Here is a 56,640-nt window from a genome sequence, read left to right on the forward strand (position 1 = left end):
TCCACGGCTTCCTGCAAGGAAGAGGTCGCCTTGATAAGCGGCGAAAGCACCACGTCTTTGACATAGCGATGATTCGTATGTTTATCGTTAATTTCCTGCACTTGCTCTTCGTTGCGTGCCCAGAGCAGCACATGCCGTCCGTTTTCCGCCAAGACGGAAGCAAGCGCCGTCCCCCAGCTTCCCGCTACAAGAACCGAAACTTTCTTTAACATAGGATTCCTCCTGACGCATTAAGCTCTTTTCTGACCCAGCTTGTTCTCTTTCCCCTGAATCAGCTTGACAATATTCGTACGATGACGAATGAAGGCGAACACGCAAAGCAGAATGCTAATCCACACAATCGGTACCGGCCGGTCCATTCCCCAAAGCAAGAAAGGTAAGAGAGCTGTAAGAATGAGGGAACCGAGCGAGACGAATCGGGTGACCGCAATAATCACAATCGCCGTGATGCCGGCAATCAGGGTCGGAAGGAACGCCAGGGTCGCCATCACGCCGATCGTCGTCGCAATCCCTTTGCCTCCCCGGAACCCGAAGTACACCGGCCAGTTATGGCCGATAATCGCTGCGAGACCGCAGAGGACGCGAATCCATATATGGTCCGGCCCCGATGCCGCCCATACGCCGAGCAGCACCGCAGCGACGCCCTTAAAGCCGTCCAAAAGGAGCACGAGTATCGCCGGCCCTTTGCCAAGCACACGGAGCGTATTCGTCGCGCCTGCGTTGCCGCTTCCGTGCTTGCGAATGTCGATGCCTTTGAACCATTTGCCAAATAAGTAACTAAAACTGACGGAACCCAGCAAATAACTTGCAACAATGGCAAGGATGGATAGCATTGCGCAACAGCTCCTATTCTTTATCCGATGATTTTCTGCGGCTCAAAATACGAATCGGCGTCCCTTCGAAGCCAAAGGCAGCGCGAATTTTGTTATCGAGATAACGCTCATATGAGAAATGCATGAGCTCCGGCTCGTTCACAAACAGAACGAACACCGGCGGCTTCACGGCAACTTGCGTCGCATAGTTGATTCGCAGGCGTTTGCCTTTATCCGTTGGCGGCGGTGTAAAGGCGACCGCATCGGAGATGACATCGTTCAACAGATGCGTCTGCACGCGAAGCGCATGATTCTCCGCCACTTGCATAATAACCGGCAGCAGCTTGTGCAAGCGCTGCGTCGTCTTGGCCGAGACGAAAACAATCGGAGCATAGCTGAGGAACAAGAAATGATCGCGAATCGTTTGTGTAAAATGCTGCATCGTTTTATCATCTTTTTCCACAATATCCCATTTATTAACAACGATAATAACCGCTTTCCCCGCTTCATGCGCATAACCGGCAATATGCTTGTCTTGCTCAATAATACCGTCTTTGCCGTCAATGACAACGAGGATAACGTCTGCACGTTCAATCGCCTTCATGGCCCGCATCACGCTATACTTCTCCGTGTTCTCGTAAACTTTGCCGCGTTTGCGCATACCGGCTGTGTCTATAATAACAAACTTCTGTCCGTCGCGTTCAAACGGTGAATCAATTGCATCCCGCGTCGTGCCCGCCACATCGCTGACGATGACGCGCTCTTCGCCTAGAATCGCATTAGTCATGGACGACTTCCCGACGTTCGGACGGCCGATCAACGCGAACTTGATCACCTCGTCGCCATACTCCTCGTCCTTTTTGTCCGGGAACAACTGGCATACCGCTTCCAACAAGTCGCCGATGCCGATGCCGTGCGAGCCCGAGATTGCGACCGGATCGCCGAAGCCCAGGGAATAGAACTCATAAATATCGTCCTGCCGCGCCAGATTGTCCACTTTGTTGACGGCGAGGACTACAGATTTCTTCGATCGGAACAGCAGTTGGGCAACCTCTTCATCCGATGGGGTAACGCCCGCTTTGGCGTCGACCATGAACACAATGACGTCGGCTTCTTCAATCGCAAGCTCCGCTTGAACGCGCACGGATTTCATAATCGCGTCTTCGCCGTCAATTTCAATACCACCGGTATCGATGACGGAGAAGGATGTATCTAACCATTCGCCAACGCCGTAAAGACGATCGCGAGTCACCCCTGGTTTATCTTCTACAATCGCAAGCCGATCCCCTACGATTCGATTGAAAATGGTGGATTTGCCGACATTCGGTCGGCCTACAATAGCAAGTACGGGTCTAGCCAATTTCCTTCACTCCTTCGACTTCCATGCTGCCATGGAAAATTACGCAACTTACATCATAACAAAAAAGGAACGACTTGGCTAGGACGTGTCTGAAAACCCGCTCAGGGGCATCTTTCACCNNGTACGCCTTCACAAAAGTTCCTTGCATCGAACGAAAATTCGGCCAAATCTGCGGCCCTCGGAGCATTCAGACACGCCCTATCACTTTTGGCAAAATCAGTGTTTTACCAAAATCATCGTGCCGTTTTTCAAGTCGTGAGCGTTCGCATCGAGCGTTTTCTCAAGCAGAAAAGAGAGCCGTTGAAGCTCCTCTTCCCTATCAACCACGAAGATCGGCGCCCCGCCTCCTACCCGCTCCTTCTCCATCGTCACGACGGCCATAATCTGTGCCATAGAGCTTCAACCTCCTTCCCTTGCATTAACGCCAGCTTCGGACGGCATACGTACTGCGCTTTCCAGCACCGGGATGCGATGCAGTGCCGTAAGCGTTTTCGCTTCATCTTTTTCCTGCAGCAGCAGCAGCAGCCCGACCGCTCCCGAGTCCATATCGAGCTTCGCCATTTGGCGCAGTGACGGCTCTCCTTCGTCGCGATACGCGCCCAAGAGCGTGGAGATGTCGTGCATAATTGCCTGCCGCTGGCCGATATGCGACAAGGTGACGCGGGCGTTGCGATTTTTAGGCTTCAGAAGAAACCCTTGGCCGTGCTGCATGATTTTCTGACGACTGTCTTCCAGACCGACATTCATGATATAGACAGAACCGACATAAACGTCAGGTCCCTCAATCCGAATAGGCACAGGCTCAATGTCAGCCACTTCCGCCAGATTGCTGCCGGATTTAAAATGATTCGACACCATGATCGAAGCCGCACCTGCTGCAATTCCCCAATACCAAGGGAATACAATGCTGAACAGCGATGCCAGGAATGCCGTCAAAATGACGAGATAGTTGCGCCCTTCAAACACCATGGCGATGCCCTCGATATAGGTAGCACCTCTGGGGACGAGCTCTTGCTCGTCGACCTTGCTCAAGCTTTGGCGCTCCATATTGCGCACATCGCGGAACTGCTGCGCCGCAAGCGTGAGGAACGTCACCGCCGTATAGTTTTTCTCGAGCAGCGCTGGAACGGCTACAGCGCCCAACCCGGCGGCGATCACACCGAGCGAAATATGAATGATTTTCCCGTGCGGATACGTCGGATACTGCCGGTAATCCGTCCGCAGCATATTTAACCTCGCCACAATCCCAAGCACAACGCCAATTACAATCCCAACGGTGTACCGGTGCGCCAGAAACCAATCCATCATGCTATCTGCCTCCGTTTCGTTCAAATAGACTTCGTACCAAGGATTTGCAGCCTGCATAAGTCGCTTGCAGTACAATCGTAAGCGTGCGCGCGAGGAATATGGACAGCCACCATTGATCCTGAAACGTTGCGTAGCCTAAACGGTGGTAGCCGTCAATCTCGCGGATACCTGCCTGGTACAGATCTCCTAGCACATAGCCCACTGAAATGGCAGCGAATTGCTCCCAGCAATTCCGCTGCAACGCTATGGCAACGACAGCGATGATGGCGGCGGATTCCCAGGCCGGATTACGGATAATCAGAATCGGATCCATCTCCAGCAACTGCTGCAGCAAAAAATGCAACGAACCTAGCAAGAGTCCAATGGAGAGCAGATGCACTTTGTGAATAATTCCTTGTGCCCTATATAAAATAATGAGGCTCACGGCTGCAATCAGCGCATACACCAGCCTGACATGAACATTCTCCAACGTCACCGTTACTCTTGCGCTAACGATCCATGAGGCAAAAAAAAGAAGCAAGCGTTGATGTGAAACGCCGCCGACATACAGCGTTTTCCAGCCGCTGGCCAACAAGATCAACGTGATGCTCATTAGAATGAACGACAAATAACCGGAGTTCATAATCCAACCACCCTGCCCCGGAAGCGTACAGTCCGTTCGCTCCGCTCCCTCGGATCTTCAGGCTTCGTTCCAATTCGGAAAGAAGCCCTTACTGATCCTTAGTATGGCAATAAATTGATTATTTACTCCGATTTCCACGTCTGGCATATGAGGTGATATCGATCCCTCGCACTTCGCACCAAGCGGCGGTTTCCCCGCTAATCACGACGGGACATTCGCTTAACGCTTCGATCGTACGTGCGCCTAATGCGGTCATAATAAGAATGAGTCCTTGATGCAGGTCATCTGCCAACCGATGCAATGCTTCTGTGCCTTCCTTCTGCAGAACGCTCAGAAAGACACCGGCCATGCCTACAGCCGAAGCGCCCAGAGCTAATGCCTTCGCGGCTTCCAAAGCATTCGTAATCCCGCCGGAGGCAATAACAGCCCCGCGCGGGTACACAGACAGCGTCTCCAGCAAGCTCATGCTGGTCGGCGTCCCCCAATCGTTCAGCCAATCCAGCGCAGATGAGGCCGGCCGTCTAGCATTTTCGATAGCAGCGAAGTTCGTGCCTCCATAGCCTCCAACGTCCACCATACGTACGCCGATTTCCTGCAGTTGCTTGGCGTTGTCACGTGAAATGCCGAATCCGACTTCCTTGACGATAACGGGAACGGACACATGACGAACAATCGCTTCAATCCTGCTCAGCATGCCTTCAAAACCGCGATCGCCCTCTGGCATGATCAATTCCTGCATCACATTCAAATGAATCTGCAAAGCGTTCGCCTCGATCATATCGACCGCCCGCAGCGCCTGTTCGACGGTCGCCTCACTTCCCAAATTTCCGAAAATGACGCCGTTCGGGTTTTCCTGCCTCACCACCTGATAGCTCGACGCGACCTCGCTGTTCTTAATGGCCGACATTTGGGAGCCGACGGCCATCGGCAGCCCTTTTTCCCGCGCGAGAATGGCGAGCTCCTTATTGATGCGTGCTGTCTCATGAGCCCCGCCGGTCATCGCATTAATTAAAATCGGCGATCTCATAACGAGATCGCCGATTGTCGTAGCTAATGTGATGGAATCCATAGATGACTCGGGGAGACAGTTATGCACAAGCTTGATGTCCGCTAAGCCTTGCCGGCGGGATTGACCAAGCTCCAGCGCGTAATGGACATGCTCCATTTTGCGTGAGATGCGCATATCGATGTCCTCCTCAGCAATGGGAATCCGATTAGTTTTTGAATTTGGACAATTTGTCGCCGAAACGCTCGCCAAGTGTCAAAGACATGCCTTGGTTGTTAAGCGACACGTTTTCGTTGCCCGCGATTTCTTTTTGGTGGCTCGCGCTGTTGCCGCGATCACGATCGCCTCTTGGTTGTCTTTCTCTTTCCGGTTTCGATGAAGCCGCAGGTGCTGCAGGAGCTTCTGGCGCCTCTTCCGTTTCTTTGATGCTCAGGCTTACGCGTTTCTCACCTGCATTGATTTCCAAGATTTTCACTTGAACTTCTTGGCCTTCTTTCAGCACTTCATGCGGTGTGCCGATATGACGGTGTGCGATTTGAGAAATATGCACCAAGCCTTCAATACCAGGAGCAATTTCAACGAATGCGCCGAAAGCTGCCAAACGTTTAACCGTTCCCGTAACGATGTCCCCGCCGTTGAACTCACGCTCAACGCGTGCCCAAGGACCTTCTTGCGTAGCCTTAATGCTCAAAGAGATCTTGTCGTTGGCAGGATCCAGCTTCAGTACCTGTACTTTAACTTTGTCTCCTTCTTTGACAACGTCGGACGCTTGAGCTACATGGTGCCATGCCAACTCGGAGATATGTACCAAACCGTCGATGCCGCCGATGTCAACAAATGCGCCGAATTGCGTCAGACGTTGAACCGTTCCGTCGAGTACTTGACCAACGGCTAGACCTTCGATAATTTTCTTTTTGTTTGCTTCGTATTCTTCATCCAATACATCTTTTTGGGAAAGGATGACTTTGTTTTTCTCGCGGTCGATTTCTTTCACGCGAAGGCGCAATGTGCGGCCTTTGTAGTCGGAGAAATCTTCAACGAATTGACGCTCAACCATGGAAGCCGGAACGAAACCGCGAACACCGATATCCACAACCAGACCGCCTTTAACCACTTCTGTAACAGCTGCTTCAATGATTTCTTTGCTGTCCAGTTGGCCTTGCAGCGTTTCCCATGCTTTGGAGTTGTCGACAACCTTCTTCGCGGAAAGAACAAGCGTTTCTTTCGCGTCGTTGATCGAAACCACTTTCAGTTCCACTTCTTGTCCAAGCTCAGCGGAAGCCAGCTCGCGAACCGCGATAACGCCATCATATTTATAACCGATGTCAACCAAAGCCTGATCGGCGTCCACTTTCACGATTTTACCTTTCACCGTTGCGCCTCTTTTCAGTACAGGCACGTTGTTCAGCGCTTGCTCGGCATCTTCTTGAGAAACCGCCTCTTGAGATTCTTGCGTTTGATCTTGAACTTTTACTTCTTCTGACATGGATTACCCTCCTCAATTGACTACCAAAACTTAAATAAAAGAATTTATAAGTCACAAAGCAAATGGAAGACATCTACTCTGTTTCAAACAATGGACGTGACTAACGCGATATGGATAGTATAATTCCAAGGGCTCGATTCCATACATCCCCGCACCTGTTACTTGTAACTGGCATGTAAGCGACGAATCTCTTTCATAATGACCTCTGTCGCCTGTTCCAAATCTTCCGAGCTTGCCCCGGCATACGTGCTCAGATCAAGCGGCTTGCCGTAAACGATCGTCATCCGGCGAAAAATGCTGTAGTTGCCGATAATTGCAACCGGAACAACGGCTGCGCCGGCTTTCAGCGCGAGGCTAGCTGCGCCTTTCTTCCCCATGCCGCCCGCATTGCTGCGGCTGCCTTCGGGGAATACGCCAAGCATATTGCCGTCTTTAAGCAATTGTACAGCCAATCGGATCGATTCGCGGCTTACGCCGCCGCGCTTGACAGGGAACGCGCCGACTTTTGCAATCAAGGTTCCGAGCAGAGGAATATCGAACAGCTCGGCTTTGGCCATAAAATGAACCATCCGCCGAAGCGGCGTACCTAAAATAGGAGGATCCAGCAAGCTTGTATGATTACCGCACAGCACGACTGCGCCCTGTGCAGGAACATTCTCCACACCGATTGCACGCAATCGAAAAAACAAGCCGAAAAACAGACGAAACAACATTCTTCCGATGCGGTAAAGCATCTTATTTGCCACCTCCGACTTTGTCCTTGCAAAGTCCAAGGATTTCCTCGACAACTTCCTCGATCGTCATGGAAGTGCTGTCCATCAGCACAGCGTCATGTGCACGGCGCAGCGGCGAAATTTCTCTGGCTTCATCCAGTTGGTCACGGCGCGCAATATCCTGCTCCAGCTCGCTCAGCGTCATGGTGACAGTGCCGCTTTCCTGCAGCTCCTTAAACCGGCGCTCCGCCCGTTTCGATACGCTAGCAGTCAAGAACACCTTAATCTCGGCATCCGGTATGACGTGCGTACCGATGTCCCGGCCGTCCATAACAACGCCTTTGGACTTCGTCATCTGCTGCTGCAGCGCGACAAGCGATTGGCGCACGGCCGCATAGCTTGCGATCAGGGAGACGTGGGTCGTTACCGCTGCTGAACGAACTTCTTTCGTCACATCGATGCCGTCCACAAATACCTGCTGCCCGCCTTCGCCCGGAATCAACTTGATGTCCATCCGATTCACAAGCTTGGCTACTTCATCTTCTTGCTCGGGTAACAGCCCCTCATGCTGCACTTTCCACGTTACTGCCCGATACATGGCCCCTGTATCCACGTAAACAAAACCAAGCGCTCCGGCGACTAGCCTCGCGATGGTGCTCTTACCGGCTCCAGCTGGACCATCTATGGCAATATTGAACTTATCCAAGCCGCTGTTCCTCCCTAACGAATTGCTGACTGCCTGCTTACAAACTTAAGTAAAAAAAGCAGGCACTTGCCTGCTAGTTCCTTAGAAATTATACCACACTACCCGTCTATATGCAAAACCTGGGTTTGGCCCATGAAGGCGCGCCACCCCTTAAGGTTCCTTCCTGGAAGGGGCTGGAGCGGGTATATAGGGCTGGCCTTCCAAGGGTTCCACACGGGTCACATGCCTTCGAATGTATGTATTTTGCAGCAGCGCCTGCACGATAATCAGCAGCGTCAAACAAGCGATTGCCGTTCGAATGATCACCTTCTCGACCCTTGCCGAGAATTGCACAAACAACTGCTCGTACGTTTTCGACTTTTCTTCCGCATCTTTCGACATTGCACTTCACCTGCCAGCATCGTCATTATGCATAGCAGTATACCCTTCCCGCGAAGCGCCAAACCTTACCGCTTGCGGAAATCCATCTGCCGTTCAAAGCAGAAGCGAATCAGCTTTTGCCGCTCGCGATCCGCGATTTCCGAGAAACGCAACATCACAAGCTGCTTGCCGGTCTCTAGCGCCTTCACGCGCACCACCTCTCCGACGAACGGGATGTGCTCGATCAAACCATTCTTGAACGGCGCGAGCAGCCAACAGGACACACTGGAGCCGAGCCCGATAGGGATATTCCCTTCACAAACAAAGGAAATTCCGCCGCCGCCGACATCTTCAGTCACACCGATAAATTGCAGCTGATCCGACACTTTGACCGCAATCTCCAGCTCGGCCAACACCCGCAGGAAATTGCGGCGCTGCACTTGCGTAATCGCATCCAGCTCCGGCTTCCGGAGCTCCACTTGACGAATTACATCCTCGCGGAAGTTGGTCACAACCGTTGAGAAGTAGTGTTTGACCCCGTCTTGGGACAAATAAAACGCGTTGATCTCATCGCCCTGGAACAGCTTCTTCAAGCGGCCGGTCTTCTCATTGATTGGAATCTCGATCAGAATTGATTCGGCTGTTACATCGGTAATTCTCGCTTTATACTCTACTTTGGATTCTTCTTCATCAATGGAATTCGTTTGCATATGTAAAATCTGGTTGACATTAGGCAGCAAAATTCGCACCCCCGCGACATAATATGACTCGATTATATCACGAGCTGACTTCGCCTCGCACTAAAAAAAGAAGCAGGGGCATCCCCCCGCTTCCTTACATCGACTTTTTCTGATCCTGAGCGGCTCTTGCCTGCTCCTGCCGGATCGTTTCAATTTTTTCTTCAAGGCCCATATCCGCGTTAATGAAGATACGGTAAATGTTCTTATTCATCGTGCCGATGAACTCGTAGCACAGCACTTCTTCATCCAAATCGTTTTTAATGATGGCCAGCGTCTGACCCGTCACTTTCATATTGGCGCTGAGCTGCTTCCGCGCTTCGTCCGCCTTCATTTTCGGCTGGCCGATCTCGCGATTCTTCTGACTATAGATGTACTCCGTCGCTTGCAAGCCCATCACTTCCAGATTATCCAGCGCCACCTTCACGGTGAGCTGCTCCGGGTAGATCGTCACATCTTTTTCCCGTTTCGCAAAATGGATCGTTGCCAGGTTCTGATACTGGTCATAGCTGACCGCGCTCATATCCTTATACTCGTGCTGGTCCAGAAATTCGTTCGCAACGTCGCGCGCTTGACGCAAGTTGAATTTCGCCGACGGCACATCACGCGATTTCATGAAGTACACGAGATGACCGCCCTTTTTCGTAAAATCGAGTTGAATATCCGCTTGCGCTTTATCCGGACTTGGCACAACAACGCTGAAGCTTTGATGCTCCGGCGCATTGCCTCCGTTTTGCACGACTTTAATGCCGGGCGAATCCTTAACGCCAAGAAACTGGATCGCTTTTTGCTTAATCTGATCCGCCGTCATCTCGTTGCCGGAGAGCATTTTCACATCGCGCTTGGAAAACACAGTCACGCCGGACGTTCCCCAGTTCAACTCGTCGTAAGCGCCGACCTTTTTATCCACAATGGTAAAACCGTCGATGATCGCATTGTCATGCACTTCATTCTCGGAAGCGAGCGCCGACTCCACATCCATCCAACGTAGATTGTTTGCGATGACTTTCTCTTGAACGCCGCGAATTTGCTGCGTAATTTCCGACGAATGACCGTAAAGTGTGTTCAGCGTTTTGACTTCCTCCTGTGTCAGAGGTTGTTTGGTCATATCCCGCACGGACATTTTGTACGAGAAATTCGCCATGTTCGCAAGAAAATCCTCGGTCTTATTAAAAGGCAAAAGCATCAGCGGCAGCTGGGTAATATCGCTCTGCGCTTGGCTGGTCAGGCGCCAGACGTTGACCAGTCCCTTCCGGTAAGAGGAGGAAGACGTCTCGTTCACCGCCAGCGTATTGCCGAGCTCCGTATGTAATTTGTCCATGTGAAAGGAGAGATCGTGAAAGGCCCGCTGATACTGATTCTCGGCTTTAATCAGAATCGTGTTCTTCTCCTGGTGTTCCAGATACCCCCAGACGCACGCCCCGATCAGAGCAATAACCAAAAATGGAAACATGACGATACTTAGTCTTTTATACACACTGCTGCTCCTTTCCATCCCTAATCTTGCGCTTAGTTTTTGCGCGGGAAGACAGGATTATGCAGAAAAGGAGACAAAAAAAGAGGTCTATTCTGAAAGAATAGCCTCTTGCTACACATCCGTTTCAATTTCAAAATCGTGCTCGTTGCTGCAAATACATTGCCGAAAACCGGTTTCGATTTTGTCCTTCTCTCTTTTGCCGCGCAGCACAAATTTTTCTCCACACATGCGGCAGCGGATCTTCACTTTTACACGGGGTGACAGCGTCGTCATAAATTCCACCTTTCAGGCAGCCTGCGAATTGATTAACAGGATTTACCTCTCTAGTGTTATTATGACCCAATTTCGTTCATCTTAATCTTCTCTTCCACCGTAACGACGTGAAGCGGGGAATACGAATTGGCGCGATTCACCCGCCATAAGGAACGAATCCAGAGAAGCGCCATGAACGGAAGCATGACCCAGACCCAACCGGTTTTGAACACGAGCAAAATGTAGTCAAACCCGCCATGCCAAAGCATCGGCAGCAGCATGGACAACCACAGATAACGGTATCTGTGATTCGGCGAAAACTTGGCTTTGCCCATGTAATAGCCCATCATCACGCCAAACAGCGCATGACCGGAAACCGGCAGAAGCGCCCGCATCAATAATGCGGAAAACGAAGAAGCGTTCAGGAACGCGTAAATGATATTCTCAAGCGTAGCAAAACCAAGACTGACTGCAACGGCGTACACGATCCCGTCATAAGGTTCGTCGAAGGCTTCGTGCCGTAAAATAATATGGTACAGGATCAGCCATTTCAAAAACTCCTCGACACCGCCAGATAAGAAAAAGGACGAAACCAACGTACCTTCTCCAAATTCTTGGATCAGCGCCTGCTGGAGAACCATAGTCGGATAAACGAGCAGTACGCCGAAAACAAACATGCGAATCACCAGGTGAATCGGTTCAGGCGCATAGCGGTCTTTCAAGTAAAAATACGAGAGCAGTGCGAGTCCCGGGGCTACGGCTGCCATGACAATCGGCATTATATGCATCAGCCCTTCCCCCTTTGTTGACAGATGTATCCCTATTATAAACGTTCGCTTCCCACTTTGCTATGCATTTGACTGAAGCGTTGTCGTCCGGATTTCTGGAAAAGGAAACAAGCACCTGCAAAAACGGATGTTTTTGGAGATGCTTGTTCCATTCTGGTTTAAAAAGAACGTGCTTATTTGAAATGACGGCAAAGCACTTTGACGGCGTCGTCCGCAATAATCGTTTTGCCATATTCCTCTAATACAGCTTGCGTGACGGAAGCCGCTTCGCCAAATTCGGACAAGACCGCAATCAGCGCCTGATATTTGGCATCTTCAAGCTCAACCGGCTCGAGCTGTAAAATATATTTCCCTTTGTACGAATAGAGGGTACCGCCCTCCATCAAAAGGGGATTGATTACTTTGGAAACACGCAGCAGATCTTCAAAATCCTTGAACGCATATGAAATCAGATCGCTTTGCTCAAGCGTCACTTCCATTTCGTACACTTCTTCTGCTTCCTGATCGTCGTACGCGTCAGAGCTCGCATACAAATCAAGCTTTCCTCTGGTCACAATAACAACCATTCCTTGGGCAGGAAGCGCAAACACTTCTACCGCAAGCGGGCCGGACGGGTCGAATCCGAGCTCGGAATAAGCTTGATCCATCATTTCGCTGAATAAGTCGTGCACTTTCGGAATTTCTCTCCACATATCGTCCTTTTGAATTCCGCGTTCAGTTAAGTCATCGAATGTTAGGAAAATCCGTATCTTATCCTGACTTAAGCGTTCTATTTTCATGATAGGATCCTCCTTTGAGCTTTCCTGCGGGAAAGCATGCATCGAAAGCATGGTCATCTTATTAACAGAATATGTCGGTAAGATGAAAATGTGAACCAAGAAGTCAGAAATGGACGGGCATCCCTTCTTCCTCCTTGTTACCTATCATGTTATCACTAATTGCTGGCAAATGCACGTGCAAGTTATGTATAAACTAAAAAATACAGCCGGCTGTGCGAACAGCCGGACTGCGTGGCTTAGGGCAAGCTTATTGAAAAGCCGTGCTGTTCATCTTGTTTTCATTTAAAATTTCGTTCACGGTTGACTTCAAATGCGCATCTTCTTTCACGATTTTTTCCACTTGATCGAGACCGCCCGAAGCTGCCGGCGCGGAGTTGAACGCCTTCGCAGTGCTGGATTCATGAGACTTGCTCATAAAGGAATCCTTCGCTTTGTCCACTTTGTCCATCATCCTGCCCATCGAATTGTTGGATGAGCTGAAGGCGGAAAACAGCATCGATTTGCTCTTACGATTCAAATACACAACGGCAGCGGCGCCGGCAATTCCGCCGAGCAAAAATGTACCTAGTTTCATTGGCTCTCCCTCCATGATACGTATTAGGAATCCTTCATAGGTTGTACGGGATGTAGAGAAGGCATACGCGATGACCTGCTAGGAAAACATGGGAAGCCAGTCGCAGAGAATTTCTCCATGAAGTGTGGTACGATAATGGGCGTGACTATTTACTGGATTTGAGGAGAAGACGCTGAAATGAAATCTAAAGCCGCGATTATGCTTGTAACGCTTACCTTTGTGCTGGCTGCTTGCTCAGCCGATCCCGCTAAAACGACTTCCGCTGTATCTCCTGCGCCGGCCACATCCGCGGCGACCGCCACGCCGCTGCCTTCCCAGGCGCCGAGCCCGACGCCGACGGCGACACCTACGCCTTCCCCCTCGCCGACGCCATCTGCGCCTGTCGAAGTGCCGAAGACGTATCATATGAACAAAAACTATGACATCGTGCCGAACGATCCCGCGGGCAACAAAAAAGTGATTTTGCTGACGTTCGATGACGGCCCGAAGGAACTGGAGATGAATCAGTCCTTGATCGATATTTTGCATAAGCACAAGGCGAAAGCGATCTTCTTTATGAACGGCTACCGCATCAAGCAAAAGCCGGAGCTCGTCAAGCTCGTGTATGACAACGGCAATTATATCGGCAACCACGCGTGGGACCACGATAATTTGAAAGACATGACGAATGAGAAAATCGACAAGCAGGTTGACGACGTGCAAACCATCATCAAGAGCCTGATCGGCGTTGAGCCGCAGTTCTTCCGCCCGCCATTCGGCTCCGGCAACGATTATTTGAAAGCCAAGATCAAATCCGAGAAGATGCTCTACATGACCTGGTCCAACGGCTCGCTGGATTGGGAAATGACGAACAAAAACAATGACCCGAAAAAAGTCATTGAGAACGTGATGCAGCAGCTTCACAGCGGCAGCAACATTCTCATGCATGAACTGCCATGGACTGTATCGGCGCTGGATGAACTGCTGACCAAGCTTGAGGAAAAAGGCTACTCCTTCGTCGATCCGGGTGCCATCGAGCTGGAAATGCGCTAATCGCAAAAAGAGACTCGCCCTGCTGCCGGATCGGCCGGCAGGGCAAGTCTCTTTTCTCGTTTAGTAGGCGATATGCACCGTCTTTGTAGTGTCATCGAACGTTACGTTCGCGCCGAGCGCTTCGGACAAGAGCCGCACCGGCATCATCGTCCGTTCATTCACCAGCTTCGCCGGCGTGGACGTCGAATGTTCCACGCCATTCACGCTGTACGCATCGCGCGTCGTGAAAAATTTGATCGTCGTCCCTTTTTTCACATAAATCGCCGCCTTCTCCGCATCGTCCCAACTGACGGTGGCACCGAGCGCCGCGGCCAAATCACGAATGTACAGATACGATGAGCCGTCTATCAGCGAAGGTTTTTGCGTGAGCGGATACGAGATTTGATCCAGCGTGTAAGTGCTGCCGTTCAGTCCGATCGAAACCGTATGCGAGCGGTTCAAGCCAAAGTTGCCCATTAACAGCTTGTATTCGATCGCGTTTTGATGCAGCTTGCGTACGCCGATTCCTTCCAGCGGCTCTGTGTGGAACGCCCAGGCTTTGGTGAATGTTTTTTCGTCGCCGTTCTCCATCGTCGCTTTCAGCGAAATGTCCACTTTATAGGTGGAGTCAGGCGCTAAGGGGCTTGAAGGCAGCAAAATCACTTCGTTGTCCAAATGATCGTCATTTTCCGCATCATTCGTTAATAAAGGAATTGTTGCGCCTGACTCATCTTTCAAAGTGGCTTGCCCCACCTTGACGCTCTTAATATCGGAGCCGTACAGCGCCGCCATGATAGGATATCCCACAGGGTAGGAAGCATCCTTATGCATACGAATCGGATCCGGTGTCTCGTGCCCGTCAAAGGCAATCGGCACGTAGACATCATTAGATCCCGGGGAAACGATCATCTCCGGCGACGCATTCTCGGCGAATCCGAACTCGACGACGTCGTAGTTGCCTTCTTTATAGAGACCGATCTCGATTAATGTCGGCACCAGGAACGGTGAACGATGATATGGCGCATCGAAGAGACTATCAATTGCTTCGACTAACGAGGACTCTGTGTACGCGACATCCTCACTGCTGGAACGCGCGTAACCGATGAACTCCACACGTTCGCGAAGCGTTTTGCCAATATAGCCCGGAAGCGCCGGGTCCTCGTCATGCAAGGAGACGTTTGTCCGAATCGGATCAATCTTGTTCAGCGCCAGATACTGGGCGTGCTTTTGCGCGGCAGTCGCCAGCGCATCGCTCCATTTTATCGTGGAAAGCCCCAGCTTGGTCCGGTAATCGTTGATGGCGCGCAGCCCGTCTTCCTGCTCTTTGGTCACAGTCGTCGTTTGCTTGACGGCGTCCTTAGCAACAGTGAACTTCCAACTGATGGAAACCGGCTGATAACCGCTGTAGTTGAGCACGAGCTGGGCGTTGTAATCGCCTGGAGCTAAGTCTGCGGGCGGTGTATATGTAAATTTGACCGATACGGGGTCGTAGTGGGCGCTGACTTCTTTATTATTCAAATAAAATTGATAGCTTTCCGGTGTGATACCCTCGCTGAGTTCCAGGCTTATTCCAATCTCGGGCTGCACCAGTCCAACATTGCCTTGCGGATAGGCTAAGTACCCATAGCTGAGCGCGTAAGACGGCTTGGCCACAAGCAATAGACCGACCGCCATCATCACGCTAACAAGCAGCAGATGAAGCTTGAATTTTCTTCTCGATGCCATTCCTTCTCCCATGGCAAGCACCTCGATTTCTAATAATAGTTCTTGATTCCCCAAAAGGTCAGTCCGGCTACTAAAGCCACGAAAAGCCAAACAAGGGCCAAATAAAATCGCGCCGTCCATTTGCCTCTCTCGGAAGGATGCACAGTCCCGCGAGGCGGTAAATATGTCTCATCCTTCGATGCCTCATGCCGCGTTCTCGACCGCAGCGGGGTGCTCTGGAATTCACTTTCCTTCATGAAGCTTGCTCTTCCTCCTTGCTGAACCGAAGTATACAACCCATTACCATATCAATAATAAAATGGGCAATAATCGGTGTCCATAGGCTTCCTGTATGAATATAAATCCAACCTAAGCCATAGGAAATGCAGAAAACCATCCCCGTCATAAGCCAGTGCTGCAAATAGCGAACATGAATGGCTGCGAACAAAATACTCGTCCAGTAAGGTCCCCAAGCGTGCTGGATCGCCCCGCGAAACAAGATTTCCTCACACATGGCAACAATGAAGGAAATAAGAGCAATGTGCCAAATCGGACGGTTACCGAAAAGCATTTGATTAATGCCGCCGTCATCCGCAACTTCTTTCGGAACCCAGCGGGAGATGAGCAGGTCGAACCCGAGCACGGCAATGCCGAACAGTAGGCCCCAGATCACAATTTTCCAGCCACCCGTGATGGTAAACATCGAAAATAACTTCAAATTGCTCTGAAAAAATACCAGCGCCAGTCCGATAATAAGGGTAAGCAGCTGTGTAAAGTAAAGATTAAGCAGCAGGACGCGGTCGTTTAACTCGTTCATATCGACTTTCCCGATGCGGAAATTTTTAAAATCGAATTTTTTCAAAAAAGCCGCCTCATTTCCACACATATTCCTTTTTAATTCCGGATCACCTATACTAGGTAAATAAAAGAGACAACAAGGAGCTTGAACTATGGATAAGCGTCTTACCCGCACCGATTATTTATTCGCACTCATGTTTATCTTTATGCTGGTCTGTATCCTGGGGGCCTTCTTCTACGGGCTGAAGCTCGGTCAACTCAAATCCGATGAAAAATACGATAAAATCATTCACGCCGACAAAGCGGCGGCACCGGAAGTCGGAGCCTACGATCAACAAGTGCTCGTATCTTATTACCATACCATCTTTTTACCCTTTAGGGAATTTCAGAATAAATGGTTCGAACAGATGAGTCAACTCGAGGCGGGCAATGCCGCTACGGACAGCGCTGCAGTGCTCAAGGAGCTGGGCAAGATTGCCGACGAGAAATATTCGGCGCTGCAAGGCAAAACGATGCCCGCTTCGTCGCCCCTGCTCGTTCAGTCCTTGCAAGGTTATTTAAAAAGCTTGAAGCTATTCTCCGATGCCCTCGGCAGCTTTCAAGCCAAAGCCAATGGCATGAGTCAGGCGCAGCTCTTGGACTCTATTCAAAAGGATCCCTACTTCCTGGAAGCCAAGACGCAGAGTTTGACGGCGCAGAAAAATTACTTTGAAGCCATTCTCGCTTGGAATGGCACACTCGATCCCGACATCGAATACTTCGATCCGGCGAACACGGCGAATCTGGATCAATGGCGGGCTATGAATTTGAACGTGAAAAATGTGTATATTTCCACGAAGCTTCTGAATAATAAGTCGTTTGTTCCTTTCTATCCGCAAGATTTGACTGCGCGCATCGATGAGTTTATCACCAACGGCCAAGCCAAGAAGCTGAATGTGAACGACGTCAATCAGACAATGGACCTGCTGCTAAGCACGAATGCCGTCAGAGCGGGCGACTTCGTCAAAAGCAAAGCGAAATGGTATGGGAACGAAACGCTTCCGCAACTGCCGTTTTTCCTGAGTGTCAATTAACAGCAAAGAGCAGCTCGTTTCGGACACGTCCGGACAAGCTGCTCTTTGTTGTTAATCGTATTGAAATCCTTTCAGACTAGCCAGGGCCGCCATGCCGCCGTCGACGTTGATAACGTCCTCAAAGCCGTTCTCAAGCAAATACTCCGCCACACGGTAGCTGCGAACGCCATGCGCGCACACGACATAAATCGGCTTGTCCTCCGGCAGCTCCCCCATCCGGTAAGGGATTTGCCCCATGGGTACAAGCTTCGCTTCCTCCAGATGATAGTAGTCCCACTCATGCTGCTCTCTGACGTCAATAACGCCGGCATGGTCTATCGTCTGATTCGCCAAAGCTTTCAGAAATTCCGCCGGATGTATGCTCTTTACGTCCATCTCTCATCCTCCTCCGCAGATCAAAACCCGCTCTTTCGTTTCCTCCCTACCATACCGTAAAAAGAGGCGAAAATTCAAGCAATCGGTTATTGATTTCTCCCGTTTGATGCATTAAGATTAAGGGCAAGCATGATTTAAAGATTACTTTTAGACAATTATGACTTCGGTGTGAATTCCGTTCGACATGTATTGACACCACTTCATACGCATGGTAATCTAATGAAAATTCTATAGCAAGTTAAAGCGTTGACGGAGCCAAGCAAAGCTAAGTAGCTTACAGAGAGCCGATGATTGGTGGGAATCGGCAGTGAACATTTTGCGGAGCACTCCAGAGTTATTGCATTGAACGGAAGTAGATGCAATCGTCGTAGGGACACGTTATCGTCCCAGGTCGCAAGACCAACTGAGGCTTCCCGTGCGAATGGGCAGCGAATTAGGGTGGTACCACGAAAGCAATCTCTCGTCCCTTTGGCTATAGGCGTAATGTCTGTATCCGCGGGTTGGGAGTTTTTTTATGTTCAATTCTAAGGAGGAAACGAAATCATGTACAAAGTTTTAGTATCCGATCCAATTAGTGACATGGGAATTCAAATGCTTTACGATGCTGCCGATGTTGAAGTAGTGAAACAACCCGGACTCTCCGAGGATGAACTCGTTGCCATCATTGGCGAATTCGACGCCCTGCTCGTTCGCAGCCAAACGAAAGTGACCGAGAAAATCATGAACGCGGCTTCCAAGCTGAAAGTTATCGGCCGCGCAGGCGTAGGCGTTGACAACATCGACCTGGAAGCTGCGACCAAACGCGGCATCATCGTTATCAACGCACCGGATGGCAATACGATCGCGACTTGCGAGCTGACATTTGCCATGATGATGTCCACAGCGCGTATGATTCCGCAAGCCTATAAGAAAACGGTCGGCGGCGAATGGGACCGCAAATTCATCGGGGTTGAGCTTCGCAACAAAACGCTCGGTATCCTAGGGATGGGCCGGATCGGCAGTGAAGTGGCGAAACGCGCGAAAGTATTCGGCATGAACGTTATCGGCTACGATCCGTTCCTCACCGAAGAACGCGCTGAGAAAATGGGCGTAAAACTCGGAACTGTCAACGAAATCGCAGCGCAAGCCGATTTCATCACTGTTCACACGCCGCTGACACCGGAAACGCGCCACCTGATCTCCAAACCGCAATTTGAATTGATGAAAAAAGGCATTCGCATCATCAACTGTGCACGCGGCGGCATCATCGACGAGATGGCGTTGGTCGAAGCGATTGAAGAAGGCATTGTAGCCGGCGCAGCGTTCGACGTGTTTGAAGTCGAGCCTCCGCAAAAAGATCATCCGTTCCTGAACAATCCGAAGGTGATCGTGACGCCTCACCTTGGCGCTTCCACGATCGAAGCCCAAGAAAACGTAGCGATTGACGTTTCCGAAGAAGTGCTTCATATCCTGCGCAACGAGCCGTTCAAAAATGCGGTCAACATGCCGCCTGTACCGGCGAATGTCATGAACAAGCTTCAGCCATACTTCAATCTTGGTGAGAAAATCGGTTCGATGCTCGGACAAATCGCGCAAGGCGCTGTCTCCGAAATCGTCATTAACTATGCTGGCGAATTGACAGACGTCGATACAAGCCCGCTGACTCGTTACATCGTCAAAGGTTTGTTCCAGAACCAACTCGAGTCGATCAACATTATTAACGCAATGCACCTTGCCAAAACACGCGGCGTGAACATCGTCGTTCAACAATCGAACGCTTCGAGCTCCTTCACCAACCTGGTGACAGTAACGGTGAAAACGAAACAAGAAGAGAAAACACTAGCAGGTACGCTGCTTGCCGGCTTTGGCGAGCGCATCGTGCGCATCGATCAATATCCGGTCGACTTCGCAGCGGAAGGCAATCTGCTCTTGATTTCCCATAACGATAAACCGGGCATCATCGGCCGCGTAGGTACGTTGCTTGGCAGCAATAACGTGAACATTGCAACGATGCAGGTAGGCCGTAAAGTGATCGGCGGATCCGCGATCATGGTGCTGACTGTGGATAAAGCAGCTCCTGCCGAAGTGCTGGAAAACCTCGTGGAGCAAGCTGAAATCGTGAATGTTCGTGCTCTTACGCTATAAGAAAATAAAATCAAGTTCAAAAAGTCGGCTTTTCAGCACCGAGAAGGTGAACGCAAGATTCGATGTCGAGTTTGCTACCTGAATGACTTCGTGATCAAAAGACGACTTTTTGAACTACCACTGAGCACAAATTGTTTCACGAGCAACAAGATTTTATCTGAATATTCTACAAATAAAGGCGTTTGCTGAGAGGAATCTCGGCAAACGCCTTTTCTTTATGTCGAAATGAGGTGACGTGCCGAAGCATGCGGCTTATCCTGCTTCGCTTGGCAAGTAAATCGTGAACGTCGTGCCCTGACCGAGCACGCTGTGCACCGTGACGCTGCCGTGATGCGCGTCGATGATGTTTTTGACGATGGCGAGGCCGAGGCCTGTTCCACCCGTCGTGCCGCGCGTGCGCGCTTTGTCCGCCTTGTAGAATCGCTCAAAGATGTACGGCAGGTCGTCGGCCGGAATGCCTTTCCCCTCGTCGCTGATATCGACGCGGATGACAGGCCGGTCCTTGTAGACCGCCGGCTGCGCCATCAAGGCAATACGCGCCCCTGCGGCCGTATGCCGGAACGCGTTGTCGAGCAGGTTGGTGAACACCTGCTCCAAACGATCCTCATCCGCGCGCTGCAGGATGAGCGGCTCCGTCGGCAATTCTGCGCTCAGCAGAATGCCGCGGTCTTTCGCCAGCACCGAGAATTTCCGGTGCATGCGGCGCATCAGGGAGTCGAGCTCGACCTCCCTGAGAGAGAGCTCGATCTGGCCCGCTTCCATCCGGGCCAGGTCGAGCAGGTCCCCGACGAGGCGTCCCATGCGTAGCGACTCGTCGTGGATGACCTGCACGAGCTCGACGCGCTCCTCCGGCGTCGTCGGGATGTCATCGAGCAGGGCTTCGCTGTAGCCCTGCAGCATCGAAATCGGCGTACGCAGCTCATGCGAGACGTTCGCCACGAAATCTTTGCGCAGCTTATCGAGCCGCTCTTCCTCCGTGACATTCCGGAGGACGGCGACCGCGCCGCGCACATGGTCCTGCGACGAATAGAGCGGCGTCATCGCGACGGACCACACACTGTTTTGCACATGAAGCTTGGTCGCGCATTCCGATGAAGATTCGACTACCGCTTCGAAAAGCGGGACCAACGGTACGGGGATCGGCGTCAGGTACGGGTTGCGGTAGCTGGTCAGCCCCCAGTCGCCCAAAGACGGATCCGGCTTCGGATAACGCGGCGGCTCGCCGTCTGCGTCGTCCCACTCAATAGCGCTCCACTCCTCAACGATCTTCTCCCCTTGCGGATTGCTGAGCATGACGGAGCCGTTGCTGTCGACCGTGATGACCGCGTCGGTCATACTGCGCAGAATGCTCGACAAGTGCTCCTTCTCTTCGCTCAAGGCGTTGATGCTGTCCTGCATTTTCTCGCCCATGTGATTGAACGTCTTTGCCAGCTCACCGATTTCGTCCTTCGACGTAATCGGCACGCGCGTGCCGTATTCCCCCATCGTGATGAAGTCCGCGGCTTTTTTGAGCTGCTGGAGAGGTCGCGTGATACGGGAAAAAAGGAAAAAGGCAAAGGATGTCGTCATCAGAAACCCGACGATAGAAACATACACAAACAGCTTGAGCATGTAATTCTGCGTCGCTTCCAAAGACTGCAGCGATTGATAGACCAACGTCGCGCCTGCAGGTACGCCCTGGAGGTTATACAGCGGCACCGCGACGACGAGGTACTCCGTGCCGCTGCCGAATCGTTTCGTCGCCGAATTAACCGTCTTCTTAAGCGTTTTGCCGGAGAACACCTCCTGCAGCTCGGCCTGCGTAAAGAAATCCGACACGTGGAAATCGATTAACGTGCTCCCCGGGGTGTCTGGAATGACCATCTCTTTGCCTTCCAGATTCACGACCAGCAAGCGCGCATCCTGGAAACTGAGCAGTTCATTGCTCAGCTCATAGAACTGCTCATTGTACATATGCTGCGTCGCTTCTGACGAAAACTTCGACGCCATGGCGCGCAGGCTTTCCTGTTGATCTTTGGCCTGCGAGAAATAATTTTCCAAATAATTGACAAGAAAAAAGCCCAGTATGAGCAAAACGACTCCAACCAGGCCAATAATGGTCAACCACAGTTTACCTACAACACTTCTAAGAATAAACACTATTTCGGCACCTCGAGCTTATAGCCTACGCCCCATACAGTCGTAATCATGGCGGCGGCATCCGGGGATACTTTGTTTAATTTTTCACGCAAACGCTTGACGTGCGTATCGACGGTCCGCAGATCGCCGAAAAACTCGTAATTCCACACATCCTTAAGCAGTTCTTCGCGGGAGAACACTTTATCCGGCGACACCGCCAAGTAGTGAAGCAGTTCGTACTCCTTTGGCGTCAACGCCACTTCCTGCCCAGCCGCAGTCACGCGGTGCGCATCGTGCTCAATCACAAGATTCGGGAACACGATATTGTTGCTCGAGCTCGCATCCTTCGATAAGTACGCCGTCGCCGAGGAGCGGCGAAGAATCGCCTTCACCCGATAGATCACTTCGCGTGGCGAGAACGGCTTGACGACATAATCGTCGGCCCCGACTTCAAAGCCGCTGACGCGGTTGGTCTCTTCGCCTTTCGCTGTCAGCATAATGACCGGCGTCGATTTTACCTGGCGCAGACGGGAGCACACTTCGATGCCGTCGATGCCCGGCAGCATCACGTCCAGCAGCACGAGATCGAAGTCGGTGTCCGTCGCCATGCGCAGCGCGGTTTCGCCGTCTTCGGCTTCTTCGATCGCATAGCCTTCTTTTTCCAGGTACATTCGAAGCAAGCGGCGGATCCGTTCCTCATCATCCACAACGAGAATACTAGGTTTCATTTCCATCACTCGTCACATCCTTCTCCTTAAAATGTCCGAACCATTTATGTTACCTTAAACGCCTGCATAGGAGTGGAGACCCGCAATGACCAGGTTCACCCCGACAAGTGTAAACATCACGACGATAAATCCGATAACGGACAGCCATGCCGATTTCTTGCCCTGCCAGCCTTTGGATAAACGCAAATGCAGGAAGACCGCATAGAACAGCCAAGTAATGAGCGCCCATACTTCTTTGGGGTCCCAGCCCCAGAAACGGCCCCATGCCTCTTGCGCCCAAATCATAGCAAAGATCAGCGCCCCGAGCGTAAAGATCGGATAACCGATCGCAATAGCCCGATAAGAGATTTCATCCAGATCTTCCGGATCCATACCTTTAACCGCCGTTCCAATGGAAGCGCCCAGCGGCTTCCGGGTTACGAGTCTAGCTAGGCCGTATAGAATAAGACCGCCAAGCACTGACCAGATCACCGTGTTCAGCTTACGTCCGGCACTTGCCCCTTCCATCCAGGAAGGCGCCGTAAAGAGCGGCTCCTTCATGCCGAGGAAAGGCTTCATTTCCACCACTTTCGTATCGTAAGGCTTCACGATCGGCGGCAGCACATACGTCTCATTGACTTGATTCGTGACTTGCGCACCCTGCGCGTCTGTCGAGATCACGTCTTTGACGAAAGTCGCCTTGTAGCCACTGCCATTGAAGGTAAAAATGGAGGCAATGAAGGCAACCAGCATCAGAATGAAGAACAGAGTCAGCTCAAGTCCCCTTTGCTCGCGCTTATCTGATTTGGACGTTCCTTCATAATTCACGGAGCGAAGCAGGTACATCAGGCCGCCTGCGAAACCTACAGCGAAAAACGCTTCGCCTGTGGCGGCTGTCGTTACGTGGATCTTGAGCCAGTAGCTTTGCAGCGCCGGAATCAGCGGCTGCACTTCACTTGGGAACACCGAAGCATAAGCAATAATGATAAAACCGACCGGTAGCGCGAACACGCCAAGCACCGGTGTACGATAAATCAGATACACGATCAGAAACGCGCACATGATCATCATACCAAGGAAGGTCATGAATTCATACATGTTGGACGTTGGAATATGTCCACCTTCTGCCCATCGGGTAAAAAAGAACGTCACGTGACAGGCAAAACCGACCACGGAGGTCAGAAAGGCGACAAATCCCCACTGCTTCATATGTTTCTCAGGATCACGGTTGCTCCAGCGTTTGCCGGTAATCGCAAGAACGAACAACAAGAAAGCAAGCAAGTAAACAAAAAATGCGATTAATAAAAACGTACTGCTAACAGAGTTTACGTTCACCTCTGGGTTCCTCCATTTGCTAATGATTTCGGTGAAATCTCAATCTCGTTTTTCATCAAGGCTGCGGCGACCTCACTGCGGAAGCCGAACCAGTTTTTATTCGTATGCCCCCCCAGGGTCAGTCTGCCGTCGTCAATGCGGATCCAAATGCGGCGGTGCTGCCAGTAGAAGCCCATAATGACGCCGATCATAAAGATCGCAGCGCCTACCCAGATGTACGGCATCGCTTTATCGACGCGAATGTTCAGGTACGTCGTGTAATTCGCGAATTTCACGCCTTCCATGGAGCCGACGGCGATTTTCAGCTTTTTGCTCATCTCACCATTAATCGTATCTTGGGAAAACGTCTCTTGATCAATTTGACGCGGGAAGTACATATAAGGCTCGCCATTATCCGCCAGTCCAGGCCCCGTGATGCTGAAAATAAACGCTGGCGCATTTGGCTCGTTGGATTTGGAAATCGGCTGACCGTTCTCGATGCCAAACTCGGGATAGTAGCCTTTCAGCTTGAGCTTATAAGGTCCCACCTGATACTCGTCCTTCGGATTCGTCATCGGCAGCTCGAACGAACCATAGCTCTCCCCTGTCACCGGATTGCTGAGCGTCGGTTTCACCGAAATCAAGAGCGGCGACACTTTATAATTAAATTGATACGCTTGCAAACCTTTGTAATCTAACGGATGATTGACCAAAATATCGGAACGGTGCACTTCTTCGAGCACAGGCTCCTTCGTCGCATCATCGCAATTCGCTGTACAGTGGTACAACACGGCCTGCGTTTCGTACGTTTTCGGGACGATTTGCCCTTTTTCCTTGATGCTTTCCGGCAATTCTTTATCGTCGTACAGCGTGAGCGTGAACTTCTCGTTCTTGATGTAGTAAGACGTATGCGGGATCGGCTTCGTCTCGCCTTCCAGAATGCCCATATATTGATCCATGTGCCACCCTGGGATACTGCGCATCAGGACGCCGATCAGAAAAATAATAAGTCCGATGTGGTTGATATAAGGGCCCCAGCGGCTGAATCGATATTTCTCGGCAAGCAGCGCCGAGCCGTCCGTATGTACGCGGTAATACTTCTTCTTCAGCAACTCGCCCATCTTGCTTGTCCATACCACTGCGTCGCTACCTGCCGGAAGCTCTGTCGTAAGCGTCACGTTCTGCCGGGTCAGGAAGTTCAAGTGTTTGCGAATTTGCTGCTTGGACAGCGCCCGGTAAAGCGGAAGCACGCGGTCAAGGGAACAAATGACAAGCGATGTCCCGATCATGAAGAGCAGCGTAATGAACCACCATGAACTGAATGTATGCGAGAGGCCGAGGGCGTAGTAAATCTTGCCGAGTGTCCCGTAATTGTCCGTGTAATACTGGACCGGGTCCATATCCAGAAACGTATTCTCTTGCGGATAGATGGTGCCGACAGCCGAAGCGAGGAGCGTAAACACGATGATCCATACCGCTATTTTTACCGAAGAAAAGAAATTCCAGACTTTATCCAGAATGGAAGGATTGGATTTCTGGGAGCGGCGCGCCATCCCGTCATACCGCATCTCCAGAATATCGCGTCCGTCCGCATCGATCAGCGGGTTGCCGCAGGATTCGCAAAGCGTTGTACCTGTCGGGTTCTGATGCCCGCAGTCGCATTTTGTATTGTAAAACATGATGACCTCCCTGCCTTAAACGAACTTGCGAATTAAGATTTGCCAACCAGACCGATTAATGTTTCCTCAATAAAGCTTTCGGTCATTTGGCCAATTTTTTTCACAGCGACCTTACCGTCTTTCCCGATAAAGAACGTTGTCGGATAGTCCATGACGCCGTACGCTCTCCGAACCTCCTCGTTCGCGTCGAGCAGCACGGGCAGATTCAACTTGTATTGATCCATAAAGCCTTGAACCGTCACTTTATTTTTGTCGATATTCACTTCCAGGAAAACGACGCCTTTGGAGGCCCATTTATCGTACTGTTTCTGAAGATCCGGCATTTCTTCTTTGCACGGCGGACAGAACGTCCCCCAGAAATTAATCAGCACCGGCTGACCTTTATATTCCGACAATTCATGCGTCTTGCCATCCAAGCCAACCAAAGAGAAGTTGAGCGCCTTATCCCCCTCTTGAGGGTACTTCTTGCCGCTGGAAGCGGATAAATTTGTAATAATCGTAAACACGCCAATAATGAGCACGACGGCAAAAATCCCGATCTGTACCCATTTCTTATGTCGACCCACGAAAGAATCACCTTCACTTTTTGGACAATGTTATTTTTTCCATCATTTATACCCTTATTATAACGAAAAGAAGGCCAATTCTTATTGGCCTTTTTGAACGTTATGTGACTTGAGCGCCTCGTTTCGCAGCTCTTCGACTTCTTTCGGCGTCAGATGCCGATACTTGGCTCTCGGCAGCCCCGTCAGGAAGATCGGTCCGAACTTGACGCGCTTCAGCTTGACGACAGGAAATGAAATCGCCTCGAACATCCGTCTGACCTGCCTGTTGCGGCCTTCGTAAATCGTAATCTGAATAACCGATTCCTTCTTATCCGGATTCACGTCTGCATACTCGACTTCGGCAGGCGCCGTCATGCCGTCTTCTAACTGTATGCCCATTTTGAGCTTGTCTAATAACGAGCCGTGTGGAACACCTTTGACTGTCGCCAAATACGTCTTGGGCACGTGATGCTTCGGATGGGTAAGCAAATGCGCAAACTCCCCGTCGTTCGTGAGCAGGAGCAGCCCTTCCGTATCGTAATCGAGCCGTCCGACCGGGTATACCCGCTCTTTGATCCCCGGTAAATAGTCAGTCACCACTTTGCGGCCGCCCGGATCCGTCGCACTCGTGATCACGCCCTTCGGCTTGTTCAGCATCACATAAATCTTCTGCTGCTGTCCGATCGCCCGGCCGTCCACTTTAATCTCATCTTCCTCTGTATTTACTTTCACACCCAGCGTCGTGACCACTTCTCCGTTCACCTGGACACGGCCCGCCAAGATGATTTCTTCACATTTGCGGCGGGAAGCAATTCCCGCTTCCGCTAATACTTTTTGCAGTCTTTCCATTGTCCGCTTTCACCTCATGCTTATGATAACGGACTTAACGGCAAATCACAAGGGTAAGGCGGTCAGGCCCCGAAAACAAGATAGCAAATGATGATCGAAGCGATAAATCCGACAGCGTCCGAGATCAGGCCGACCTTGAGGGCGTAGCCCGCTTTGCGAATGCCGATGGCGCCAAAATAGACGGTAATCACGTACAACGTCGTATCCGTGCTGCCCTGCACGGTGGAAGCGATGCGCCCGATCATCGAATCGGGGCCGAATTGTTCGATAAGGTCGGTGGTGAACGCCAGCGAGCCCGCCCCTGTAATGGGGCGGAGAATCGCCAGCGGCAGCACCTCCGTCGGTACGCCGATGCGTTCAAAGAACGGCCGCATCCAGCCGATGACGAAATCCATCGCGCCCGAAGCGCGAAAGACGGAGATCGCCACCATCATGCCGACGAGATGGGGAATGATTTTGACCGCTGTATCGAAGCCGTCCTTCGCTCCTTCCACGAACGATTCGTAGACAGGCACTTTGCGATAAGCGGCATACAGCGGAATAAATACGATCATAACGGGAATCGCCCAGGCCGAAATGAGGGAAACGATGCCATACATGGGGGATCATCCTTTCAGCGGAGGGATGGGCGATCGCGAACGCCGATACCAGCGATCCACAAAAATAGCAACAGCCGTCGAAATGATCGTCGCCATCAGCGTCGTCCCTACGATTTCCGCAGGATTCATGGAATTAAAGTTCATTCGGATCGCGATCAGCGTCGTCGGAATCAACGTAATACTCGACGTATTAAGCGCCAGAAGCGTACACATCGCCGTGCTTGCCGTATCCTTGTCCGAATTCAGCTTCTGCAGTTCCTGCATCGCTTTAATTCCCATCGGCGTCGCCGCGTTGCCCAGACCGAGAATGTTCGCGCTCATATTAGACATGATATAGCCGATCGCAGGATGATCTTTCGGAACGCTCGGGAACAAGAAGCGCACAACCGGCTGCAGCAGTCGGGCCATTTTGCTGAGAATACCGGCGTCTTCCGCAATACGCATCATGCCCATCCAGAAGACGAGGACGGAAATCAGACCGAAGCAGACGGTTACACCGCTCTTTGCCCCGTCGAAGGCTGCCTGCGTAACCGCCTCCACATCCCCGTTGATTGCAGCAAACCCGAAGCCGACCACGATGAAAAATAGCCAAATCCAATTGACCATGGATGTTCCTCCTTCTCTCGGCTATCCGGCAGCGGAATCAATCCGCCCACGGAGAACCGGAAATACTGAATAAATGCTCGATGAGTGCGCGTATCACAAAGCCGTACTGGGTGTACCATTTTTCCTTATAGGGCTGGCTTGGTTGAAAAGAAAACGAGGATTGCGACGGCTTCTCCAGTAAGGGACTGCCTTTCTCGTACATTGGAATCGACTGAATCAGCTTGCCACCAAGGGAAAATTGCACCGTTCCGCGCTCCGCCAAGCGATAGTTCGTGGACAGCGGATCAGTGAGCTTTGTACGGAAGGTCAGGTTCTCCGCCTCTCCTTCCGCGAGCGGGTACATGAATGTATTGCCGGCGACGAAATTCGTTCCTTCAATCGGGTCGCCTTTCTTCACAACCGTTTGCAGCGGGAAATAGGTGAACCCGTATTGCAAAAGCCGGCCGTGATCGGCCCAGTCATCCCCATCGTTCAGCGTCACGACGACTAACTGCTGCCCGCCGCGTGTCGCGGATGACACCAGACAGCGTTTGGCAAGCTTGGTGTAGCCGGTTTTCACGCCATCTGCCCCTTCGAAGAGCGAGAGCATTTTGTTCTTATTCAGCCACGAATAATCCCAAGTCTCGTTTGGATTTGGCACTTTTTTCAGCTTGGTGGAAACAATCTCCTGAAACACGTTGTTTTTCAGCGCATACGCGGTCAGCTTGGCCATATCGTTCGGTGAGGAACGATGCCCCTCCCCCTCGTCCAGCCCCGACGGATTCGTAAAATGCGAATGATCCATGCCCAGCATCTTCGCTTTCTCATTCATTAAATACACGAAGCCGTCCACACTGCCGCCGATGTGCTCGGCAATGGCCGTCGCCGCATCGTTGCCGGAACGGAGCATCAAGCCGTACAGCATATCGCGCAGCTTCATTTTCTCGCCCAACTTGAGATAAATGGAAGAGCCTTCTTTGCCTGCGGCGTTACGGCTCACTGTGACCATATCGTCCAGATTGCCCTCTTCAATCGCGATGATCGCTGTCATAATTTTTGTCAGAGAAGCTATTCGCATAGGCGTGTCCCCTTTGACGCTATACAGAACCCGCCCGGAGGCCACATCAACGAGGGACGCGCCGACCGCGTTCGTGGAGATGCCCGGCGGAGCCGCCTCCGCTTTCTCGTACGTCCCCGGTGCCAGCAGCATCCCGAGCAGTGAACAACACACGAGCATATACAACCATTTCGATTTCATTGGAATCCCCCTACGCCTGCGAACTTTGGTCCATTGCCTGTACAAAACTTTGTACAAGTATATGCGCGTAGACAGTGGATATGTCGGACAGCGGATATTTGGGGTAGCTGTGAGAGCATGCATAAATAAAAAAAGCTGCCCACCAAGGGCAGCTCGAACGAGACCATATTTAGACAATGAAATTTTGATTCTCGACATTTGTTACGCTGGTAGCGGCGGAAGGCGTCTTCGCGCCCATTCCCTTCATCATGCCTTGAATCTTGTCAACGACTTGCGGGGCGGAGTCGATGAGACGTTCCAAAATGTGCGTTTGATTGTCAAGCGGAACAACCTTCACGCCCTGTTTACCAACCACTAGAAACGCAATCGGCGTAATCGACACGCCGCCGCCGCTGCCGCCGCCGAATGGCAGTGCTACCTTGGCGTTCAGCGAATCCACGCGATTGACAGACGAGCCTTCAATCTCAATTTCAGAGTCAGTCACAAATTCGCTGCCTCCGGCAGCAAAACCGAATCCCACTTTGCTGATCGGCATAATTACGCTGCCATCCGGTGTTTCAACGGGATCGCCGACAATCGTGTTAACATCGACCATTTCCTTTATGTTTTCCATGGCGACTTTCATAAGGCCTTCAATCGGATGTTCGGACATGTGCAATTCCTCCTTGGCATTTTTTAACCGCTGCATGCGGCCACAATCGACAAAAAACTAACATGGTTCATTTCTAGAATGCCCTTAGAATAATCCCGTTATGTACATGATTTCTAGGACGCCGGTTTAAATCTCGTCCTCGTTTTCAGCACCAATTGCACCCATGTGCGCAGCCCGCCCTTCACCTTCGCGGCACGGACGACTAATCGAATGCCGGCTTTGAGCGCCCACCACATCCGGATACGTCCTTTCATATGAAGCTCCGTCGCAAACTGCTTCTGGTTATATAGGGGCACGACGTTGACCATCGGCTTGGCCGTCATCTGCACATAGCGGGCGCCAAAACCGAGCAGCGAAGATTTGATACCCCACACCGCACCGGTTGTAATCGCCGTTTCCGGCGCATCGCCGAGCCCTATTTGCGTCACCCAACGAAGTCTTGTGCACTCCATTCGCGCGAGTGTTTGCTTCGACCAACTGTGCAAATTCAGCGTGTGTATCAACAGATCCTTTGCTTCCTTGTAAAACTCGATGATTTTATCCTTCGTGATATGGTCCTTCCGCTTGTCTTTCAAGTCCGCACTTGCTTGGTTCACCGTCTCGGATTGAAAAAAAACACCTCGTGTAAAACCTCGGAATTGAATAACCGGGATGACAAAACGGTAGCGCACCAGCCCGAACAAAGCACGTACCTCAACGGATAGTGTATCGTTATCCTTCACTCTGGAAAAATAAAATTCCCCGCGGATCCAGCTGAGTAAAGCCAATACTATTGCAGCCGCGACAACGATAAAGACGATTCCAACCCACAGCAAAGCCACAATCTCCTCCCTAAATAAAAAAACTCCAAACATGAGAAACCATTCTCATCCATGGAGTTAGTATAGCCTGCAATAGGAAATGAAATGCATGACTGGAAAGTACCGCATTACGTTTGCTCGTCGCTCTCCAGTCCATTCAAATCTTCCATCGTCAGCTGCTTCTGATCGTTCATCCGATCAAACAGCATGCGAGTTTCTTCCTCTAAATCGAAGTCGCCCTGGAAATTCGCCGAATCCGGCAATTCCTGAATCGAGTTCAACCCAAAATATTCTAAAAACTGTTTGGATGTCCCGTACAAAATCGGTCTTCCCACCGCTTCTGCCCGGCCGACTTCCTCGATCAGATCTTTGCTGACCAGCGTGGCGAGCGCACGGTCGCATTTGACCCCGCGGATCTCTTCGATCTCCACGCGCGTAATCGGCTGCTTGTACGCTACAATGGACAGCGTTTCAAGCGCAGCCTGGGACAGTGTAGAGCGAGCAGGCGTATAGGCGAGCCGCTCAAAATAAGGCGCATGCTCAGCCAGCGTGGTGAGCTGGTAGCTGCCTGCAACCTCCACGATTTTGATGCCGCGGCCTTTGCGTTTCCAATCCGTCCGCATATCTTTGAGCAGATCTTTCACGATATAGGCGTCGATCTCCATAACTTCTGCAAGCTGTTTGGCATCCAAACCTTCATCACCGGCCGCGAAGAGCAGGCCTTCAATAATCGATTTCATCTGTTGTATACTCAGTGTCAATGTTCGCTGCAACCTCCTCTTTCGCTTGAATGACAATATCATCAAACAACCCATGCTGATGGCACATAATCACTTTCATTTTCATCAGCTCAAGAATCGCCAGAAACGTCACGACGATTTCCTCACGTGTCATTTCGTAGTCGAACAGCTTGGAAAACAGCAGCTTTCCGCCGCGTTCCTTCAAGAGGCCGACAACTTCTTTAATCCGATCCTTGACGGAAATCTCGTCTCTACGAATACGAGTCACCACATTGCGGTTCACTAGCTTGCGCAGTGTGCGGCGAAAAGCGTACAGCAAATCCGCAACATCCAGTCCCTCGACGGGATTTTCCTGTAAAACCTGCATGAACGGGGTCAAATCTTCCGGCTCACGCGTGAAAACGAGACTGCGTTCCACTTCCTTCTCTCGAAGCATATCCGCAATCGATTTATATTTCCGGTACTCGATCAGCTTGGCCACAAGCTCTGCACGCGGGTCATAGTCGTCATCCATATCGTAAAACTCATCATCGAATTCAATGACAGGCGGTTTCGGCAACAGCATCTTGCTCTTGATCGACAAGAGCGTCGCGGCCATCACGAGAAATTCGCTCGCCACTTCCAGCTCAAGTTCCTGCATCGCTTGAACATAGTCCATATACTGCTCGGTAATTTCTTTAATCGGAATGTTATAAATATCGAGTTCGTTCTTGTCAATAAGATGAAGCAAGAGATCAAGGGGCCCTTCAAATGCTTCCAGCTTATACGTAACTTTCATGTCGTTCTACCCCTTGTCAAAGTGAATAAAGGTACATAATGAACTGCGCAATATACGGATAGCCATGGCTCAGCAGCCATTGTCCAACCGGGGTAATCATGAGAAACAGCACAAGCATAAGCGCGTGCCGCTCGTACCTCGCCAGTTTGCGCTGCTTGCCTGGGGTCAGAAAGCCTTTCCAAATCGCCCATCCATCGAGCGGGTACAAAGGCAAGAAATGAATAAGACCGAGCATCACATTCACAATAACGGCGTACTGCAAGTAGATGCGCCACATTTCCACGTCCAGCGTTTCCATCCTGGCGCCGAACGTTTCGGGAAGCGTAAAATTCAACCACCAGAAGATGATGCCAAGGAGCAAATTCATAAGCGGACCGGCCGCGTAGACAAGCGTGTTCGCCAGCCGTGGCCAGCGGGGAAATTGGCTTGCCTCAATCGGCAGAGGCTTGGACCATCCGTAAGGACCGAACAGCGTCATCGCCAGCCCGATGGCGTCAAGACGCGCCAAGGGATTGAAAGCAGCCGCCATGCCGCGCTTGAACGCGCGATTCCCAAGAAGCCATGCGGCCCCCAGATGTGCGGCATCATGCAGCGCCATCGCCACAAGAAAGGCACACAGCCGGGGCAGCAAGGTTTCGAGATGAAAATACAATAACATTAGGACTGGAATTGCTTGGTCAAATTCGCCATTTCAATCGCTGTCGCCGCAGCTTCCCAGCCTTTGTTGCCCGCTTTCGTGCCTGCACGCTCAACCGCTTGTTCAATGGAATCCGTCGTCAACACGCCGAAAATCGTTGGCACGCCGGTTTTCAAGTTGATCGCCGCCACGCCTTTGGCAACCTCGCCGCACACGTAGTCAAAATGAGGCGTTGACCCCCTAATAACCGCCCCAAGCGTAATGACAGCGTCATATTTGCCGCTTTCCGCCATTTTTTGCGCGATCAGCGGGATTTCAAATGCACCTGGTACCCAGGCGATGTCGATTTCGTCTTCTTGCACGCCGTGGCGTTTCAAAGCGTCTTGCGCGCCGCCGAGCAGCTTGGATGTAATAAATTCGTTAAAACGGCCTACGACGATCCCATATTTTAAATTCTGCGATACTAAATGTCCTTCGAAAATCGTTGCCATGTTCGTTCGTCTCCTTTTCCGGTTAAAAAAATCTTCTATGGTTTAGATGCCGCGGCCAGAATCGATGAAATTCAGCATGTGGCCCAGCTTTTGCTTTTTGGTTTTGAGGTAGTCCAGGTTGTGCTTCTTGCTTTCCATTTGGATCGGCACCCGTTCTGCCACTTCCAAGCCGTAGCCTTCAAGCCCTTTGATTTTACGCGGATTGTTTGTGAGCAAGCGAAGTTGGCTAATGCCAAGATCTTTCAAAATTTGCGCGCCGATGCCGTAATCCCGAAGATCTGGAGCAAACCCAAGCTTAATATTCGCTTCCACGGTATCCAATCCCTGCTCCTGTAGGGCATATGCCTTCAATTTATTGATTAATCCGATGCCGCGGCCTTCCTGACGCATATATAATAATACACCATTGCCCTCTGCATCAATCTGTTTTAACGCCGCTTCGAGCTGCGGACCGCAATCACAGCGGTGTGAATGGAAGATATCCCCAGTCAGACACTCCGAGTGAACGCGGACGAGCGTCGGCTTCGAAGGATCGATTTCTCCTTTGACCAAGGCAACATGCTCTTTGTTATCAAGCTGGTTCGTATACGCAATTGCCCGGAACGTGCCAAAATCGGTCGGAAGCTGAATCTCTACTTCCCGCTGCACGAGCTTCTCCCGCTGGTTGCGGTAGTGAATCAGATCCTGAATCGTAATGATGCACAGCCCGTGCTTCGCAGCAATGTCCATCAAGTCGGGCACGCGCGCCATAGTGCCGTCCTCTTTGATCACTTCACAGATGACGCCGGCAGGGTAGGAACCGCACAGCACCGCGAGATCAACGGCTGCTTCCGTATGTCCGGCCCTGCGAAGGACGCCGCCTTTTTTCGCAATCAGCGGGAATATGTGACCCGGTCTGCGATAATCCTGCGCCTTCGTCGCAGGGTCGATCAGACTGAGCACCGTTTTGGCCCGCTCGTGTGCGGAAATGCCGGTGCTTGTCGTCACATGGTCGACAGACACTGTAAACGCGGTCCCGTGGTAATCCGTGTTCCGCACCACCATCGGAGGCAGATCCAGCTCCTGCGCGCGTTCCTCGGTAATCGGAGCGCAGACCAGTCCGCGGCCTTCTTTGATCATAAAATTGATAACGTCCGGCGTCGTTTTATCAGCCAGCGCGATAAAATCGCCCTCGTTCTCGCGATCCTCATCATCGACAACGATAATCACTTTGCCTTCGGACAGCGCCGCCAGCGCCTCGTCAATCGTGTTAAACGTATAGGTTTGTTCCATGGTATCCACCTCATCTGCGCGTTAGCCGCACGCGAAAGTTCGTTTGCCTGTTTGAAGGCTTACAAGAAGCCGTTGTCTGCCAGAAAAGAAGCCGTTAATCCGCCGCCCTGCCGCTTGCCGCGCGCTTCTTCGGGCTCAGCTGGACCGAACTTCAGCAGTCTCTCCATATATTTGCCCAGGACATCGCATTCAATGTTAACGGAGTCTCCCGGTTTTTTATCTTGCAGCACCGTCTGTGCCAACGTATGCGGGATAATCGAGACCGCCACATCCTGGTCTGTCACGTCGACAACCGTCAAGGAGATGCCGTCGATCGTGATCGAACCGCCAGGAATGATATAGCGGAAAATCGCAGCTTTGGCCGGTTGGAACCGGTATACGACCGCATTTTCCTCAGGGACGCGAGACGTGATCGTCGCCGTCGTGTCGACGTGCCCCTGCACGATATGACCGCCGAAGCGGCCGTTCGCCGCCATCGCCCGCTCCAGATTGATGCGCGCGCCGGTTTGCAGCGAGCGCAGGTTCGTTTTGCGGTACGTTTCCGGCATGACGTCCACCGCGAACGACTCCTTGTCGTAGGCAATGACGGTCAAGCATACGCCGTTGACGGATATGCTGTCGCCGAGATGCACGTCTTCGAGCACTTTCTTGGCCGCGATGGTCAGCACCATCGCCTGCCCTGCGCTATGAATGCGGCGCATCTGGCCGATTTCTTCAATGATGCCCGTGAACATGCGGCACCTCCTCCTTGTACATCGGATAGCCTGTCAGGCATACATCCGGTCCGAACTGCTCGACCTTCAGCCGATCCAGCTCGATGGCGTCAGCCATCTTCGCGAAGCCGGCGAAGTCGATGTTCACCGGTGCTGCCGGTCCGCCGCCGATAATTTTCGGCGCAAACATCAGCACCATCTTATCGATCAGGCGCTGCTCCAGCATCGCGCCGTTGAGCCGGCCTCCACCCTCCAGGAGGATGGAGCCGATCTCGCGCTCGCCCAGCTGCTGCATGGCGAGCCTGAGGTCCACCTGCGGCCCGTCGCCGCAGGTGAGGACCGTGACGCCGCGCGCTTCGAGCGCGGCGCGCCGCTCCGCGGGCGCCTGTGCGCTCGCGAGCAGGATCGTCGGTTGACGATCCTGCTCCGAGAGCACGCGGGCGCCCGGCGGGATGCGCAGCCGCGAGTCCGCGACGATCCGTACCGGCTGCACAGCCGGTACGTCGCCGCGCGCGCTCAGCTGCGGGTCGTCGGCGATGACGGTGTCAACGCCGACCATGATCCCCTGGTGCCGATGGCGCAAGGTATGCACAAAAGCGCGCGACGCCGGCGACGTAATCCACTTGCTGTCGCCGGTCTTGGCGGCGATCCGGCCGTCCAGCGTGCTCGCCGTCTTCATCGTCACGAACGGCAGCCGTGTGACGATGAACTTATTGAACGCCTCATTCAGGCGTTCGGATTCCTCGGCGAGCAGCCCGGTCGTGACCTCCACGCCGTGCTCGCGCAAGCGCGCAATCCCGCTGCCCGCGACGAGCGGGTTCGGGTCCGTCGCCGCCACGACGACGCGGCTGACCCCGGCTTCGATGAGCCGGTTGCTGCACGGCGGCGTCTTGCCGTAGTGGCTGCACGGCTCCAGTGTAACGTAGGCCGTGCTGCCCCGCGCTTCCTCGCCCGCCATCTGCAGCGCGAGCACCTCCGCGTGGCCCTGTCCGCGCTTCAGATGCGCTCCCATGCCCACGATGCGGCCATCTTTGACCAGCACGCAGCCAACGACCGGGTTGATGCCGGTTTGGCCAAGCGCGCTTTGCGCGAGCTGCAGCGCGAGTCGCATGTAAGCTTCATCATTCAACACGTCCATGGTGATCACCGTTCCTTCTCTGCAATACATGCAAAAAGACCCCCATTCCGAATACCGGACGGGGGTCAGAGTTGTAAGAAATACACGAATAAGCTTCAGCCATCATGCCTGCTGCATTTTTAAACATCTCAAACAAGACCGACGGACATGCCTAAATAGACAGATCTGCCGAATTTTAGGTGAATGTGAAAAAATGAACAAGCATGCAAAGCGAATCAACCATTCGCATCTTCCTTCTCCCATCCAGACTATACTGTCGGTCCCAGAGTTGCACTGGGTCAGCCGTAGCGAAGCTGTTGTAAGGTACCGCTAGCTTCACAACGGGTCACGGACTAATCGTACCCTGCCAGGTGGCATAGGCCGAATCACCGCCGGTGTGGAATTTCACCACGCCCCGAAGGTTTTGCATACTGGTAAAGAAATCGACAGTTTGAACTGTACATTTCTTTATTACTGAAAAATTTAACACTCACGTCTCGAAAATGCAAGGCCTTTTTTCATCGTAATCGCTAACCCACGCCAATCCAGCGCTTTCATATGCACCGTAACTCCTTCTCCTTATCATATCCCCTCAACGCAAAAAAACTGCCCGAACAAACGTCCAGGCAGTCTCTTGTATGCAGCTTATGCTTCGACAACTTCTACTTTCGCCATTTTGTCTCTGCCTTTGAATGCGTCGACGTGCTCCATGCCTTTTGCAACTTTACCGAATACGGTATGTTGACCGTCCAGGTGTGGCTGCGGCTGGTAGCAGATATAGAATTGGCTTCCGCCCGTGTTGCGGCCGGCGTGTGCCATTGCAAGCGTACCGCGCTCGTGCTTGTTCGGGTTGATTTCGCAGTTGATTTGGTAGCCAGGACCGCCGGTGCCTGTCCCAGACGGGCAACCGCCTTGCGCTACGAAACCAGGGATGACGCGATGGAAAACAAGTCCGTTATAGAAGCCGGAGTTTGCCAGTTTCTCAAAGTTTGCAACCGTGTTAGGCGCATCTTGGTCGAACAGGTCGATCAGGACCTCGCCGCCGTTTTCAAGTGTAATTTTTGCTTGTTTTGCCATGTGTTGTCCACTCCTTTAGGAAATAATATCTTATTCTACTAAAAATGCCGGCAATACACAAACTCGGGGGGATTCTCACGTAAGCACTGCCCCCCTCCTCACGAAAAAACACCCCCTCCGCCACAACCGTGGCCTCAGGGGCGCTCCCATTACATTAGCACGTCTTCGACACTTGCTTCATCCGGTTCGGAATCACATCGTTGCCGACGATTTGCTCGAACGATTCGCGTTTGACGACGAGGTCGCTCTCGCCGTCTTTGACAAACACGACGCCCGGTCTGCGAATCCGATTATAGTTGCTCGCCATGGCGTAGTTGTACGCCCCTGTGCAGGAAACGGCCAAAATATCGCCAGCCTTCACCTTCGGCAGATTTACGTCCCAAATGAGCATGTCACCGCTCTCGCAGCATTTGCCGGCGATGGAGACGACCTCTTCCGGCGCTTCGGCAGCGCGGTTCGCGAGGCCTGCTTCATAGACCGCCTCATACAGCGCAGGGCGCGGATTGTCGGTCATGCCGCCGTCGACCGCGACGTATTTGCGGACGCCAGGAATGTCTTTGGCGGAGCCAACGGTGTAGAGCGTCGTGCCGGCATCGCCGACGATGCTGCGGCCAGGCTCGACCCAAATTTCCGGCAGCGGATAATCGTTCTGGCCGAAGTTCGATTTGATCGCATCGGTGATCGCTTTGACGTAGACGGCCACCGGCAGGGGCGTATCCTCGGATACGTAGCGGATGCCGAAGCCGCCGCCCAAGTTGATGACGCGGAACGTCACGCCAAGCTCATCGCGCACCTGTACCGCGAACGACGCCATTTTCTCAGCGGCCATCGCGAAGCCTTCAACCTCGAAAATTTGCGAGCCAATGTGCGAATGGATGCCAAGGAGATCCAGATTCGGAAGCGCGGACGCCTGTTGAATCGCTTTGTACGCCGAGCCGTTGCCCAAATCGAAGCCGAACTTGGAATCCGTTTGCCCCGTGGAAATATATTCATGCGTATGCGCCTCAACACCAGGCGTAATCCGCAGCAAAATGTTCACCTTCTGACGCTTCTCGCCGGCAATCACGTTCAGCAGCTCCAGCTCCGTGAAATTATCCACGACGAAGCAGCCGATCTTCGCATCGATCGCCATCTCCATCTCCGAGATCGTTTTGTTATTGCCGTGAAAATGAATGCGCTCCGCTGGGAAACCCGCTTGCAGCGCTGTGTATAATTCGCCGTCCGAGACGACGTCCAGGGACATGCCTTCTTCTTCGACGATCCGGCACATCGCCATGACGCAGAACGCCTTGCTGGCGTACGCAACCTGGAATTTCAGACCGGACGCCTGAAACGCTTTGACAAATTCGCGGCAGCGCTGGCGAACGAGCGCCTCGTCGAATACGTACAGCGGTGTGCCATACTCCGCGACGAGTTCGAGCGTGTCGACACCGCCGATTTCGAGGTGGCCTTGATCGTTGATTTTACTGGTTCCATGTAAGTACATTGCTGGATGTTCCCCTCTCGGTTACCCATTGTCATGCCGTCATTCGCCTGATTGGATACATGCATTTCTATTTAAAGTATCATAGGGGACGCGGTTTTGACAATACGTGTACAGACCATCGCATACAAAAAGGGCTGGCGTCTACCAGCCCCAGTGCAGCGCTTACTCCGGCTGCCTTGTTCCGTCGATCGGCTTCGTGATGCTGAGCCTTGTTTTGGAGGCCAGCACCGGCTTGCGCATGATGATGGAGAAAAAGCTTTTGGCGTTGAACGGCAGGAACGGCCACATATACGGAGCCCCGTACGATTTGCGGCTTGCCAGCAAAATCAGCCAAACCGTGCTGCCAATCACCATGCCCGGCACACCGAAGATGGCGGTGACAACGAGCAGGCCAAGCCGTACAATCCGGTTCGCCAGCCCCAACTCATAACTCGGCGTCGCGAACATCCCGATCGAAGCCAGCGCGAGATACAGGATGACCTCATTGATGAACAGCCCCGTTTTCACCGCGATGTCCCCGACCAGAATGGCAGCGACGAGTCCCATCGCGGTCGCGAGCGGCGAAGGGGTATGCACGGCGGCCATCCGCATCAGGTCGATCCCGATGTCGGCGAGCAGGAACTGCGTCAGCAGCGGCAGATGTCCTTCCTTTTGCGGTCCCAAAAACTCTAAGCCCGCCGGCTTCAATTCCGGATGCGCCACGATCAAATACCAGAGCGGCAGCAGGAAAATGGACATCAGAATGCCGGCGAACCGTACCCACCGCAAATACGTCCCGATAAACGGCGTTTGGCGGTACTCCTCCGCATGCTGAACATGGTGAAAAAACGTCGTCGGCAAAATCATGACAGAAGGGGACGTATCTACGAATACGCACACATGTCCTTCCAACAAGTGGGCCGAAACGACGTCTGGACGTTCCGAATATCGGACCATCGGGTACGGATTCCAGCCCTTATTCACGATCATTTCCTCCAGCTGCTTCTCGCCCAGCGGAAGTCCGTCGATCTGCACTTGTTTCATGCGGTCCTTAATTTCCTGCACAAGATCGTTGTTGGCGATATCGCTGATGTACGCGACGCAGATGTCCGTCTTGGTTCGTTTGCCGATCTGTGAAATTTCCAGCTTGAGCCGTTCATCACGGATGCGACGCCGGACGAGCGTCACGTTCTGGAGCAGCGTCTCGGCAAAACCGTCGCGCGAGCCCCGTACGACACGTTCCAAATCCGGCTCGCCGATCGAGCGAACGGGATAGGTTTTCGCATCGACGGCAATCGCCTCGGTCTCACCTTCGATAAAGAACCCGGAGCCGCCCATCAGCACCTGGCCGACGATCTCGGACATTTTCGCATACTTCTTGACCTGAATGTGCGGAATCAGTTCAGCAAAGAACGCCTCCAAGGTGTGGTGCTGAACCGCCTCTTCGCCGGCATACGATAACCGAGTAATGATGTCGGTCAGCACGGTATCCTTCGCAAAGCCGTTACAGTAGAAAATACCGACCCGCTTGCCGCCGAACACCATCTCCCGCATCACCAGATCAAAGCTGCGATTCAGCCCGACGCGCTCCTCGAGCACACGCTGCACGTCGTGCAGACTCTGAGGGATGTCCTCCTGCTCTTTCAGCGCCTTCTCCTCCGCCGTCATCTCTGTAATCGGATTGTACGGAGACAAGTTGCCTTCTGCGTCGATGGCGAGCTTGTCCTGCTGCGCCTGCCCGCCATCCACCTTCTCCTGATTCTGTGTCTGGCCTTTCGCATGCCCCTCGCCAGCCTTCTTGTCATCAGCTCCGCCTTCCGGCGCCGGTTTCACAATAAATTTCATCTGCTCGCCTCCCTTGATAACCCAATTAGTAGAACAACCATTCAAATAATGAACCGAACACTTTGCCAAAAATCATCGCCATCAGCAGTACGATGCGGTACGAATCCAGGCCAACCCGTTTGGCGAGAATCGGCAGAACGTTGATAATCTCTGTCAGCGCCGCCGCCAGCATGCCAACGAAACAGCCGGCAAAAAGACCGACAAACGCCGCCCCAAGCGGAAATAAATGAAAATGCGCATCGCTGAAATCGACCCAGGTAAACAGCAAGGAGCCGAGCACAACTGCGCCTTCGTACAGATAAATGCTGGAGAACGATCTGGTGAGCTGCGCAAGCCTGGGGATAATGTCCAGCACGACGAGAAACGCTACCATCCCGCTCCCAACCGCAATGCCTCCGGCCAAACCGATAAAGGCGATCATGATCGCTTCCCCAATCGCCGCAATCACTTGCCCTCACCTTTTTCATGGATTTTGCCGTACTCTTCGGTAATCACGTAATGGTTAATGCTTTCCTGATACATGAACATTTCCACTTCCAGCGGGCTTGGTTCTTCATTAAATTTCTTTTTAAATAAATGGTTGAAAAAGAGGACCATCCCCACGCCGATACCGAGCGAGTACGGAATTTGCAGCATAAGCGGATGCTTGACTTTCTCACCGGTCATGAGCTCATAAATGCGCTGATGCACGTCCAGCATGGACACATCCGCATGAAAATTCATAATCGCGAGTCCGGAGCCGATGAACAGTAACAGCCATACCACACCAATCAGCACCGGGTTCGCCTTGCGATTATCCGTCGTAATTTCCAGCAGCACATGAGGCTCCCCGTAATGCTCAATCTGAAGCTCCGGAAAGAGTGCCCTCACCTTGCTGATAATCAGCATCATGTCGAGCAGCACGCGATTGCCGTCCGCCTGCTGCGGCTGATGAATAATCAGCTCTTGCAGTGCCTTTTCATACACGGGGTCCACGATCAGTTGGGCAATATGCCCCAGCTTGACAACTTGACCTTTGCGCACGCAAGCCTTCCGCCGAAGGCGGATGTACATCACTTTGCTTGTAGGAACCACCATCGCTTCACAACTCCTTTCAGGAAGCCTGGAACGACTGCCGGCCGCCTCAATGGAAATCATCCAGCTATGATCGTAGTATGCAAAATGTTTCCTTGGCATAAACAATTTCCCCAGTGGTAAATTCTCCATGCATAATCCGCTATCGCACTTGGCATAGTAACGATGAGCACCGCCAACTTCATCCAGATAAAGAAGGTGATAACATGGCAAAATTCGCGTTGACGCTCGTCATCATCGGCGCGCTGAACTGGCTTCTCGTCGGATTGTTCGAATGGGACCTCGTTTCGGCGATCTTCGGCGGCGATTCGCACCGGGAATCCTCCTGGCTCAGCCGCGTAGTGTATACACTCGTCGGTCTTTGCGGCTTGGTATGCATCAGATTTTATTCCACAAACCGCTACGCTCGCTAAGATCAGGCTGTTTGTGCAGGATGACAAGCCGCTTCACCCCCGTCACACCGGGCAACAAGCGGCTGCGGCCTTATTCTCCTTACCAAGCAAACAACGAAAAACCGTCCTCCTCGCGGAGCACGGCCTGTTCGCATATACGTATTTATTGAGCGATTTGATCTTTGATCGACTGCAAAATTTTCTTCTCCAGACGTGAGACCTGCACTTGGGAGATGCCTAACCTGCTCGCAACCTCCGATTGGGTCTGATCCCGGAAGTAGCGCAGGTAGACAATCAAGCGTTCTCGCTCGGAGAGCGTGCCGATGGCTTCGTTCAGCGCTAGCTTTTCGAACCACTTTTCGCCGGTCTCGTCTGAAATTTGATCCATTAACGTAATCGGATCCCCGTCATTCTCAAACACCGTCTCATGAATAGACGAAAGCGGTTTATTCGCCTCTTGCGCGAAGACAACCTCCTCCGCGGTAATCATCAGTTCTTCAGCGACTTCCTTAATCGTCGGAAGCCTGCCAAGCCTCTTCGAGAGCTCGTCCTTCGTTTTCCGAATCTTATTCGCCAATTCCTTCAGCGAGCGGCTCACCTTCAAGGTGCCGTCATCCCGCAGAAAGCGCTGGATTTCACCGATAATCATCGGAACCGCATACGTCGAAAACTTCACATCGTAGGATAAATCGAATTTATCCACGGACTTTAGCAGCCCAATACAACCGATTTGGAACAAGTCTTCGGCTTCGTATCCCCGGTTCAAAAACCGCTGAACCACGGACCACACCAATCGGATATTGCAGCTGACAAGTGTTTCTCTGGCGAGTCCATCTCCGGATTGGCTGAGCGCGATGAGCCGTTTGACTTCCGAATCGTCTAAATAACTATGAGAAGCATGCTTCAGATCAACATCCATAGATCCTACTCCTAATTGTATAAAGCTTTTTTAGATTCAATTCGCTTCAACATGTTTATTTTCGTTCCGATGCCAACAGCCGTCACAATATCCACTTCGTCCATGAAATTTTCCATAATCGTAAAGCCCATGCCCGAGCGCTCCAGCTCCGGCTTCGACGTGAACAGCGGCTCTTTCGCCTGCTCCAAATCCGCAATGCCCGCACCCTTGTCCTCGATCGTCAGGCGAACCAAATCCCCCTCTATCTCGGCGGAGATCGTCACAATGCCATCCGACTTATTGTCATAGCCGTGAATGATCGCATTCGTTACGGCTTCTGAAACGACCGTCTTAATATCGGTGAGTTCATCCAGCGTCGGATCCAGCTGCGAAACGAAAGCAGCGACCGCCACACGCGCAAAGGCTTCATTCTCCGAACGAGCGGCAAACTGAAGTTGCATAAAATTACGTTCACTCATAGTGCAACCTCCAGACTGGACATTGCATTACGTTCATTCTCATGAATCGCGACAATTTTGAACATCCCGGAAAGCTCAAACAGTCGATAGACGGCCGGAGAAACGTCGCAGACGACCATTTTCCCGCCCTTGCTCGTAATTTGCTTATAACGGCCAAGAATAACGCCTAGGCCCGAGCTGTCCATGAAGGAAAGATCTTTCAAGCTAAGGATGACGTGCTGCGTCTGCTCTTTGGCAATCGCTTCCTCCATCCGCGCTTTCACACTTTCCGCCGTGTGATGATCCAACTCGCCTCTTAATCTAACGATTAGCGCTCTTCGGCCTTGCTCGAATTCAATTTGCAGGCTCAACCAGTCCACTCCCTTCACAGTCATGAACATAGGTTTCTACAATCAGGGAGACATTTCCTGCCCCCCGACAAAACTAGAAGAAAAGCGCTAAAAGTAGGTAAAATACGCGAGATTTCGCCGTCAATCGGTATGGAAGAGCGAAGATGTCGTCCGTTTGAATAGCTTCCACCAGGACGCTTTGGCTACATCGGCAGGCGACTCCAACGGATACTCCGCAATGACGGCATCGCCGTTGTAGACAACGATTTTACCGATCGGCTGTCCTGTGCGAACCGGCGCTTTAATGGACGTATCCATCACCAGCTCGTGGCGGATGTTTGCCGTATCGGTTCCTTTTTTCATCAACATGCTGTAGTTTTGCTTGGCAGTAAGCGGCAAGGAGGAGACCTCGCCTTTATTGATTGTAAATTCACCCAGCTGATCGCCGGTTTTGAAGATCGGGTAGTTCATATATTGCGCAAACGCATAATCAAAAAGTTTCGTTACTTCCGCATTCCGTGTTTTCGTGTTCGGCTCGCCGAGCACCACCGCGATGACGCGCAGATTGTCGCGTTTGGCAGTGGCGGACAAGCAGAACTTCGCTTCGCTCGTGTAGCCGGTTTTGAGGCCGTCTGCGCCGCTGTAGAAGCGTACGAGCTTGTTCGTATTCACCAGCCAGAACGGCTTCGGCGAGTCTTTGCGCAAATAGTCCTGGTACGCGCCTGTAAAGCTCGTGATGCCTTCATGCTTGAGCAGCTCCCGCGACATAATGGCGATGTCGTTCGCCGTAGTATAGTGATTTGCCACCGGCAAGCCGTTGCAATTGGAGAAATGCGTATTTTTCATGCCGAGCTGCTGCGCGCGTTCGTTCATCATGCTGACGAAATTTTCTTCCGAACCCGCGATTTTCTCCGCCATCGCAACCGATGCATCGTTGCCTGAAGCCATCGCAATGCCTTTCAGCATCTCCTGAACGGTCATCTGCTCGCCAGGCTCCAGGAAGATTTGCGAACCTCCCATGGAAGCTGCGTATTCGCTGACAGATACTTTCTCATCCATTTTGAGCGAGCCTTTGTCGACCGCTTCCATAATGAGCAGCATCGTCATAATTTTCGTGATACTGGCCGGCGGCAGCTTGACATCCTTGTTTTTCTCGGCGATGACCGTCCCCGTATCCGCATCCATGAGCACGGCGGATTGGGCGTTCGGCGTCAAGTCGACGGGTTGCGGCTTACTTTCCGCAGCGAAGACAGACGGCAGCACCAGCATCGCACACAATTGGAAACAAATGAAACTTAACAGCCCTTTTTTACGCATAGCAATGGTACCCCTCCTGAGATGTATCACATGTTAGTTTTGGCAGTTGCAGCAAGAATGACTGCTATTCAGTTTGGACGATTTTCCTGCAAAATATTCCAAAACAAGCAAAAAACCTTCCGGTTTCCCGGAAGGTTTCTTCGCTGACTAAACAATGACATCATAAATCAACTGCAACGGAGTCGGCTTCGCTTCCGCGATTGCATAGGCGCCCCGAATCATCGCCTCAACTTCCTGCATATCCTCCCGATTCGCATGAATCGTGCAGATCGACTCGCCCGGCGCAACCTTGTCGCCGATTTTCTTGTTCAGCGTCAGCCCGACTGCGTAATCGATGCTGTCTTCCTTCTTGGCACGGCCCGCGCCAAGCAGCATAGCGGCAATGCCGATCTGCTCGGCATTGATGCGGGAAACGTAGCCGCTCTCTTCCGCAGCTACTTCGAAGCTGTAGCGCGCCGTTGGCAGCAGCTCCGGCTGATCGACCACCCGCGCATCGCCGCCCTGGCTGGCGACAAATCGCCGGAACGTCTCCACAGCTTGGCCGCTGCGAATGACGTCCTGCACCTTGATCCGCGCCGCTTCATAGTCTGTATCGCCTGTGCCCAGCATGACCATATAGACGGCCACCGCGACTGCGACTTCCGTCAACTCCGCATCGCCGGTGCCGCGCAGCACCTCCAGCGCCTCGCGGATTTCGTTCGCATTGCCGATTTCCCGGCCGAGCGGCTGCTCCATGTCCGTAATCATCGCAATCGTCTTCCGATTCAGCCGGTTGCCGATGTCCACCATCGTCCGCGCTAGCACCCGCGCATCCTCGACCGTCTTCATGAACGCGCCGGAGCCGATCTTCACATCAAGCACGATCGCGTCCGCACCGGAAGCGATTTTTTTGCTCATGATGGAGCTCGCGATCAGCGGAATGGAGTCCACCGTCGCGGTCACGTCGCGCAGCGCGTACATTTTCTTGTCCGCCGGAGCGAGGTTGCCGCTCTGCCCGACGATGGCGATTTTATTCGTATTGACCGCCTGAATAAAAGCTTCGCTGGACAGCTCGATCTGGAAGCCGGGAATTGACTCCAGCTTATCGACCGTGCCGCCCGTGTGGCCGAGGCCCCGGCCGGACATTTTCGCCACGGGAATGCCGAGCGACGCCACGACCGGCCCGACGATTAGCGAGATTTTATCCCCGACACCTCCAGTTGAATGCTTATCTACCTTGACTCCTTCAATCGCCGACAAATCGACCCGATCCCCGGATTCCACCATCGCCGACGTCAAATATGAAATTTCCTCATTATTCATACCATTTAAGAAGGTCGCCATCAGGAACGCCGACATCTGATAATCCGGCGCGCCGCCGTGGGTATATTCCTGGATCACAAACGTGATTTCTTCCTGGGTAAGCGCTTCGCCTTCACGCTTTTTATGTATGACATCCACCATGCGCATGTCTATTCCTCCTTCGATAACTGACCCTTGTATTATAACCTGTGCAAATGAAAAAAGGGAGCTACAGGAGCTCCCCCTTCAATCTCACTTATTGTACGACAAGTTTCGTTTTCATCGTCGCGTGACCTTCACCGCATGGAAGTACGCACTCGATGTCATATGTACCCGGTTTATCGAACTTCACTTCTTTGGAAGGGTTGTCTTTATCCAAGTGGATGTCCAGACCTTTAATTTCAATTGCATGGACGCCTTCCTTCAGTGACAAGGAAACCTTGGTTGTTTCTCCGGATTTCACTGTGTAATTGGCATTATCAAATTGCCAGTTCGACGCTACAATCTTGAGTTGTGGCAATTTGCTAGCTGCAGCCTCTGCTTCCTGTGCCTCTTGGCGTTCGGAAATATCTTGAAAGAGGACCCCAAGCCCTAACACGCCCGCAAGTATAAATAGTACGAAGAAAATCCACTTTTGCATGCTTATCCCCCTCATAGGTTGTTCACTTCATCTATTCTACCTAACATCCGTGTAGAATCCCATAGCCAGTTCGTGGCAAAATATTGACTGTTTTGTGACAGATTTGTGAAACCTCACTGGCTATAGGGTTGCCTAATCTTGACGAATATACACGGACTCGTTAGTCCGATTTTAGGAAGAAGTAAGCGGAACTTCCCGCACGAAAGCTTTGACCAGTGCAATGAACTTCGGCTTGGTACGATTGGCAACCGCAACGACCTGCTCATGCGTTAATGGCTCGAGCTCTTCGCCGATCGCCATGTCGGTGATACAGGAGATGCCGAGTACCTTGAGGCCTGCATGCCGCGCCGCGATCACTTCGCCGACCGTCGACATGCCGATGGCGTCGCCGCCGATGCGCGCGAGCATCGTCAGCTCGGCCGGCGTGCAGTACGTCGGCCCGGTAATGCCCGCGTAGACGCCTTCCTGCAGCTTGAGCGGCACGCCGTCTTCGCCCACGACCGAAACAGCCAGCTCATGCGCCAGCTTGCGGTAGGACTTGTCGTACGCTTCGGACATGTCCGGGAACCGTACGCCGAGCTCATTGTGGTTCGGTCCGATGAGCGGGTTGGCGCCGGTCATATTCAAGTGATCGCTGATCACCATCAGATCCCCCGCCTGGAATGAACGGTTCATCCCGCCGGCGGCGTTCGTCATCACGACCGTCTGCACGCCAATCGCTTTCATCACGTAGACGGGGAAGACCACCTTTTGCATATCATAGCCTTCGTAAAAATGAAACCGTCCTTGCATTACGATGACCGATTTGCCTTCGAGCGTGCCCGCAACAAAACGGCCCGCATGGCCTTCCACGGTCGATACCGGGAAATGCGGCACTTCGTTGTAATCAATAGCAATCGGCGACTCCACTTGCTCGGCCATATCTCCGAGACCGGAACCGAGCACAAGACCGATTGCCGGTTGGACGCCCCCCAGTTTCGATTGAATAAACTGCGCAGCTTCTTGAATTTGTGCTATGTACGTTGGTGCCATGGTTAGTGAACTCCTTTTCTATAACGCGCTGATAATACCGAGTACGAGCTTCAGGAACTTCGGCTTCACCCGCTCCGTCGTCTCCATCACTTCCGCATGGGACAGCGGTTGATCGAGGATGCCCGAGGCCATATTGGAAATGCAGGAGAAGCCCAGCACTTCAATACCGGCATGGCGTGCGACGATCACTTCCGGCACGGTCGACATGCCGACTGCGTCGCCGCCAAGCGTACGGAACATGCGGATCTCGGCCGGCGTCTCGTAGTTCGGCCCGAGCAAGCCGACATACACGCCCTCTTGCAATTTAAAATCCTGCGAAGCCGCCACATCATGCGCCAATTTGCGCAGACGCTTGCTGTACGCTTCCGACATATCCGGGAAACGCACACCGAGTGCCGGATCGTTCGGGCCGATGAGCGGATTTTTAAACGTCAGGTTCAAATGATCCGCAATGACCATCAGATCGCCGACTTGATACGATTCGTTGATACCGCCTGCCGCATTGGTCACGATCAGCGTCTGAACGCCGAGCGCCTTCATGACGCGAACAGGGAACGAAACCGTCTCAGGGCCGTAGCCTTCATAGGCATGAAACCGGCCTTTCATGATAATGATTTGCTTGCCTTCGATCTCGCCGACAACAAGCTCACCGGCATGTCCTTCAACGGTAGACACCGGGAAGTGCGGGATACGGGCATAGTCAATAACGATCGGCTGCTGGATCAAATCAGCTAGTACGCCGAGGCCCGAACCAAGAATAAGTCCGATTTGCGGAGCGATTTTCGTCTCTTGGGAAATAAAATCCGCCGCTTCTTGAATTTGCGCGATCAGGGATGATTGGGTAGTCATCGTCGTAGTTCCTCCTCAATATGTAAATTGCGCCTCCCGCGACGCAGGGGCTACTTCAATGCATGCAAAAAGCTTTCACCATGGCCGGTAAACTTCACGCCGAAATTGTCGGCGATCGTCGCGCCCAAATCCGCAAAAGTCGCGCGAATACCGAGCGAAGCCGGCTCGCGCAGGCTCGGGCTGTAGAACAGAATCGGCACGTACTCCCGCGTATGGTCAGTGCCCGGATGGATCGGGTCGTTACCGTGATCGGCGGTAAAAATCAGCAGATCGTTCGGTCCGATGCCCGCCTTTAGCTGCGGCACGGCGTTATCGAATTCGATCAAGGCTTGACCGTAGCCCTCCGGATCGCGGCGATGGCCATAGAGCGAGTCAAAATCAACAAGATTCGTAAACGCAAGCCCCCTGAAAGCCGAAGCAATCACTTCAATTGTACGCTGAATGCCGTCCATATTGCTTTTCGTCGTGTAGGACTTTGTCACGCCCTCGCCATCGAAAATATCGTTGATTTTACCGATCGCAATGACATCCAGACCGGCATCTTTCAAGTGATTCATCACCGTTGGCTCCGGTGGCTTCACCGCATAGTCGTGCCGGTTCGGCGTCCGCTTGAACGCGCCTGGCTTGCCAACGTACGGCCGAGCAATGACTCGCCCGACGGAGAATTCATCCTGCATCGTCAGCCTTCTGGCGATTTCGCACGCCTTGTACAGTTCTTCGAGCGGAATGATTTCCTCATGCGCCGCCAACTGAAACACGCTGTCCGCGGACGTGTATACAATCCAGCTGCCGGTCTTTATCTGCTCCTCGCCGAGCTCATCCAGAATCTCCGTTCCCGATGCCGGCTTATTGCCGAGCACCTTGCGGCCGGTCTCCTGCTCGAACTGCGAGATCAGCGCCGCCGGAAAGCCGTTCGGAAATACATTGAACGGCGTCGTCATTTTGAGGCCCATCAGCTCCCAGTGGCCAGTCATCGTGTCCTTGCCGACGGACACCTCCGCCATTTTGCCGTAATAAGCTTCCGGCGCATCCGTCTGCGGCACGCCTTGCAGCGGAGCAATGTTGCCGAGCCCCATCTTCGCCAGATTCGGCAGTGCGAAGCCTTTCACCCGCTCGGCGATATGTCCAAGCGTATGCGAGCCGACATCGCCAAATTCCCCGGCATCCGGCAGTTCGCCAATCCCCACACTATCTAAAACGATGAGACTGATTCGTTCAAAACGCATATGTATACCTCCAAATCTTACCGAATCGTATAACTGTCGCACTCTAGATTATCGCACTTCCGCCCTCTGAATGCAAAACAGCAGCCTTCCCGTAGGAAGCGCCGCTGCTGGTGGTTATAAATGCGCTCTCGGATGAGCGCTCGTGTAGACGTCCTTCATTTTCTGCTTAGACATTTGCAGATAGCGCTGCGTAGAAGAAATGTCGGCGTGGCCGAGCATTTCCTGCACGCTGCGCAAATCCGCGCCGTTCTCGATCAGGTGCGCGGCAAACGAATGCCGCAGCGTATGCGGCGTGATCTCCTGCGTGAGCCCCAACTGCTGGGCGTACTGCTTCACAATTTTCCAGAACCCCTGCCGGGTCATGCGGGTGCCCAAGTGCCCTGGGAAAAGCGCCTGCTCACTGCGGTCTCCCTTCGCCAGCTTCGGCCGTCCCTCGTCCAGGTAGGCGCGAAGGACGCGAATGGCGATCGGGCTGAGTGGGATCATCCGCTCCTTCTCTCCTTTGCCCGTGCAGCGAACGAAGCCCAGCGGCAGGTACAGGTCATCCACATCGAGCGAGACGAGCTCCGTTGCCCGAATGCCGGTCGCGTAGAGCAGCTCCAACATCGCTCGGTCCCTGAGACCGGCCGCATGCTCATCTGACGGGGCCTCCAACAGCCGCTCTACGTCGGCAATGGGCAGCACCGCAGGGGCGCGCTTCTCCTGCTTAGGCGCCTCGATAAACACCGTAGGGTCAGCATCCGCCAAACGCTCGCGCACGAGAAATTGATAGAACGCACGCAGCGACACGCGGACCCGGGAGATCGTCGCCGCCGCTCTCCCGGCTTTCCGCAAGCCGCCTATATATCCGGTCAGCTGCGCTTTGCCCACGGCTCGCCAGCCGGTTACGCCCTGCTCGTCCAAATACTGTTTAAATTGCACAATGTCCCGCTTGTACGATTCCAGCGTACTCGGGGACAATCTCTTCTCCATCTTCAAATAATGAACGAAAGCGCTCAGTTCATCCGTCATGCCGTCTAAACTCCTTCATACTAGCAATTCCAATATACCTTACTAGCATTCCACGAGTGCGCTGCGATCTCCTTTATTTTATTCCCCGTACCAGTAAAAGAAGCGCAAGCGCTCACTCATCGACCCCGTGTCAAACTTGGTGGTGATCTCCTCATGACCAAATGCCTTCACCGATTTGCCTGTCGGCGTCTTGTATTTGTTCACAGGCTGAATCCAGTCCGTCACAACGGCCATGACTTGATACAACACGATCGTGAGCGCGATAAACAGCATAATATATTGCAAACGAACAATTAATTTGCGATAGGAGAAGATCATGGGGCCGCCTCATTTCCATTGCGTTTTAGAAACAGAATATGAGGCTTGCCCGCCGATTATGACAGCTCGGACAATGCGGAATACGGCTTGCCTAGCGCTTCCGCCACCGCAGGATGCGTGATATGGCCCTGGTACGTATTGACGCCCAGGGAGAGAGGCACGCTTTGGCTCACCGCCATCTTGAAGCCTTTGTTCGCCAGATCAACAGCATACGGCAGCGTCACGTTCGTCAGCGCCAGCGTCGACGTGCGCGGCACCGCGCCCGGCATGTTTGCGACGGCATAATGCAGCACGCCGTACATCTCATACGTCGGATCGCTGTGCGTCGTGATGCGGTCGATCGTCTCGATCGACCCGCCCTGATCGACGGCAACATCGACGATGACCGCCCCCGGCTTCATGCTCTGGACCATGGAAGCCGTCACTAGCCGCGGCGCTCGTGCACCTGGGATCAGCACGGCGCCGATGAGCAGATCCGCCTTCGCCACAGCGCTGGCGATATTGTACGGGTTCGACATCAGCGTGCGCAGCCGGCCGTCGAAAATGTCGTCGAGCTGCCGCATACGATCGGCACTCCGCTCAATGACCACGACGTTGGCGCCCAGACCAAGCGCCATCTTGGCGGCGTTCGTACCGACGATGCCGCCGCCCAGAATAATGACGTCGGCCGGCGGGACACCCGGCACGCCCCCCAGCAAAATGCCGCGCCCGCCATACATTTTCTCGAGATATTGCGCGCCGATCTGCACAGACATGCGGCCGGCCACCTCGCTCATCGGCGTGAGCAGCGGCAGTGAGCCGTTCGCAAGCTGGATCGTTTCGTAGGCGATGCCCGTCACCTTTTTATCCAACAGATGATTCGCCAAATCGCCTGCCGCCGCTAAATGCAAGTACGTGAACAGCATGAGGCCTTCCTTGAAAAAGCTGTATTCCTCCGGGATCGGCTCTTTGACCTTCATGATCATATCGCTGCCCGCCCAGACTTCCGCTGCGCCGGCAACAATCGTCGAGCCTTCCTGACGATAGTCTTCGTCCGTAAAGCCGCTACCAAGACCAGCTCCGGCTTGCACGAGCACTTGATGGCCCTGCATCCGCAGCATACCTGCACCTCCCGGCGTAAGTGCGACGCGGTTTTCGTTATTCTTGATCTCTTTGGGAATGCCGACAATGATTGGTTTTTGTGTCATAGGCTCTACCCGCTTCCCTTACAAGGTTTCATTTGAATTGCTACTCATAATGTACCCCAGCTTCCAAAGCTATTATGTGCTGCGCTGCCGATCCTTGATTCTCCTTCAGTATATGAGCGTGGACGCAAAAATGCCTGTATGCACAAGACGTGCTTACAGGCATTTCGGGCATATAAATCGCTTCTAGCAAGCGATTTTAGTGGGATTTGTCGGATTTGTTCAATGATTCCGGTTTTCCTCGTTCATTGCAACGGTAGCAGATTCCCTGAAAATCCAACCGATGATCGAGGACTTGAAAGTGGAACAGCTGATCCAGTCGTTCTTCAAACGGCCCCAGCCAATCCTCCATAATCTCGTCGACAGCGCCGCATTGGACACAAATGAGATGGTGATGATGGTGACTGGAATTGTCGTCGCGCAGGTCGTAGCGTGCAACACCGTCGCCGAAATTCATTTTCTCCAAAACATGAAGCTCGCTCAGGAGCTCTAATGTACGATAGACAGTCGCAAGACCGATCTCGGGCGCTTTATCTTTAACCAGCATGAACACTTCTTCCGCGCTTAGATGATCCTGTTCATTCTCTAGCAAAACACGCACCGTCGCTTCCCGTTGAGGTGTCAGCTTGTACCCTTGGGACTGCAACTGCTGTTTAATTTTCTCGATTCTTGCTTCCATATGCCTCCCCCTCAGAGAGTGGGCATTACAGCCCATTTTAGCCACTCTTTTTATTATAGGGGGAGCTTGCTGACAAAGTCAAACATAATCATACATCATTTGGTTATCCAATCATTACAAAGCCAGGGCAACCAGCATCGGGGTGACCCATTTCATCATGATTTGCGACACATAACCTTCGAGCAGTGCCGCTCCGAACAAACAAACGCCCATCGCCAGCGTAATCGTCGTGTACCGCATAAAAGGCTGATAGATCGCCCCGCTGCGGCTCATGATGCGGTGCTTGATCATATAAATGGAGAAGGACATCGCCGCCACGCTGCACAGAAGGATCGCCGGGATAACGATCAAGTTCTGGGGCGCGACCGCCACCAGCGCGAACAGCATACCTTTCCAGGACATTTGCCCGACGAGATAGCCGACTGTAAAGCCGATCAGCACACCTTTCAGAAAATCCAATACAAGAATCAGCGGCAATCCGATAATGGAAAGGCCGAAAAGCCAGATCAGCAGAATCCATTTCATATGCATGCTGAACGCCTGAGAGAACGACTGCTGGCTGTCCATGTCGGCCCCTTCGTTAATTTCGTGAAAAAAACTGCTCAAGTGGCGCGTCAGCTCCGTCTTCTGATCCATCGAAAGCGCATTGACCATCACAGCTCCGAACACAACCCCGATGACAAAGAGCACAGAGACGAAAATGAATAAGGGTACGTTGTCTTTTAAAAATTGTTTCATCGTCAGGTTCCGGTTCACGCTCGCCGCTCCTTCCTTGTAAAGACTCTACAAAGACAAGCTTATGAGCTTTCCGCCGAAACTATGAATGATTTTTCACCCGGCCGTATTTGCCGCCGCCGCCGACTTCGAGCTCAAGCTGGCCTTCCCTGGCCGCAATAAGATAGGAGGCAATGTCCGCTCCGACCGCATCAACAAGCGCTTCCGGCGCAGCATGATGCAGCACGTTCATCTCCGTCCCGAAACGGTCCAGGAGCAGTGCCAGCTTCTTCGGGCCAAGACCGGGAATATATTCCATGGGCACTTGAAAATGATACGGCGGCCGATACGATGGATAGAACGGTTCCGCCCGGTCGGCGATCGCATGGATGCGGTCCATGACCCCGCGCACCATTTTGTGACTGCCGCACTGGGAGCAGCGCTCGACGACAATCGTTTCGTCCTCCAGCACCTCGTGGCAAACGCTGCAATACGTGCGGTGGTACTTGCCCAGACGGGGATTCAGCCCGTAATTGGCTTCCACGGCGCGGCCGTCTTCGCGCTTCAGCGCCTTGACGACCTCTTGAAAGGTCGGCTCCGCCAGCTTCAGCTTGTTGTACTCGCGGCCGATTTTGGGGAGCGAGTGAGCGTCGGAGTTCGTAACGAACGTGAACGGGTCGAGTTCGGCAATGAGTCCCGCCATCGCCGAATCGGCACTTAAGCCGAGTTCAACGCCGGCAAGCTGCGAGAGATCGAGCAAGTCAGCCATATGCCGCGTGGCGCTGCCGTAAACGCTCTTGTGCGGCGTGAAAATATGCGCCGGGATCATGATGCCTCCCCGGCAAATGACTTCTTCCTGAAGCGTTCTAGCCGTCACATAAATGCGCTGCGAGCTGAGCTCCACATTTTTCATATGACGCTTCATCCAGCCCGTAAAATCCTGCATCGCCGTCAGCGTCGGCAAATAAGCGAGTAAGTGGGCCGGGCCCATGCCCGGATCGCGCACCTCGATCTCGCTGCCGAGCAGAATCGTCGTATCGCGGTAGCGAATGCCGCCGCCTTCAAGCTCAACCATCTCGCCGCGGGAGAGATTGTCCATAATCTCCTCCTGCACGGATGGCGAGTGGCAGTCGATAATCCCGACCACGTCCATCCCCTTGCGGACAGCCGACTCATGTGCGATGTTGCGGAACGTCAAATTGTTCGCGGCGCTGATTTTCACCGCTTGACCCTTTTCCGTCCGCCCGATATGGATGTGCAGATCGACGAAGTACGATTTCATCAGATTTGCCCAGTCAACTTGTACAGCTGCCAGGCGTACACCGCCATAATCGTCTTCGCATCGGAGATGCGTCCCTCGCGCATATACTGCTGCGCTTCCTCCAGGGTAATGGCTTCGCACTCCAGAAACTCGTCCTCGTCCGGATTCGCGTCACCCTTCATCAGATCCTCCGCGATATACAGATGGATGATTTCATCCGCAAACCCCGGCGACGTATAAAAGGAACTAATCAGCCGAATGTTATCCGTCCGGTAGCCCGTCTCTTCCTCCAACTCGCGCAGCGCCGCCTTCAGCGGTTCTTCGCCGCTATCCAGTTTGCCCGCTGGAATTTCCACCTGGCTCTTCTCCAGCGGCTTGCGGTACTGCTCAACTACGATCATTTTGTCCCCGAGCAGCGGAATGACGGCTACGGCGCCAGGGTGCTTCACGATTTCCCGCGTGGCCGTCTCGCCGTTCGGCAGCTTGACCGTATCCACCTGCAAGGAAATGATGCGGCCTTCATAAATCGGCTTACTCGAAACCGTTACTTCCTCAAATTTTTTATGCTGTGTCATATCGCCACTCCTGATCTTCAAATTTTGGTCTAACTTGTCCACGTTCGGCATACCCATCATTATATCAAAAAATTT

64 protein-coding genes, 1 riboswitch and 1 other annotated feature (1 of these 66 only partly in view) are annotated in these 56,640 nt (G+C 52.7%); of the genes, 4 read left to right on the forward strand and 60 right to left on the reverse strand.

The window, feature by feature from the left end:
• The 17 genes from ABE504_RS07080 to ABE504_RS07160 form a co-directional block, all read right to left on the reverse strand.
• Nucleotides 1-212: the 5' portion of an NAD(P)H-dependent glycerol-3-phosphate dehydrogenase gene (locus ABE504_RS07080; RefSeq protein WP_430086374.1), read on the reverse strand. It extends 832 nt beyond the left edge of the window; the window shows 212 of its 1,044 coding nt (coding positions 1-212); it begins with the start codon at nt 210-212; its stop codon lies beyond the left edge, outside the window.
• An 18-nt stretch (nt 213-230) separates the two neighbouring features.
• The gene (gene plsY, locus ABE504_RS07085) at nt 231-833 is read right to left on the reverse strand and encodes a glycerol-3-phosphate 1-O-acyltransferase PlsY (RefSeq protein ID WP_430086376.1); all 603 of its coding nucleotides are present in this window, start codon (nt 831-833) and stop codon (nt 231-233) included.
• A 13-nt stretch (nt 834-846) separates the two neighbouring features.
• A complete protein-coding gene (der, locus tag ABE504_RS07090) occupies nt 847-2,172 on the reverse strand; it encodes a ribosome biogenesis GTPase Der (RefSeq protein WP_430086379.1) in 1,326 nt (441 codons plus the stop codon).
• A gap of 216 nt (nt 2,173-2,388) precedes the next feature.
• Nucleotides 2,389-2,565 carry a capping complex subunit for YIEGIA gene (locus ABE504_RS07095; protein ID WP_430086382.1) on the reverse strand — a complete coding sequence of 59 codons (177 nt, stop codon included), beginning with the start codon at nt 2,563-2,565 and terminating at the stop codon, nt 2,389-2,391.
• Nucleotides 2,566-2,571: 6 nt separating this feature from the next.
• Entirely contained in the window at nt 2,572-3,480 is a 909-nt protein-coding gene (locus tag ABE504_RS07100; protein ID WP_430086385.1) for a YIEGIA family protein, read from the reverse strand.
• A 1-nt stretch (nt 3,481) separates the two neighbouring features.
• The gene (locus tag ABE504_RS07105) at nt 3,482-4,102 is read right to left on the reverse strand and encodes a YphA family membrane protein (protein WP_430086388.1); all 621 of its coding nucleotides are present in this window, start codon (nt 4,100-4,102) and stop codon (nt 3,482-3,484) included.
• A 118-nt stretch (nt 4,103-4,220) separates the two neighbouring features.
• The gene (fni, locus tag ABE504_RS07110) at nt 4,221-5,285 is read right to left on the reverse strand and encodes a type 2 isopentenyl-diphosphate Delta-isomerase (protein WP_430086390.1); all 1,065 of its coding nucleotides are present in this window, start codon (nt 5,283-5,285) and stop codon (nt 4,221-4,223) included.
• 31 nt (nt 5,286-5,316) lie between these two features.
• On the reverse strand, nt 5,317-6,594 hold the full coding sequence (rpsA, locus tag ABE504_RS07115) for a 30S ribosomal protein S1 (RefSeq protein WP_430086393.1): 1,278 nt from the start codon (nt 6,592-6,594) through the stop codon (nt 5,317-5,319).
• Nucleotides 6,595-6,752: 158 nt separating this feature from the next.
• Nucleotides 6,753-7,328: a lysophospholipid acyltransferase family protein gene (locus ABE504_RS07120; protein ID WP_430086396.1), complete on the reverse strand. Its 576-nt coding sequence runs from the start codon at nt 7,326-7,328 to the stop codon at nt 6,753-6,755.
• 1 nt (nt 7,329) lies between these two features.
• Nucleotides 7,330-8,013: a (d)CMP kinase gene (gene cmk / locus ABE504_RS07125; RefSeq protein WP_430086398.1), complete on the reverse strand. Its 684-nt coding sequence runs from the start codon at nt 8,011-8,013 to the stop codon at nt 7,330-7,332.
• A gap of 150 nt (nt 8,014-8,163) precedes the next feature.
• Nucleotides 8,164-8,394, reverse strand: coding sequence for a hypothetical protein (locus ABE504_RS07130; protein ID WP_430086401.1), 231 nt, complete (start codon nt 8,392-8,394; stop codon nt 8,164-8,166).
• 65 nt (nt 8,395-8,459) lie between these two features.
• Nucleotides 8,460-9,122 carry a flagellar brake protein gene (locus ABE504_RS07135; RefSeq protein WP_430086403.1) on the reverse strand — a complete coding sequence of 221 codons (663 nt, stop codon included), beginning with the start codon at nt 9,120-9,122 and terminating at the stop codon, nt 8,460-8,462.
• Between the two features lie 85 nt (nt 9,123-9,207).
• Nucleotides 9,208-10,587 carry a germination protein YpeB gene (gene ypeB, locus ABE504_RS07140; RefSeq protein ID WP_430086406.1) on the reverse strand — a complete coding sequence of 460 codons (1,380 nt, stop codon included), beginning with the start codon at nt 10,585-10,587 and terminating at the stop codon, nt 9,208-9,210.
• Between the two features lie 111 nt (nt 10,588-10,698).
• The gene (locus tag ABE504_RS07145) at nt 10,699-10,860 is read right to left on the reverse strand and encodes a hypothetical protein (RefSeq protein ID WP_164716365.1); all 162 of its coding nucleotides are present in this window, start codon (nt 10,858-10,860) and stop codon (nt 10,699-10,701) included.
• A gap of 59 nt (nt 10,861-10,919) precedes the next feature.
• Nucleotides 10,920-11,627 carry a glutamic-type intramembrane protease PrsW gene (gene prsW, locus ABE504_RS07150; protein WP_430086409.1) on the reverse strand — a complete coding sequence of 236 codons (708 nt, stop codon included), beginning with the start codon at nt 11,625-11,627 and terminating at the stop codon, nt 10,920-10,922.
• A 173-nt stretch (nt 11,628-11,800) separates the two neighbouring features.
• Nucleotides 11,801-12,406, reverse strand: a complete 606-nt coding sequence (locus tag ABE504_RS07155; protein ID WP_430086413.1) for a genetic competence negative regulator — start codon at nt 12,404-12,406, stop codon at nt 11,801-11,803.
• A 247-nt stretch (nt 12,407-12,653) separates the two neighbouring features.
• Nucleotides 12,654-12,980 (reverse strand): hypothetical protein, encoded by a 327-nt coding sequence (locus ABE504_RS07160; RefSeq protein WP_430086415.1) that lies wholly within the window; start codon nt 12,978-12,980, stop codon nt 12,654-12,656.
• A gap of 177 nt (nt 12,981-13,157) precedes the next feature.
• Between ABE504_RS07160 and ABE504_RS07165 the strand changes: the two genes are divergently transcribed.
• A complete protein-coding gene (locus ABE504_RS07165) occupies nt 13,158-14,012 on the forward strand; it encodes a polysaccharide deacetylase family protein (protein WP_430086417.1) in 855 nt (284 codons plus the stop codon).
• A 60-nt stretch (nt 14,013-14,072) separates the two neighbouring features.
• Here ABE504_RS07165 and ABE504_RS07170 read toward each other — a convergent pair whose 3' ends face one another.
• From ABE504_RS07170 to ABE504_RS07180, 3 genes are read right to left on the reverse strand one after another with little or no spacing between them, the layout of a single operon-like run.
• Nucleotides 14,073-15,716 (reverse strand): stalk domain-containing protein, encoded by a 1,644-nt coding sequence (locus tag ABE504_RS07170; RefSeq protein ID WP_430086418.1) that lies wholly within the window; start codon nt 15,714-15,716, stop codon nt 14,073-14,075.
• Nucleotides 15,717-15,745: 29 nt separating this feature from the next.
• Nucleotides 15,746-15,952 carry a hypothetical protein gene (locus tag ABE504_RS07175; RefSeq protein ID WP_430086420.1) on the reverse strand — a complete coding sequence of 69 codons (207 nt, stop codon included), beginning with the start codon at nt 15,950-15,952 and terminating at the stop codon, nt 15,746-15,748.
• On the reverse strand, nt 15,949-16,557 hold the full coding sequence (locus ABE504_RS07180; RefSeq protein ID WP_430086422.1) for a CPBP family intramembrane glutamic endopeptidase: 609 nt from the start codon (nt 16,555-16,557) through the stop codon (nt 15,949-15,951). The genes ABE504_RS07175 and ABE504_RS07180 overlap by 4 nt, the downstream gene beginning before the upstream one ends.
• 88 nt (nt 16,558-16,645) lie before the next feature.
• Between ABE504_RS07180 and ABE504_RS07185 the strand changes: the two genes are divergently transcribed.
• Entirely contained in the window at nt 16,646-17,566 is a 921-nt protein-coding gene (locus ABE504_RS07185; protein ID WP_430086424.1) for a hypothetical protein, read from the forward strand.
• A 51-nt stretch (nt 17,567-17,617) separates the two neighbouring features.
• Here ABE504_RS07185 and ABE504_RS07190 read toward each other — a convergent pair whose 3' ends face one another.
• Entirely contained in the window at nt 17,618-17,941 is a 324-nt protein-coding gene (locus tag ABE504_RS07190) for a rhodanese-like domain-containing protein (RefSeq protein WP_430086426.1), read from the reverse strand.
• A 237-nt stretch (nt 17,942-18,178) separates the two neighbouring features.
• Nucleotides 18,179-18,412 (forward strand) — a binding site (T-box leader).
• 72 nt (nt 18,413-18,484) lie between these two features.
• Here ABE504_RS07190 and serA point away from each other — a divergent pair.
• Complete coding sequence (serA, locus tag ABE504_RS07195) at nt 18,485-20,065, forward strand: phosphoglycerate dehydrogenase (protein ID WP_430086428.1); 1,581 nt, start codon at nt 18,485-18,487, stop codon at nt 20,063-20,065.
• Nucleotides 20,066-20,317: 252 nt separating this feature from the next.
• Here serA and ABE504_RS07200 read toward each other — a convergent pair whose 3' ends face one another.
• The 23 genes from ABE504_RS07200 to ABE504_RS07310 form a co-directional block, all read right to left on the reverse strand.
• Entirely contained in the window at nt 20,318-22,204 is a 1,887-nt protein-coding gene (locus ABE504_RS07200; RefSeq protein ID WP_430086431.1) for an ATP-binding protein, read from the reverse strand.
• On the reverse strand, nt 22,204-22,917 hold the full coding sequence (locus ABE504_RS07205) for a response regulator transcription factor (RefSeq protein WP_126140578.1): 714 nt from the start codon (nt 22,915-22,917) through the stop codon (nt 22,204-22,206). Before ABE504_RS07205 ends, ABE504_RS07200 begins: the two co-directional genes overlap by 1 nt.
• Before the next feature lie 48 nt (nt 22,918-22,965).
• Nucleotides 22,966-24,225 (reverse strand): cytochrome c biogenesis protein CcsA, encoded by a 1,260-nt coding sequence (ccsA, locus tag ABE504_RS07210; RefSeq protein ID WP_430086434.1) that lies wholly within the window; start codon nt 24,223-24,225, stop codon nt 22,966-22,968.
• Nucleotides 24,222-25,883, reverse strand: a complete 1,662-nt coding sequence (gene resB / locus ABE504_RS07215; protein WP_430086436.1) for a cytochrome c biogenesis protein ResB — start codon at nt 25,881-25,883, stop codon at nt 24,222-24,224. The genes ccsA and resB overlap by 4 nt, the downstream gene beginning before the upstream one ends.
• Before the next feature lie 32 nt (nt 25,884-25,915).
• The gene (locus ABE504_RS07220; RefSeq protein WP_430086438.1) at nt 25,916-26,449 is read right to left on the reverse strand and encodes a redoxin domain-containing protein; all 534 of its coding nucleotides are present in this window, start codon (nt 26,447-26,449) and stop codon (nt 25,916-25,918) included.
• 81 nt (nt 26,450-26,530) lie between these two features.
• Nucleotides 26,531-27,277 (reverse strand): pseudouridine synthase, encoded by a 747-nt coding sequence (locus tag ABE504_RS07225; RefSeq protein ID WP_126140582.1) that lies wholly within the window; start codon nt 27,275-27,277, stop codon nt 26,531-26,533.
• Between the two features lie 62 nt (nt 27,278-27,339).
• On the reverse strand, nt 27,340-27,876 hold the full coding sequence (locus tag ABE504_RS07230) for a spore maturation protein (protein WP_430086440.1): 537 nt from the start codon (nt 27,874-27,876) through the stop codon (nt 27,340-27,342).
• A gap of 6 nt (nt 27,877-27,882) precedes the next feature.
• Nucleotides 27,883-28,482: a nucleoside recognition domain-containing protein gene (locus tag ABE504_RS07235; RefSeq protein WP_430086442.1), complete on the reverse strand. Its 600-nt coding sequence runs from the start codon at nt 28,480-28,482 to the stop codon at nt 27,883-27,885.
• A gap of 37 nt (nt 28,483-28,519) precedes the next feature.
• Nucleotides 28,520-29,719, reverse strand: coding sequence for a D-alanyl-D-alanine carboxypeptidase family protein (locus tag ABE504_RS07240; protein WP_430086444.1), 1,200 nt, complete (start codon nt 29,717-29,719; stop codon nt 28,520-28,522).
• Nucleotides 29,720-29,888: 169 nt separating this feature from the next.
• Nucleotides 29,889-30,371, reverse strand: a complete 483-nt coding sequence (gene ytfJ / locus ABE504_RS07245; protein WP_430086446.1) for a GerW family sporulation protein — start codon at nt 30,369-30,371, stop codon at nt 29,889-29,891.
• A 113-nt stretch (nt 30,372-30,484) separates the two neighbouring features.
• Nucleotides 30,485-31,186, reverse strand: coding sequence for a DUF2953 domain-containing protein (locus tag ABE504_RS07250; RefSeq protein ID WP_430086448.1), 702 nt, complete (start codon nt 31,184-31,186; stop codon nt 30,485-30,487).
• A 113-nt stretch (nt 31,187-31,299) separates the two neighbouring features.
• Nucleotides 31,300-31,926, reverse strand: a complete 627-nt coding sequence (gene scpB, locus ABE504_RS07255) for an SMC-Scp complex subunit ScpB (protein ID WP_430087413.1) — start codon at nt 31,924-31,926, stop codon at nt 31,300-31,302.
• Complete coding sequence (locus ABE504_RS07260) at nt 31,895-32,689, reverse strand: segregation and condensation protein A (RefSeq protein WP_430086450.1); 795 nt, start codon at nt 32,687-32,689, stop codon at nt 31,895-31,897. Before ABE504_RS07260 ends, scpB begins: the two co-directional genes overlap by 32 nt.
• 16 nt (nt 32,690-32,705) lie before the next feature.
• Nucleotides 32,706-33,347 carry a M50 family metallopeptidase gene (locus ABE504_RS07265; protein ID WP_430086452.1) on the reverse strand — a complete coding sequence of 214 codons (642 nt, stop codon included), beginning with the start codon at nt 33,345-33,347 and terminating at the stop codon, nt 32,706-32,708.
• Nucleotides 33,347-33,817, reverse strand: coding sequence for a 6,7-dimethyl-8-ribityllumazine synthase (gene ribH / locus ABE504_RS07270; protein ID WP_430086454.1), 471 nt, complete (start codon nt 33,815-33,817; stop codon nt 33,347-33,349). Before ribH ends, ABE504_RS07265 begins: the two co-directional genes overlap by 1 nt.
• 42 nt (nt 33,818-33,859) lie before the next feature.
• Nucleotides 33,860-35,089, reverse strand: a complete 1,230-nt coding sequence (locus tag ABE504_RS07275) for a bifunctional 3,4-dihydroxy-2-butanone-4-phosphate synthase/GTP cyclohydrolase II (protein ID WP_430086457.1) — start codon at nt 35,087-35,089, stop codon at nt 33,860-33,862.
• A gap of 59 nt (nt 35,090-35,148) precedes the next feature.
• Nucleotides 35,149-35,823: a riboflavin synthase gene (gene ribE, locus ABE504_RS07280; RefSeq protein WP_430086460.1), complete on the reverse strand. Its 675-nt coding sequence runs from the start codon at nt 35,821-35,823 to the stop codon at nt 35,149-35,151.
• Entirely contained in the window at nt 35,804-36,940 is a 1,137-nt protein-coding gene (gene ribD / locus ABE504_RS07285; protein WP_430087415.1) for a bifunctional diaminohydroxyphosphoribosylaminopyrimidine deaminase/5-amino-6-(5-phosphoribosylamino)uracil reductase RibD, read from the reverse strand. The genes ribE and ribD overlap by 20 nt, the downstream gene beginning before the upstream one ends.
• Nucleotides 36,941-37,167: 227 nt before the next feature.
• Nucleotides 37,168-37,346: riboswitch (FMN riboswitch) on the reverse strand.
• 218 nt (nt 37,347-37,564) lie between these two features.
• Entirely contained in the window at nt 37,565-37,996 is a 432-nt protein-coding gene (locus ABE504_RS07290) for a peptidylprolyl isomerase (protein ID WP_126141160.1), read from the reverse strand.
• Nucleotides 37,997-38,150: 154 nt separating this feature from the next.
• A complete protein-coding gene (lysA, locus tag ABE504_RS07295) occupies nt 38,151-39,482 on the reverse strand; it encodes a diaminopimelate decarboxylase (protein WP_430086463.1) in 1,332 nt (443 codons plus the stop codon).
• 162 nt (nt 39,483-39,644) lie between these two features.
• Nucleotides 39,645-41,306: a spore germination protein gene (locus ABE504_RS07300; protein ID WP_430086466.1), complete on the reverse strand. Its 1,662-nt coding sequence runs from the start codon at nt 41,304-41,306 to the stop codon at nt 39,645-39,647.
• Between the two features lie 25 nt (nt 41,307-41,331).
• Complete coding sequence (locus tag ABE504_RS07305; RefSeq protein WP_430087417.1) at nt 41,332-41,727, reverse strand: stage V sporulation protein AB; 396 nt, start codon at nt 41,725-41,727, stop codon at nt 41,332-41,334.
• A gap of 23 nt (nt 41,728-41,750) precedes the next feature.
• Entirely contained in the window at nt 41,751-42,383 is a 633-nt protein-coding gene (locus ABE504_RS07310; protein ID WP_430086469.1) for a stage V sporulation protein AA, read from the reverse strand.
• A gap of 203 nt (nt 42,384-42,586) precedes the next feature.
• Between ABE504_RS07310 and ABE504_RS07315 the strand changes: the two genes are divergently transcribed.
• Nucleotides 42,587-42,793: a DUF378 domain-containing protein gene (locus tag ABE504_RS07315; protein WP_126141163.1), complete on the forward strand. Its 207-nt coding sequence runs from the start codon at nt 42,587-42,589 to the stop codon at nt 42,791-42,793.
• A 142-nt stretch (nt 42,794-42,935) separates the two neighbouring features.
• On the opposite strand, the gene sigF is transcribed toward ABE504_RS07315, so the two are convergent.
• The 16 genes from sigF to ABE504_RS07395 all read right to left on the reverse strand — a co-directional run bounded on the left by sigF (nt 42,936) and on the right by ABE504_RS07395 (nt 56,565).
• Nucleotides 42,936-43,691, reverse strand: a complete 756-nt coding sequence (gene sigF, locus ABE504_RS07320; protein WP_126141164.1) for an RNA polymerase sporulation sigma factor SigF — start codon at nt 43,689-43,691, stop codon at nt 42,936-42,938.
• A gap of 11 nt (nt 43,692-43,702) precedes the next feature.
• Complete coding sequence (gene spoIIAB, locus ABE504_RS07325) at nt 43,703-44,149, reverse strand: anti-sigma F factor (protein ID WP_430086472.1); 447 nt, start codon at nt 44,147-44,149, stop codon at nt 43,703-43,705.
• Nucleotides 44,146-44,499, reverse strand: a complete 354-nt coding sequence (spoIIAA, locus tag ABE504_RS07330) for an anti-sigma F factor antagonist (protein ID WP_126141166.1) — start codon at nt 44,497-44,499, stop codon at nt 44,146-44,148. The genes spoIIAB and spoIIAA overlap by 4 nt, the downstream gene beginning before the upstream one ends.
• A gap of 120 nt (nt 44,500-44,619) precedes the next feature.
• Complete coding sequence (locus ABE504_RS07335) at nt 44,620-45,795, reverse strand: D-alanyl-D-alanine carboxypeptidase family protein (protein WP_430086476.1); 1,176 nt, start codon at nt 45,793-45,795, stop codon at nt 44,620-44,622.
• 147 nt (nt 45,796-45,942) lie between these two features.
• Nucleotides 45,943-47,244, reverse strand: a complete 1,302-nt coding sequence (locus ABE504_RS07340) for a pyrimidine-nucleoside phosphorylase (protein WP_430086479.1) — start codon at nt 47,242-47,244, stop codon at nt 45,943-45,945.
• 88 nt (nt 47,245-47,332) lie between these two features.
• A complete protein-coding gene (locus ABE504_RS07345) occupies nt 47,333-47,716 on the reverse strand; it encodes a hypothetical protein (RefSeq protein ID WP_430086483.1) in 384 nt (127 codons plus the stop codon).
• Nucleotides 47,717-47,887: 171 nt separating this feature from the next.
• Nucleotides 47,888-48,748 (reverse strand): purine-nucleoside phosphorylase, encoded by an 861-nt coding sequence (locus ABE504_RS07350; protein WP_430086486.1) that lies wholly within the window; start codon nt 48,746-48,748, stop codon nt 47,888-47,890.
• 18 nt (nt 48,749-48,766) lie between these two features.
• Nucleotides 48,767-49,597 carry a purine-nucleoside phosphorylase gene (locus tag ABE504_RS07355; RefSeq protein ID WP_430086489.1) on the reverse strand — a complete coding sequence of 277 codons (831 nt, stop codon included), beginning with the start codon at nt 49,595-49,597 and terminating at the stop codon, nt 48,767-48,769.
• 50 nt (nt 49,598-49,647) lie between these two features.
• Nucleotides 49,648-50,823, reverse strand: coding sequence for a phosphopentomutase (deoB, locus tag ABE504_RS07360; RefSeq protein WP_430086492.1), 1,176 nt, complete (start codon nt 50,821-50,823; stop codon nt 49,648-49,650).
• 114 nt (nt 50,824-50,937) lie between these two features.
• Nucleotides 50,938-51,834 carry a site-specific tyrosine recombinase XerD gene (xerD, locus tag ABE504_RS07365; RefSeq protein WP_430086495.1) on the reverse strand — a complete coding sequence of 299 codons (897 nt, stop codon included), beginning with the start codon at nt 51,832-51,834 and terminating at the stop codon, nt 50,938-50,940.
• A 78-nt stretch (nt 51,835-51,912) separates the two neighbouring features.
• Entirely contained in the window at nt 51,913-52,152 is a 240-nt protein-coding gene (locus ABE504_RS07370; RefSeq protein ID WP_430086496.1) for a DUF4227 family protein, read from the reverse strand.
• Between the two features lie 56 nt (nt 52,153-52,208).
• Nucleotides 52,209-53,324, reverse strand: coding sequence for an alanine dehydrogenase (ald, locus tag ABE504_RS07375; RefSeq protein ID WP_430087419.1), 1,116 nt, complete (start codon nt 53,322-53,324; stop codon nt 52,209-52,211).
• A 211-nt stretch (nt 53,325-53,535) separates the two neighbouring features.
• Nucleotides 53,536-54,015, reverse strand: coding sequence for a Fur family transcriptional regulator (locus tag ABE504_RS07380; protein WP_430086499.1), 480 nt, complete (start codon nt 54,013-54,015; stop codon nt 53,536-53,538).
• A 114-nt stretch (nt 54,016-54,129) separates the two neighbouring features.
• The gene (spoIIM, locus tag ABE504_RS07385) at nt 54,130-54,753 is read right to left on the reverse strand and encodes a stage II sporulation protein M (RefSeq protein ID WP_430087421.1); all 624 of its coding nucleotides are present in this window, start codon (nt 54,751-54,753) and stop codon (nt 54,130-54,132) included.
• 79 nt (nt 54,754-54,832) lie between these two features.
• A complete protein-coding gene (locus ABE504_RS07390) occupies nt 54,833-56,011 on the reverse strand; it encodes an endonuclease Q family protein (protein ID WP_430086502.1) in 1,179 nt (392 codons plus the stop codon).
• Nucleotides 56,011-56,565 (reverse strand): NUDIX hydrolase, encoded by a 555-nt coding sequence (locus tag ABE504_RS07395; RefSeq protein WP_430086505.1) that lies wholly within the window; start codon nt 56,563-56,565, stop codon nt 56,011-56,013. Before ABE504_RS07395 ends, ABE504_RS07390 begins: the two co-directional genes overlap by 1 nt.
• Between the last annotated feature and the right edge of the window lie 75 nt (nt 56,566-56,640).

Source organism: Paenibacillus oryzisoli (genome assembly GCF_050467285.1).
GTDB classification, from domain to species: Bacteria; Bacillota; Bacilli; order Paenibacillales; family NBRC-103111; genus Paenibacillus_E; species Paenibacillus_E oryzisoli_A.

Coding starts and splice junctions, on each gene's coding strand:
- ABE504_RS07265 (WP_430086452.1), bottom strand. CDS start 33,347: ATGTTATTGTATTTTCATCTCGAAACCTTGCTGCCCCGGCTGTGTGCC.
- ABE504_RS07095 (WP_430086382.1), bottom strand. CDS start 2,565: ATGGCACAGATTATGGCCGTCGTGACGATGGAGAAGGAGCGGGTAGGA.
- prsW (WP_430086409.1), bottom strand. CDS start 11,627: ATGCATATAATGCCGATTGTCATGGCAGCCGTAGCCCCGGGACTCGCA.
- ABE504_RS07230 (WP_430086440.1), bottom strand. CDS start 27,876: ATGTATGGCATCGTTTCCCTCATTTCGGCCTGGGCGATTCCCGTTATG.
- fni (WP_430086390.1), bottom strand. CDS start 5,285: ATGCGCATCTCACGCAAAATGGAGCATGTCCATTACGCGCTGGAGCTT.
- spoIIM (WP_430087421.1), bottom strand. CDS start 54,753: ATGAAACAATTTTTAAAAGACAACGTACCCTTATTCATTTTCGTCTCT.
- ABE504_RS07275 (WP_430086457.1), bottom strand. CDS start 35,089: ATGGAACAAACCTATACGTTTAACACGATTGACGAGGCGCTGGCGGCG.
- ABE504_RS07315 (WP_126141163.1), top strand. CDS start 42,587: ATGGCAAAATTCGCGTTGACGCTCGTCATCATCGGCGCGCTGAACTGG.
- sigF (WP_126141164.1), bottom strand. CDS start 43,691: ATGGATGTTGATCTGAAGCATGCTTCTCATAGTTATTTAGACGATTCG.
- ribD (WP_430087415.1), bottom strand. CDS start 36,940: ATGGACGTGTTGAATGATGAAGCTTACATGCGACTCGCGCTGCAGCTC.
- ABE504_RS07155 (WP_430086413.1), bottom strand. CDS start 12,406: ATGAAAATAGAACGCTTAAGTCAGGATAAGATACGGATTTTCCTAACA.
- ABE504_RS07160 (WP_430086415.1), bottom strand. CDS start 12,980: ATGAAACTAGGTACATTTTTGCTCGGCGGAATTGCCGGCGCCGCTGCC.
- spoIIAB (WP_430086472.1), bottom strand. CDS start 44,149: ATGAGTGAACGTAATTTTATGCAACTTCAGTTTGCCGCTCGTTCGGAG.
- ABE504_RS07225 (WP_126140582.1), bottom strand. CDS start 27,277: ATGGAAAGACTGCAAAAAGTATTAGCGGAAGCGGGAATTGCTTCCCGC.
- ABE504_RS07390 (WP_430086502.1), bottom strand. CDS start 56,011: ATGAAATCGTACTTCGTCGATCTGCACATCCATATCGGGCGGACGGAA.
- ABE504_RS07205 (WP_126140578.1), bottom strand. CDS start 22,917: ATGGAAATGAAACCTAGTATTCTCGTTGTGGATGATGAGGAACGGATC.
- ABE504_RS07290 (WP_126141160.1), bottom strand. CDS start 37,996: ATGGCAAAACAAGCAAAAATTACACTTGAAAACGGCGGCGAGGTCCTG.
- ABE504_RS07345 (WP_430086483.1), bottom strand. CDS start 47,716: ATGCAAAAGTGGATTTTCTTCGTACTATTTATACTTGCGGGCGTGTTA.
- ABE504_RS07260 (WP_430086450.1), bottom strand. CDS start 32,689: ATGAAAGTTACGTATAAGCTGGAAGCATTTGAAGGGCCCCTTGATCTC.
- ABE504_RS07120 (WP_430086396.1), bottom strand. CDS start 7,328: ATGCTTTACCGCATCGGAAGAATGTTGTTTCGTCTGTTTTTCGGCTTG.
- rpsA (WP_430086393.1), bottom strand. CDS start 6,594: ATGTCAGAAGAAGTAAAAGTTCAAGATCAAACGCAAGAATCTCAAGAG.
- ABE504_RS07190 (WP_430086426.1), bottom strand. CDS start 17,941: ATGGACGTAAAGAGCATACATCCGGCGGAATTTCTGAAAGCTTTGGCG.
- ABE504_RS07105 (WP_430086388.1), bottom strand. CDS start 4,102: ATGAACTCCGGTTATTTGTCGTTCATTCTAATGAGCATCACGTTGATC.
- serA (WP_430086428.1), top strand. CDS start 18,485: ATGTACAAAGTTTTAGTATCCGATCCAATTAGTGACATGGGAATTCAA.
- ABE504_RS07240 (WP_430086444.1), bottom strand. CDS start 29,719: ATGAAATCGAAATGGTTGTATATGCTCGTGTGTTGTTCACTGCTCGGG.
- ABE504_RS07235 (WP_430086442.1), bottom strand. CDS start 28,482: ATGGTCAATTGGATTTGGCTATTTTTCATCGTGGTCGGCTTCGGGTTT.
- ABE504_RS07165 (WP_430086417.1), top strand. CDS start 13,158: ATGAAATCTAAAGCCGCGATTATGCTTGTAACGCTTACCTTTGTGCTG.
- lysA (WP_430086463.1), bottom strand. CDS start 39,482: ATGTACTTACATGGAACCAGTAAAATCAACGATCAAGGCCACCTCGAA.
- ABE504_RS07380 (WP_430086499.1), bottom strand. CDS start 54,015: ATGGAAGCAAGAATCGAGAAAATTAAACAGCAGTTGCAGTCCCAAGGG.
- ABE504_RS07170 (WP_430086418.1), bottom strand. CDS start 15,716: ATGGCATCGAGAAGAAAATTCAAGCTTCATCTGCTGCTTGTTAGCGTG.
- ABE504_RS07175 (WP_430086420.1), bottom strand. CDS start 15,952: ATGAAGGAAAGTGAATTCCAGAGCACCCCGCTGCGGTCGAGAACGCGG.
- ABE504_RS07130 (WP_430086401.1), bottom strand. CDS start 8,394: ATGTCGAAAGATGCGGAAGAAAAGTCGAAAACGTACGAGCAGTTGTTT.
- ribH (WP_430086454.1), bottom strand. CDS start 33,817: ATGGCAACGATTTTCGAAGGACATTTAGTATCGCAGAATTTAAAATAT.
- ytfJ (WP_430086446.1), bottom strand. CDS start 30,371: ATGTCCGAACATCCGATTGAAGGCCTTATGAAAGTCGCCATGGAAAAC.
- resB (WP_430086436.1), bottom strand. CDS start 25,883: ATGTTTTACAATACAAAATGCGACTGCGGGCATCAGAACCCGACAGGT.
- ABE504_RS07145 (WP_164716365.1), bottom strand. CDS start 10,860: ATGACGACGCTGTCACCCCGTGTAAAAGTGAAGATCCGCTGCCGCATG.
- ABE504_RS07310 (WP_430086469.1), bottom strand. CDS start 42,383: ATGGTGGTTCCTACAAGCAAAGTGATGTACATCCGCCTTCGGCGGAAG.
- ABE504_RS07340 (WP_430086479.1), bottom strand. CDS start 47,244: ATGCGCATGGTGGATGTCATACATAAAAAGCGTGAAGGCGAAGCGCTT.
- ribE (WP_430086460.1), bottom strand. CDS start 35,823: ATGTTCACGGGCATCATTGAAGAAATCGGCCAGATGCGCCGCATTCAT.
- ABE504_RS07100 (WP_430086385.1), bottom strand. CDS start 3,480: ATGATGGATTGGTTTCTGGCGCACCGGTACACCGTTGGGATTGTAATT.
- ABE504_RS07300 (WP_430086466.1), bottom strand. CDS start 41,306: ATGAAATTTATTGTGAAACCGGCGCCGGAAGGCGGAGCTGATGACAAG.
- ABE504_RS07370 (WP_430086496.1), bottom strand. CDS start 52,152: ATGATCTTCTCCTATCGCAAATTAATTGTTCGTTTGCAATATATTATG.
- ABE504_RS07305 (WP_430087417.1), bottom strand. CDS start 41,727: ATGATCGCCTTTATCGGTTTGGCCGGAGGCATTGCGGTTGGGAGCGGG.
- ABE504_RS07350 (WP_430086486.1), bottom strand. CDS start 48,748: ATGGCACCAACGTACATAGCACAAATTCAAGAAGCTGCGCAGTTTATT.
- deoB (WP_430086492.1), bottom strand. CDS start 50,823: ATGCGTTTTGAACGAATCAGTCTCATCGTTTTAGATAGTGTGGGGATT.
- ABE504_RS07185 (WP_430086424.1), top strand. CDS start 16,646: ATGGATAAGCGTCTTACCCGCACCGATTATTTATTCGCACTCATGTTT.
- plsY (WP_430086376.1), bottom strand. CDS start 833: ATGCTATCCATCCTTGCCATTGTTGCAAGTTATTTGCTGGGTTCCGTC.
- ABE504_RS07395 (WP_430086505.1), bottom strand. CDS start 56,565: ATGACACAGCATAAAAAATTTGAGGAAGTAACGGTTTCGAGTAAGCCG.
- ABE504_RS07355 (WP_430086489.1), bottom strand. CDS start 49,597: ATGACTACCCAATCATCCCTGATCGCGCAAATTCAAGAAGCGGCGGAT.
- xerD (WP_430086495.1), bottom strand. CDS start 51,834: ATGACGGATGAACTGAGCGCTTTCGTTCATTATTTGAAGATGGAGAAG.
- ABE504_RS07335 (WP_430086476.1), bottom strand. CDS start 45,795: ATGCGTAAAAAAGGGCTGTTAAGTTTCATTTGTTTCCAATTGTGTGCG.